The following is a 57,671-nucleotide window of genomic DNA, read 5'->3' on the forward strand; positions in this document are numbered from 1 at the left end:
CGACGTCGCCGAGGTCGTCGCGCGCTGGACGGGCATTCCCGTTTCGCGACTGCTGGAGGGCGAGACCGAGAAGTTGATTCACATGGAGGAACGTCTGCACGGACGGGTTATCGGCCAGGATCAGGCGATCGAGGCGGTCGCCACGGCGCTGCGCCGCTCGCGCGCGGGGTTGCAGGACCCGAATCGCCCGATCGGCTCGTTCCTGTTTCTCGGTCCCACCGGCGTCGGCAAGACCGAGCTCGCGCGGGCGCTCGCGGAGTTCATGTTCGACTCCGAGGAAGCGATCGTCCGGATCGACATGAGCGAGTACATGGAGAAACACTCGGTCTCCCGCCTGGTCGGTGCGCCGCCGGGGTATGTCGGCTACGAAGAGGGGCCAGCTGACCGAGGCCGTGCGCCGCCGGCCGTACTCGGTCGTGCTGCTCGACGAGATCGAGAAGGCGCATCCGGACGTGTTCAACCTGCTGCTGCAGGTGCTCGAAGACGGCCGGCTGACGGACTCTCAGGGCCGCGTCGTCGACTTCAAGAACACCGTCATCGTCATGACCTCGAACGTCGGCGCGACCGGAATGACGACGACCAGCGAGATCGGCTTCCGTCCGCAAAAGGACAGCGGTGCGAGCGACGAGCAGGCCTACGAGCGCATGAAGACGCGCGTGCTCGACGAGGTCAAGCACGCGTTCCGGCCCGAGTTCCTCAACCGCGTCGACGAGATCGTAGTCTTCCACCAGCTCAGCCGCGAGCAGATCGCCGAGATCGTCGGACTCGAGCTCGAGAAAGTCATCCGCGAGGTCAAGGCTCAGGAGATGTATCTCGAGGTCACCGAAGACGCCAAGGCGCTGTTGGCCAAGAAGGGTTGGGATCCGCAGTTCGGTGCCCGTCCGCTGCGTCGCGCGATTCAGCGCGAGGTCGAGGACGAGCTGGCCGAGGAGATGCTCAAGGGCAACTTCGGGACCGGCGATCGCATCCTCGCGGAAGTGAACGCCGACAATCCGGAAAAGCTGCGCTTCTCGAAGATCCCGCACGTCGAGCCGCCTGCGCCCTCGCAGCCGGAGGTCCAGCCGGCGTAGCCGAACCCTCGTCGGGTTGACGCCCTATGGCCTGTGGCGATCTCGCCTTCCGGCGCAGATCGGCACCTGGTTCGCCCGCGATCTCACCCGTGACGCGCTTGCCCTCGTCGAGGGCGGGCGCGTCGCGCTGCGTTCCGTCGAGCCCAACCGCATCGAGGCCACCGTGAAAGATCGCGTCCCCGTCCAGACGACCGTCGAGTGGGCGACGGGGACCGGTCCGCAAGCGCTGCGCTCGGTCTGCAGCTGCGGGGCGACGGGCGTTTGTCAGCACGTCGTCGCGACGCTCGAAGTTGTTCGTACCGCCGAGGACGTCGGCGCGCCGCCGCCGGTCGAAGAGGCCGAGGTCGACCTCTCGTGGATCCCCGACGCCGATCCCGAGAGCGGACGGCCGCGTGCGCGCGCCGTGTGGCCGGTGCTGGCGGTCACCAACGGCGGGACGCTGAGCGGCTCGCTCTACCTCGACACGCCGCGGCTGCGCGGGGTCATCCGCGACGCCGATGCGATCCTGGCCATGATGGACCAGACCCCGGCCGACGATTGGGACGAGGTCGACCGCGGCCTGCTGCGCGACGACGCCGTGCAGGAGGCGTTCGGGGCCCGGGCCTCGGCCAAGGCGCTGGCACGCGCGCTGTTCCGCCTGGCGCGCCATCCGCGGCTGCGCTTCGACGACGACCCGTCGGCCAATCGGCACCCCTCGGAGCTGCCCCCGTTCGCCGTCGACCCGCGCGGGACGCGGCTGCGGGCCGCCCGGGCGGGCGGCTCGTTCGTTCCGGTGGTCGAGAACCACGACGGCGCCGCGGTCGCGCTGGCCGGCGCGCTCGTCCTGGACGGGCCGCCGCCGTGGCTGATCGCGGAGCGCACCGCGTACCTGCTCGACGGGGCGTTCGATCCGCGCAAGGTCATCCTCGCGGCGCGCACCGCCGCCGAGGCGGCGCCCGACGAAGAGCGCCAGCCCACGACCCGCACGATCGCTCGGGTCGCGCCGTTCCTGACCGCCGCCGAACGCGCCGCCCTCAACGTCGACGACGCCGCGCGCCCGGCGCTGCTGGTGCGGGCCGGCTGGCGCGACGGCGCGCTGGTGGCGCGGCTCGCGTTCGCCGATCGCGCGACCGGCGCGTACGCGCCGTTCAGCTCGCACGGCGCGGTGACGTCGAGCGACGGCCGCTTCGTGCGCTGGGCACCCGACGTCGCGCGCGGCTTCGCGCGCCGCTTCCTCGAGAGCGGCTTCGTGCCGCGCGGGAGCGACGTGTTCGCACTGCACGATCCCGACCGCGCGGCCGAGATCGTGCGCACGACCTGGACGGCGTGGGACGACGTCGAGGTGCGGCTCGACGAGTCGCTGGCCTCGCTGCTCGGCAACGGCGCGATCGACGTTTCGATCAGCGCGTCGGCGGTCGAAGGCGCGGGCGACTGGTTCGACCTCGACGTCGCGGTGTTCGTCGGCGACGGCGAGCCGCTCACCCGCGAAGAGCTGCGCGCGCTGCTGGGCGCCAAGGGCCGCTACGCGGAGGTACGCGGCAAGCTGGTCGACATCGCCGACCTGCGCTCGCGCCAGAATCTGCTCTCCGAGCTGACCGATCGCCGCCGCACCGGCCTGGCCGCGCTGGTCGCGATGCGCGACGAGCTGCACGAAGCGTTCGGTGAGGTCGTGCTGCCCGAAGAAGTGGAGCGCATTCGCGAGCGGTTGCGCACCTTCGAGGGCATCGAGGAAGTGCCGATCCCCGAGGCGCTCGACGGACACCTGCGCGACTATCAGCGGCGCGGACTGGACTTCCTCTCGTACCTCTCGTCGTTCCGTTTCGGCGGCATCCTGGCCGACGAGATGGGGCTCGGGAAGAGCATCGCCGTCCATCAGCGGGTCGTGACGCCGCGCGGGTTGCGCATCTTCGGCGAGCTGAAGGTCGGCGATCAAATCATGGGGCGCGACGGATTGCCGCACACGGTGATCGGCGTCTATCCCCAAGGGGTGCTGCCGGCGTATCGCGTCACGTTCAGCGACGGCTCCTCGACCCTGGCGTCGGACGACCACTTGTGGGCGGTCAATTCCGCGGTACGAAAGAATCGTGGTCTTCCCTATCGCGTGCTGACGACGCGCGAGATTCGCGAGCGGCTGCACGACGCGGCAGGCAATGCGCGGCACTACATTCCGATCGCCGATCCGATGCACTTCGGGCAAAGCCCGGAGCTGCCCATCGAGCCGTACCTGCTCGGCGCGCTCCTGGCCGACGGATCGCTCAAGCGCAAGTCGCGGCTGATGTTGACCACGGCCGATCGAGCGCTGTCGGGAGAATGCCAAGAGCTGCTTCCGACGGGCACCGAGCTCGTCTTGCGCGATCGCTACGACTATCGCATCAAGAGCACGATTCCGCGGCAGCACGCGCTCTGGTCGGCGATCGAAGAACTGGGCTTGCGCGGCTTCGGCTCGTCGATGAAGTTCGTCCCGTCCGTCTACAAAACGGCGTCGATTTCGGATCGGTTGGCTCTGCTGCAAGGCCTGCTCGACACAGGCGGAAGCACCTCCGACAACCACGTCGAGTTTACGACGGTCTCCGACCAACTGGCGCAGGACGTCGCCTGGCTGGTCCAGTCACTGGGCGGCGTGGCGCGGATGGGCTACAAAGCGGAGCCGAGGGATGTCTACAAGGGCGAGCAGCGTATCGGCAAGCCGTCCTACCGCGTCGGCATCTCGTTGCCGCCCGAATATCCGCCCTTCCGCCTGGCGCGAAAGTTGTCCACGTACACGCCGCGGACGAAGTACCTGCCGACGCGCGCGATCGTCAAGGTCGAGTATCAAGAAGACTGCGAGATGATGTGCATCGCGGTCGACGCGCCCGACCAGCTCTTCCTGGTCGACGACTTCATCGTGACCCACAACACGGTCCAAGTCATCGCTCATCTCTTGCGGCGCAAGGAGAACGAGGGCGAAGTCCCGGTACTGGTCATCGCGCCAACGTCGGTGACGCATACGTGGGAGAACGAGCTCAAGAAGTTCGCGCCCTCGGTGCGGGCGCTGCGGCTGCAGTCGGGGAGCGACCGCGCCGCCAAGTACGAGACGATCCACGACTACGACGTCGTCATCACCTCGTATGCGCTGGCACGTCTGGACGCGCAGCAGCTCGAGCGGTTTCGCTTCCGCACGCTGGTGCTCGACGAAGCGCAGAACGCCAAGAACCCGGCCTCGCAGATCGCGCGCGTCGTGCGCGGGCTGCAGGCCGACCATCGGCTGGCGCTGACCGGTACGCCGGTCGAGAACTCGCTGCGCGACCTGTGGGCGATCTTCGGTTTCGTCGAACCGGGTCTGTTGGGATCGGAGACCTCGTTCCGCCGGCGCTTTGAGCTGCCGATCGCCGACGGCGACGAGCGGGCCGCGATCGTGCTGCGCTCGCGCTTGGAACCGTTCTTGCTGCGCCGCACCAAGGAAGACGTCGCGCGCGAGCTGCCCGAGCGCACCGAAGCCGTCATCGAGTGCGAGCTCTCGCCGCTGCAGCGCCGGCTCTACCGCGGCATCGTCGAGGCCGCGCGTCGCGACGTGTTGGCCAAGCTCGACGAAGAAGGCGGCGAGGCGACCACGCTGCACGTCCTCGAGGCGCTCACGCGGCTGCGCCAAGTCTGCGCGCACCCGGGGCTGCTGATGCCCGAAGCGCTCGAAGACCCCGAAGCCAGCGGCAAGTTCGAGGCCTTCGGCGAGACGGTCGAAGAGATTCTCGACGGCGGTCACAAGGTGCTCGTCTTCAGCGCCTTCGCCTCGATGCTCAAGATCATGCGGCGCAGCCTGGACCGGCGCGAGATCGCCTACGGTTATCTCGACGGATCGACCAAGGACCGCGACCGGCAGGTCGAGGTCGAGCGCTTCATGGCCGACCAGGGGCCGCCGGTGTTCCTGTGCTCGCTCAAGGCCGGCGGCGTCGGGCTCACGCTCACCGCGGCCGACTACGTGATCCTGTACGATCCGTGGTGGAATCCGGCGGTCGAGCGTCAGGCCATCGACCGGACGCACCGTATCGGCCAGACGCGTCCGGTGACGGCGTACCGAATGGTGACGGCCGGCACGGTGGAGGAGAAGATCCGCGCCTTGGCCGAGCGCAAGTCGGCGCTCTCGCGCGCGGTCATCAAGGCCGACAGCGCGGTGGCCAAGACGCTCACGCGCGAAGATCTCGCGTTCCTGTTCAGCGACCCGGAATAAGCGGCGCCCGCACGGCCGGTGACGGCCGTCACTCGGCTGTCAGCGACCGTACGATCGTGTGATCCGCGCGGCTCATTGCGCGTCCGCGCGCTGCCGATGACCTTGGTACGCGGCACCCGGCTCCCGCCGTGCCGCGCGCTCACAAGGACGTGTCTCTTCCATGAAGCGGATTCTTCTCGCGTTGCTGCTGGCGCTTTCGTTCACCGCGCCGGCCTTCGCCGTCTCGACCAACGATCTCGCGCCGGCGGATCGCTACTTCGGCCGCCTCAAGATGAGCATCTTGGGGATTCGCAACTCGATCAAGGACCTCTCCGCGCGGGCCGACGTCGTGCCCGACGAGGCCGAGCACATCTTCGACAAGGCCGTGCTGGTCGAAGACGCGCTGCGCGACTGGCAGGCCAAGTTCCCGCGCGACCCGTGGATCCCCAAGTACGCGTACTCGCTGGCGCAGCTGTACGCCAAGCTCGATCTCGACGACGCGCGTGCGCGCCGCAGCGACATGCTCGACTGGCTCGACGCGGAGTACCCCGACAGCGAGTTCGCCAACCGCGACTGAGGGCTAGGGGCCGGTCACCGCGCCGGTCAGGTCGGCATGCGCGTAACGGGCCAGCTCGTCACGCGTGACCAGCCGGCAGTCGCGCGTCCAGCTCGCGTCGTCCTCGTGGCTCGGGCACCAGCGTGCGGCGCGAAAGTCCAGCCCGTGCAGGTCGACGCCGCGCAGATCGGTGCAGTTGGTGCGGCGCACGTGGCCGTCCTCGACGGTGACGGCGTCGCTGCACAAGACGGCGTCGCCGATCGTCGCTCCGCCCAGCCGGGCGTCCCGCAAGACGGCCCCGATCAGCGTGGCGCCGCGCAGATCCGATGCGCCGAAGTCGGCGTCGGCGGCGTTGACGCCGACCAAGTCGCCATCGCGCAGCGAGGTGCCGTGCAGGTTCGTCCCCTCGAGGTTCGACCCGACGATCTTGATGCCGTCCAGATCTTGACCGTGCAGGTCGAGCCCTTCCAAGTTGCAGCCGGTGCACTCGCGCAAGACGGCGTGGCCGGCCTCCGGTGTGAGGTGCGCGCTCGCGAGACGAACGCCGACGAAGCGAACGCCGTCGATCCGCGCGTTGGCGAACGAGGTGTCGCGCAGATCGGCACCGATGAACTTGGCGTTGGTCAGGTCCGCGCCGTCGAAGCGCGCGCCGCTCAGGTCGTCGCCGGTGAAGACGGCGTCGCGCAGGTTGGCGCGCGAGAAGTCGACGCTCTGAAGATCGTCGCCGGTGAACTTGAGCCCGTGCAGGTCGAGCCCGCGCATGTCCTTGGGCAGTTTGCAGCCGACGCACGAGCCGATCAGCTCGCGGTCGAACGCCGATGTGTCGCGAGCGGCGGCCGGCACCGCGGCGGCGAGCAGCCCGGTCACGGCCACGGCGAGAGCGAGGGGGCGGATCATCGGGACCTCCTATAACTATCGAATTAGGTGAACGGGGCAAAAAAGAAGACGGGGCCGGCCTAGTCGCCCAGGCTGGTCCCGTGGAGCTGGATCCCGCCGGTACGAGCGCCGTCGAGGTTCGCGCCGCTCAGGTCGCACCCGTCGAGGATCGCGCCGGTGAGGTCGGCGTTGGACAAGTTCGTGTGGGAAAGGTCGACACCGGTGAAGTGGACGCCGTTCAGTCGCGCGCCGGCGAGGTTCGCGCCGCGCAGGTCGACGCCGCTGATGACGATCCCGTGCAGGTCTTGACCGCGCAGGTCCATGCCGTGCAGATCGCAGCCCACGCAGCTGGCGACGACGTCGCGCAGGCTGGTGCCGCGCAAGCTCGTCCCCAGCAGCTCGACGCCGGTCAACGTGATGCCGTGCAGGTTGGCGTTGTCGAAGTTCGCACCGCGCAGCTCGACGCCGCTCAGCGTCGCGCCCTCGAGGTTGGCGCCGGTCAGGTCGGCGTCGCGCAGATCGACGCCGTTGAGGTTCACGTGCGCGAGGTTCGCGCCGCGCAAGTTGGCGCCGCGCAGGTCGTCGCCGGTGATGCTCAGACCGTGCAGGTCGACTCCTTGCAGGTTGGCCTGACGCAGGTCGCAGGCGGCACACGCCTGGATCAAGTCGCGCGACCAGTGCAGGTGCGCGGGGCGGTGCGCGTGCGCGTCGCCGTCCAGGTCGTCGTCGGCGACCTGCCGGGGCAGTCCCTTGAGCGACGCCGCGACTTCCTTGGACACGTCGTGCGCGACGCCGGCACCGACGCTGCGCGCGATCTGGGTGGCCAGGTGCGTGCTCCAGGCGACCGCGCCGGCCGCCTCGGAGGCGGGCGTGGCGACCGTGCGCGCGGTCTCGGCCGCCACGCGCGCGCTGTTCGCGGCGACGTGCGAGGCGGCTGCCGCGGCGTGCTCCTTGGCGCGCAGCTGCGCCGCAGCCGCTTGCGCCTGGGCGGTGGCGGAGGCCATCGTGTCGGCCTTCGCGTCGAGCGGCGTGCTCGGCTCGCGTTCGACGATGTAGACGTGCTTGGTGATGACGCGCGGCGTCGCGACGGCGAGCGGGGCGAGCGACGCGGTGACGCGCGCGGGGGCCGGCGTGTACGCCGTCATCGGCGCGGTCATGTCGCCGGTCGGTGCCGGCGGCAGCTCCACGGCGGGGGCGGCCGTCGCGACCAGCGCGACCGCGGCGCAGCCGGCGATGGCCATGCCCAGCGCGGTGGCCGGCGAGCGGTGCAGACGCGCGCGATTCTTGTCGAGCAGCTGCTCGATGCGCACGCTGATCTGCTTACGCGTCAGCAAGGCACCCGGCGCGACGACGGCGTGCTCGGGCATGCGCATCTCGCGCGCCAGCTTCCACAGCGAGGTCGCGTATTGGTGCGCGGCGCCGGTGCGATCGACCACGGCGTCGTCCGAGGCGATCTCGCGCTCGAGCGCGATGCGGCGGCCGACCAGCCACACGATCGGGTTGAACCAGAAGATGCGCTCGATCGTGCGCTGGACCAGATTCGTCCAGTCGTCGTAGCGGCGCAAGTGCGCGTGCTCGTGCAGGATCAGCTGCTCGATCGCGGCCAGACCGTCGGCCGTCGCGAGCTCGGTCGGGATCAAGATGACGGGGCGGCGGAAACCGATCGCCACCGGTGTCTCCGTCTCGTACGAGAGGCGCAGGTAGATCTCGCGGCCGGGGCCGATCTCGGTCAACCACGGCAGCTCTTCGGCCAGCGGGCTGTCGAGCGGGCTCGAGCGGCGCTTGAGGCCGCGCACGCGCTGGACGCTGAACAGCAAGCCGCCCAGTCCGATCGCCGCGCCGATCAGCCACACCGCGACGACGCCCAGCGCGACGTCGCGCGAGAGCATCGGGACGCTGTCGGCGATCGCGACGCGCACGTCGTGCAGCCGCTCGACCGGGGTGGACGCGATGCCGGGCGCCGGCGCGACGGCGCGCGTGTGCGCGGCGGGCGCGCCGTGCGCGGCGCCGCGGGTGCGATCGGCCGCCGCCCGCTCGTCGCGCGTCGGCGGCGGCACCGACCAGCTGCCGGCGGGAGCGGTGTGCGCGACGTGCGTGCTATGGAGGAGCGAGGTCGCGATGCCGAGCACGGGCATCGCGCCGGTCGCGACCAGAGCGATCGTCCACAGCAGGTGCCGGGTCGCGGCGGTCAGAGCCAGCGTTCGCGTCGCCACGAACACGCAGGCCGCCAAGATCGCACCGAGGACGACGCTCGCGACGACCGCGTACAACGCGACGCCGACGATCGCCTCGAGCATGTTACTTGTCCTTGGCTCGGTCGAGCAGCTCGCGCAGACGGTCGAGTTCGCCGTCGTCGACGGCTTCGGTCTCGAGCAGGTTCAGCACCAGCTCGCGCGGCGATCCGTCGAAGAAGCGCGAGAGCACGTGCTGCACGACGCTGCGCTGTGCCTCGTCGCGTGCGACGACCGCGCGATACACGAAGGCGCGCCCGACGGCCTTGTGCCGCACATAGCCCTTCTGCTCGAGGATGCGCATGGTGGTGAGCACGGTATTGTAGGCGAGCGGCGGATCGCCGATCGCGTCGACGACGTCGGCGACGGTCGCCTCGGGGCGGTCCCATAGGACCTGCATGAGACGGTACTCGGCCTCCGTCAGGGTCGGCGACTTCTTGCGCGGCATGCTCTGACGCTACCATGCGGCGCGCCAGCTGTCAACTAATGTTTTAAGTTGATGGTGAGAGAACCGTGAAAAGACCGCTCAGGCCGCCGAGAGGGCGGCCGGGCGGCGGGCGGTGGCCCAGCCGGTCATCGCCGCGCGCGGACCCTCGCCGTGGTCGCGCGCGGCAGCCGCCAGCTGGCGGTGCGTCAGCGCCGGGCCGTCGAGCGGAGCCAGGGCGACGTCGTCCAGGTCGGCGCGGACGGCCAGCGGCTCGAACACCGGCTCGCCGTTCAGCAGCGCGGCATGCCGGCCGTCCAGCTGCAGCTCGACCACCGGGATCCCGGCGTCCGCGGCGGCCAGGCCGGCCGCGCGGGGCGCGTTCGGTCCGACCAGCAGCACCCGGGCCTTGCTCTCACGCAGCGCGGCGCCGATGCGCTCGGCGCCGAGCGGCACGTAGGCGAACCCGGCCGTCGCCACGCCCAGCAGCGCCGCCAGCGCCGGCTCGTCGTCCGCGAGCAGGGCCGCGACCCGGTCGCCCGGGCGCAAGCCGCGCGTGACCAGCGCGGCGCCGACCGCGTCGGCGGCGTTGCACAGCGGCAAGTCGTCACCGTGGCAGAAGAGGTCGGCCAGCGTGGGCGGGAGCATGGGGCCCGTTTTTCCGCGAACCCTCCAAGCGAAACCTTCGACCCGTCCAAAAGCGACGGGCGGGTGCGCTGCCGCACCCGCCCGGATCGCTGGTCGCAGCCGCCGGCTAGACCTTGAGGGGCGTGTACCCCTCGCGCGTCGGCAGCTTCTCGCTGCTGATGACGGCCGCGGCCGCCGCGTTGTCCTTGTTCGCACACGACTCGGCCGCGAACTCGCCACCGACCCGGTCGGCGATGGTGAAGAACTCGTTGGCCGCGCGGCGCTTCGCCTTGGGCACGATCACGCCGGCGTAGGTGCCCTGAATCGCCTGGTGATCGCATTTGCGGAAGTAGGTCGGCCCGGCCTTGCCGCCGTCGTAGTGGTAGTCTTCGAAGGCCTCGACGAGCTTCTCGGCGTCGGTCGTGCCGGCGTGCTCGATGCGATTGACGAGGTTCATGCCGGTCATCAAGCCCAGGTACTGGCGCCAGTCGACGTTCGCCGAACGGGTCTTGAGCGCGGCGTAGTACTTCGCCGCATCACCCCCGGCTTCCGGGCCCCACACGTACCCCCACAGCGATCCGACGATGTCGTCGACCGGTAATCCGACCGCGACGTCGTTGCCGCTCAGGATGCCGCCGAAGAGCATCTTCTTGTTGAGGCCGAGCGCGACGGCGTTCTTGACGCCGTTGATCGTGTCGGGTCCGTAATTGCAGAACACCAACGTGTCCGCGTTCGTGTTGCGCGCCTTCGTCAGGTACGATGAGTAGTCGGTTTGGCCGAGCGGATGCAAGTCGACGCCGGCGACCTCGCCACCGTGCGCGAGCAGGATTCGCTCGAGACGCGTGTGTGCGTCGGTGCCGAACGCGTAGTCCGCCACCAGGAAGTACCACTTCTTCCCGTGCTTGAGGAGCTCGGGGCCGACCGCGTTGGCCAGCATCGCGTTCGAGCAGGTCTGTCGGAACGTCGCGCGGTGCGCCTTCGGGCCGGTGATGTTCGTGTCGTGCGTGCCGATCGCGACGAAGAGGATGCCCTGCTCCTCGGCCAGCGCCGAGACCGCCAGACCGACGGCGGAGCTGAGCCCGCCGCACAGCACGTCGACTTTCTCTTGCTGGATGAGTCGTTTGGCCTCGGTCTCGCCCGCCGCGGGCTTCGACTGGTCGTCGCCGTCGATGGCGACGTACTGGATGCGACTATTCTTCTTGTTGGCTTGGTCGAGGGCGAGCTGTAAGCCGAGCTTCTGCGAGGCGGCCGCGTTGGCGTAGACGCCGGAGAAGCTGTCGACGTGGCCTATCTTGACGGTTACTCCACCACCGGCCGCGATGACGTCGCGAGGCGGTGCGAGTGGCGCCGCGCCGGCGATCCGCGTTTCGAGCAGGGGAAACCCGAGGGTTGCCGCGCCGGCGAGCCCGAGGGCGCCGGTACGGCGGAGGAACTCTTTGCGATCGACGGAGGCGTGATCGTCCATGGTGCTCCTTGCCGGGAATGAGTGCGGTTGGGCGAGCCTTTCTTCGCCGCGCTTGCGTGCCCTACGTCAGGTATACCAAAGATTTCCTCGGGGAACGGACCCCGGCGGCGGACGCCGAACTGCCGGGACGTGGCCGAGGAGCGCGCCGAACCGAAGGTCGTCCTGCTGGTGCGGCTGTTGTCCGCGATCGACGAGGGCCGCTTCAGCTTCGAGCAGCTCAAAGACGAGATCGCCGACGAGAAGCCCCCCAGCACGCGGACGTTGCGCCGCTATTTGAGCGTCCTCTCCGATGCGGGCTTCCCGTGGTTCTTCGATCGCGCCAGCGGCACGTATCGGTTCGCGGAAGGCTACAGCCTGCGCCGCTTCAACCTCTCGCACCGCGAGTTGCTCGGTTTGGTCACGCTCAAGCGGCTCGGCTCGTCGCTGGGCGGCACGTTCGCGACCGCGATCGAGGAGACGACGCAGAAGCTGCTGCGTTCCAGCGACCGCCGCACCGAAGTCTCGGTCGAGACGACCTCGCTCGCCATTCGCTTCGGCGAGGTCGCCCTCGAGCCCGACGTCGAGCGCGTCTTCGAGCAGCTGCAGGGCGCGGAGCGCGAACGGCGGCGCGTGAACTTCGGCTACACCGACAAGACCGGCGCGCAGACCAAGCGCAACGTCGACCCGTACGGCTTCATCGTCTCCTCCGGGCGCATCTACCTGGTCGGTTACGATCACACGCGCGCGGACATGCGCGTCTTCGCAGTCGACAACGTCACCGGCGTCGACGTCACGCCGCGCACGTTCGAACGGCCCGCCGACTTCAACCTGGAGGCGTACGGCGCGAACTCGGTCAGCGGCGTCTTCCACGGCGATGCGACGGCCGAGGTGACGGTGCGTTTCTCGCCGCTCGTCGCCAAGGCGGCGACGGCGACGACCATCGCGCGCCACCGCACGGTGGTGCGGCGCGCCGACGGCGGCGTCGAGATCACCTATCGGGTCGTCGATCCGCTCGAGATCGTGCGTTGGTCGCTGCAGTGGGGAACCGAAGCCGAGATCGTCGCGCCGCCGGCCGCGCGCCGCGCGGCCGCCGAGATCGCGACCAGCCTGGCCGGCCGCTACGGGACCGAAACCGCCGGCTGAAGGTCGGCGCGCGTCAATCCAAGCGCGCTTCGGCCGTGCGGATCGCGGGATTCGCGCGCAAGTCGTCGACGAGCTGCGCCAGCGCGCTCGCCGACGCGCCCGCACCGAGCGCGAGCTCGACGCGCTGCGTGCCGTCGGGTTCCGCGCGTCCGAACTCGACGCGGCCGACCGGCGGCAGACTGGCCGTGTGCGCCGCGTCGAGTGCGTCGTGGACGCGAAATCCGCTCTCGACGCTCAGCACGATCGTCGCGCGCCGCGAGCGCACCCACAGGCGCTTCTCGAACGAGCGCATCCCCGCCAAAATGGCGAGCGCGATCACGGTCGCGAGTCCCGCCGCGATGAAGAGATGTCCGCCGGCCGCCAAGCCGATCGCCGCGGCGGCCCAGACGCTCGCCGCCGTCGTCAGGCCGCGCACGCTGCGTCGCCGCACGATGATCGTCCCGGCGCCGATGAACCCGATGCCGCTGACGACCTGGGCCGCGATGCGCGAGGGATCGAGCACGACGTTCGGCGCGTGCAGCACGCGCGTGAAGCCGTATTGCGAGACGATCATCAGCAACGCGGCGCCGAGCGCGACCAGCGCGTGATCGCGCAGGCCGGCCGGCTGGTCGACACGCTCGCGCTCGATGCCGATCGCCGCGCCAAGCGCGGCTGCGACCAAGAGCCGGAGGGCGGCTTCGCCCCACGGCAGCGATGCCTCCATGGGGCCCGTGTTCCCCGTCTCGCGCCGCCCTCCCGCGGCGCTGGTGCCGGCAACCTCGTGCAGCAGCACGTGTCATCTGGCTCTCGACCCGACCGTCGCGGTCAAGCGAAACGCCAAGCCGTTCGCGGGCGTTAGAGTAGCCGAGTGTGGTTATGCGTACATTAAGCGGTGTCTTTGCCTGCCTTCTGATCGCGCTTGGCGCCGGAGCGCTTGCGTCGGCCGACGTGCCGACGGGGCAACCCGTTCAGGGCATTCGTTGCGATACGATGGAAGGCTCGGTGTTGCACATCCATCAACACCTTGCCGTGTTCGATCACGGCAAGCCCGTCGGCATTCCGCCCGACGTCGGCCGGCCGCTGATCGCCGGCTGTTTCTACTGGCTGCACACGCATACGCCCGACGGCATCATCCACGTCGAGTCGCCGTACTTCCGCAGCTTCACGCTCGCGAATTTCTTCGGCGTGTGGGGACAACCGCTCACGCCGACCGACGTCGCCGGCGCCAAGCCGCGCAAGGGCGAGCACATCGTCACCTGGGTCGACGGCAACCGCTACACCGGCGATCCGCGCAAGATCGAGTTGACCCAGCACCTCGACGTCACCATCGAAGTCGGGCCGCCGTACACGAAGCCGGCGCCGTTCACCGCCTGGAACGGAAATTAGGCCGCTGATCCGCTGACGCGACGAAGCCGCCCGGCGCCGGGCGGCTTCGTAACGCGTGGGAATCCGCTCTGCGCTCGACCTCGCCGATCGGCTCGGCCAGGACGGCGTCGTACCTCGTCTCGGCGGCGCGGACCCGTCGGATTTCCGCCAAACCCGCGACATCCACCGGCGAGCTTCCCGCGACTCGCCCGCCGGCGCGCAACCGGCGTGGACGAATCCTACTCCCGCCGAGCGCCGAGCGCAAGTCCCCGCGCCGCCGGCTGGGAAAAAAGCATCGAGGCCGGCCGGGGAACCCGGTCGGCCTCGAGCGCCAGAGAGTCGATCTGCGCGTGTACTCGCAAGCGGTGCCGCAAGCCAGTCCAGCGTCGTACTCGTGTCGCGAGGTCGCGTCCCCCGTACGGCTGGCGCCGCACATCGTTCCACCCCTCGCAGCGAGTCTCTCGGCTCACTCGCACGTCGTCTTTCGTTGACGTGATCAAACCCTAACGCACGCAAAACAATCACGCAATACACCGCCCCCTCATATCCACAAGAAAGTTCACTTCTCCACGCCAACTCACACCAACTCACGCAATCCACACCCACCCCCGCTCGAAATCAAAGCTTTCGGAGCACCCCACCCGTGCTTTCGCGAACGATGCCGCAGGCGAGTGATGCACGAGCTGCGCGGGGCACTCGCGGAGCGGCGAGAGCCCGGAGGGCGGTAGCCGCGGAGCGGTAGTGTTGCGCGCACAGGACGTGCGCGCAACACGTGCCCCGCGCAGCTCGTGCATCACTCGCCCGCCACAACGCCCCCGAAAAGCACACGAGCCCGCGCAGAAGGCTGCACAGGCTCGTGGCACGAGAATCGATCTGCGCGCATACTCGCACGCGCGTGGGCGCGGCCAGTTTGGCGTCGAACTTCGGATCGGTTTCGTTCGTTTCGTTGTGCGGCGTGAGCCGCTCATCGTTCGTTTTCGCTACCGGCGAGCTTCTCGTATCTCGCCCGCCTCCGTTGCCGTCGGCGTGTTTGCATCATACGAGTGGGCCATGCGGCGCGCAAGAGGAAACTCGCTCCATTGGCCGCTTGTCCACAAGAAAGTTTTGTTATGCACGGCGTTTCGCAGCATTCCACCGCTTTTGTAAGTGTTTCTCAACCGCCGAGATAGGCGGAGACGACGTCGCGGTGCGTGGCCAGCTCGGCGCCCGTGCCGGTGAGGACGATGCGGCCGCGTTCCATGACGTACGCGCGGTCGGCGAGGGCGAGGGCGCGTCGGGCGTTCTGCTCGACCAGCAAGATCGAGGTGCCCCGCGCGCGTTCGGCGGCGATGATGGCGAAGATCTCGTCGACGAGTTTCGGGGCCAGGCCCATCGAGGGTTCGTCCAGCAGCAGGGCGCGCGGATTGATCGCCAGTGCGCGGGCGATGGCCAGCATCTGCTGTTCGCCGCCCGAGAGGGAGCCGGCCGGGACGTGCCGGCGCGTGCGCAGGATCGGGAAGCGGTCGAGCAGGCCCGGGATGCGCGCGTAGCCGGCTTGGCCGGCCGCGGCGGCGGCGACGTCCAGGTTTTCCTCGACCGTCATCTGGGCCAGCATGCGGCGGCCTTCGGGGACCAGCACCAGGCCGCGGCGGACCAGGACGTGGGACGGCGCTCGGGTGACGTCGACGCCGTTGAAGGTCACCGTCCCGGCGCGTTTGGGGATGATGCCGGCCAGCGACATCAGGAGCGTCGTCTTGCCGGCGCCGTTGGCGCCGACGATGGCGCACAGCGTGCCTTCCTCGAGCTCGACGGCGACGTCGTGAAGTACCTCGACGTTGCCGTAGCCGGCGCGCAGGCCGGTGACCCGCAGGAGCGCGCTCATGCCAGGTGCTCCGCGCCGGTGCCGAGGTAGGCCTCGATGACGATCGGGTCGCGGGCGATCTCGGCGGGGGTGCCGCGGGCGATGACTTCGCCGAAGTTCAGCACGACGACGGCGTCGCAGGCGGCGCGGACCAGCGGCATGTCGTGCTCGATCAGCAGCACGCCGATGCCGGTCGCGGCGATCGCGCGGATCGTCGCGACCAGCCGCGCCGTTTCGGAGGGGTTCATGCCGGCGGCCGGCTCGTCGAGCATGACGATGCGGGGCGCGGCGGCGAGGGCGCGCGCGATCTCGAGCCGGCGCTGGTCGCCGTAGGGGAGCGCGCTGGCGGTGGCGTCGAGATCGGTGGTGGTGACGCCGGCCCGCTCGAGCAGGGCCCGCATGGCCGGCTCGTCCAGGCGCCGGGAGCGCGCGTAGGCGCCGGCGGCGAGGTTGGCGCGCACGTCGAGCGCGCCGAACAGGCGGATGTTCTGGTAGGTGCGCGCGATCCCGGCGCGCGCGACGCGATGCGGCGGTCGACCGTCGACGCGCGCGCCGTCGAGCGCGATCGTCCCGCGCGCGAGCGTCGCCAGACCGGTGGTCGCGTTGATCAGCGTCGTCTTGCCGGCGCCGTTGGGGCCGATGAGGCCCAGGACGCTGCCCGGTTCGACGACCAGCGAGACGCCGTCGAGCGCGTGCACGCCGCCGTAGTTGACGGCGACGTCGTCGAGCACCAGCATCAGGCGCGCGTCTCCGCGGGGCGCGGCGCGCGCGGGCGGCCGCGCCAGAACGAGGACAGGCCGCCGGGGGCGAACAGGATCACGGCCAGCAGGATGATGCCGTTGGTGACGTCGCGATAGTCGTGCAAGAAGCGGATCGCTTCGGGCAAGATCGAGAGCAGCGCGGCGCCGAGCACGGCGCCCAGCGGGCTCGTCACGCCGCCGATCACGCACCACACCAGGATCTGCTCCATGCGGCCGAAGCCGAAGTCGCTGGGGGCGATGAAGAAGGAGGAGTGCGCGTAGAGCGCGCCGCCCAGCCCCGCGATCGCGCCGCCGAGCGCGAGCGAGAGCAGGCGCACGCGGCCGACGTCGACGCCCACGCCGCGCGCCGCATACTCGTCCTCGCGCGTCAACGCGACGGCCAGCGCGAACTTCGTGCGCGAGAGCAGCCACAGCGCCAGCGCGACCAGGATCAGCGCGCCGTAGATGACCGGCGTGGTCGCGTCGCTGGGAATGCTGCTCAGGCCCTGGCCGCCGCCGGTGAGGTCTTGCAAGTTGTTGGCGAACACGCGCACGATCTCGCCGAAACCGATGGTCGCGATCGCGAGGAAGATGCCGCGCAGCCGGCTGACGGGCAGCGCCAACAGCGCCGCGACCACCGACGAGACGATCATCGCCGCCAGGATCGAGGCGATCAGCGGCCAGTGCGCGTTCAGCGCGAGGATCGCGGAGACGTAGGCGGCGATGCCCATGAAGGCCGCCTGGGCCAGCGCCAGCTGCCCGGCTTGCAGCGATACCGACAGCGAGAGCGCCAGGATCGCGTTGACGCCGATCTGATCGATCAGCTGCGAGTGCTTGGCGTAGAAGTCGGCGAGAAAGGTCACGCCTGGCGCAGCGAGCGGCGGCCGAAGATGCCGGCCGGACGGACGACGAGGATGAGGAACATGACGCCGAAGGTGATCGCGTCGCGCCACTCCGAGAGGCCGACGGCGGTCGAGGCGACCTCGACGGCGCCGATGATGAAGCCGCCGACGACCGCGCCGGTGATGCTGCCCATCCCGCCCAAGATGATGACGGCCAAGCCCTTGAGCTCGATCGGGCTGCCCATGTCCCAGGTCACGCTGTTGTACTGCAGGCCGAACAGCACGCCGGCGGCGCCGCCCAGCGCGGACGCGATGAAGAACGTCGCGGCGATGGTGCGCTCGAGGTGCACGCCCAGCAGCGCCGCCGCGGTGCGGTCCGCCGCGACGGCGCGGATGCTGCGGCCCAGCGGCGTCGCGCGCAGCATCCAGCTGAGCACCAGCATCAGCACGATCGCGAGCAGCAGAATCGTCACCTCGACCGCGGTGAAGGTCACTGGGCCGAGATGGATCGCCGGCGCGCTGTCGAGGCCGAGGTTGCTGAAGTGCTGCTCGTCGACGCCGTAGATGCCTTGCAGGATCGCGATGATGATGATCGCGACGCCGATCGAGGAGATCAGCGGCACCAGCGTCCCCGCGTTGCGCCGCCGCAGCGGCGCGAACGCGACCCGGTCGAGCAGGATCCCGATGATCCCCGCCATCGCCGCCGCCACCAGGAAGGCCAGCGGCAGCGGCATTCCCTTCGCGCACAGCGAGAGCGCCGCGAACGCCGCCGCCGTGAAGATCGCGGCATGCGCCAGATTCAAGATGTCGAGCACCCCGAACACAAGCGTGTATCCGACCGCAAACAACGCGTAGACGGCGCCCAAGAGCAAGCCGTTGAAGACTTGTTGAAAGATCATGGTGAGAGAAAACGGTGATGGAGCGAGCGCAGAACCATCGCGCCTTTCCTCCTACGTCGTTGCGAGCTCGGACCGGGGGCCCCCGCGGTGCTCCGCACCGCGGGGGGCGCGGAGCCCAGGGCGCAGCGCCATTCTAATGAAAGTACGTGAACCCGCCCTTGACGATTTCGAGGATGACCGGTGACGACTTCACGTCGCGGTTTTGGTCGAAGCCGATGGGCCCGAGGACGGTTTGGATCTCGCGCACGTTCTTGAGCGCGGCCAGCATCTCGTCTTTGGTCGTCGCGCCGTGGGCGACGAGATACGCGACGACTTGCGCGCCGGCGTACGACTGCGCGGCGAACTGGTCGGGCGCCTTGCCGTACTTCGCGGTGTACTCCTTGACGAAGGCGATGTTCGAGGGATACTTGGCGTTGACGTACCACGCCGCGCCGACGACGCAGCCCTGCGCGGCCGGGCCAGCGACCGACTCCATGTCGGGCGAGTTGAGCCCGTTGCCGCCCATCAGGTGCGCCTTGATGCCGAGCTTGCCGGCCTGCTGGATGATCTTGGTCGCCTCGGGGAACAGACCGCCGATTGCGATCACGTCGGGATGCTTGGACGAGATGCGCGTGAGCGCGGCCTGGAAGTCGGTGTCCTTCTGGTGGAACGTCTCGGTGTCGACGACGTCGACGCCGGCGGCCTTCAGCTCGCGGGCGAACAGGTCGCCGTCGGTCTTGGTGAAGGCGTTGTCGTCGCCGTAGATGACGGCGGCCGTCTTGTAGTGCCACTTCGCCAAGGTGCGTTTGACGGTGGTCGGGATCACCTGCGACTCCGCCAGCGAGTCGCGGTAGATGCTGGCGCCGAGCGCGGTGACGCCTTCGGCGGTCGTCGACGTCCCCATAGCCGGGAAATTGGCGCGCGCCGCGAGCGGGAAGGCCTTGAACGCCTCGCCCGAGAGCGTGGGGCCGAGCACCATCGCGGTCGACCCGTCGGTGGTGAACTTCTGCATCAGGTTGACGACCTGCGCGCCGTCGGTGGCGGCGTCCTGGACGTCGAAGGTGAGATCGGCGCCGCCGGCGTCGAGCTTGCCCGACTTGACGTCGTCGTTGGCCAGCTCGTAGGCGTTCTTCTGCGGCGTCCCGTAGACCGCAGCCGCGCCGGTGACGTCGGCGATGACGCCGACGTGGACCGTCTTGCCGGCCGCGGGGCCTTTGGCCGCGGCGACGGGCGCGACGAGCCCGGCGATCGCCACAAGGGCGAGCGCCGGCACCGTGAATCGTTTCATCGATGTTCTCCTGGAGACACGGGGGATTGGAGGGCGGCGTTCGCAGCCGTGTTCGGTGCTCCCTCGGCGAAGAGGGCGCGGCGCTCGCGTTCGAGCGCCTGGGTCGACTCGACCGAACGCAGGCTCTGTTCGCTGTGGTACTCGGTCAGCGCGGCCATCTCGTCGAAGTCGCCGCGCATCGCGAAGGCGCGCTGCGACTCGGTGGTGGCTTCGCGCTGCGCGTCGGCCAACGTCTCGATGACGTTGCCGGTGAACTCGTCGATGCGCGCCAAGGCCGCTTCGGCAGCCTCGGCCTGACGGGCGCTGCGCTCGGCTTGCACGACGCCGGCCGAGATCGCCTCGGAAGCGCTGGCGCCGCGCGCACCGAGGTCGCCCAGCACCGTGCGCATCTGCTGCGTCGAGGCACGGGTCCGCTCGGCCAGCCGGCGCACCTCGCTGGCGACGACGTCGAAGCCCTTGCCGTGCTCGCCCGCGCGCGCGGCCTCGATCGCCGCGTTCAGCGCGAGCAGGTTGGTGCGGTCGGAGACCGATCGCACCAGCGCGACGATCTCGCCGATCCGCTCCATCAGGCCCGCGAAGCGCCCTAGCGCGCCGCGCGAGGCCTGCGCGTTCTCGGCCAGCTCGCGCACCGCTTCGGCCAGCTCGCGCACGGTCTCGCGGGTGCGTTCGACGTCGTCCTGCGCGGTCGCGAAGCGGGTCAGTAGCGCGGTGAACCGCTCCGAGAGCGTGCGGCTCTCTTCGCTCATCTCCCCGGCCGTCTGCGCCAGCCGCCGCAGCGCCGGGGCTTGGTCGCGAGCCTGGTCGGTGGCGTTGCCGGCCGACGCGTGGAGTGCTTCGATCGCGCCGTCGATCGCGTCGACGATGTCTTGCATCGCGAACCGGTGGTGCTCGGCGCTGCGCTGCGCCGCGCTCTGCGCCGGCGGCGCGAAGTCCGTCAGATCGCCGCCCAGCAGCAAGTCGGTGACGGCGTCGGGGAAGATGCGGCCGATGCGCTCCCACACAAAGGTCGCCGAACCGACGAACGCCGAGCGCTCCTGCGGGTCGAGCTCGCGCACCTCCATCAGGGTGCGCAGCTCGGCCAGCGCATGGCGCTCCTCGTCCGCCGCGACCGTGCGATGCCAGGGGATGACCTCGGCCAGCGCGCCGTCGACGACGGCCCGGTCGGCGGGGCTCAAGCTCTCCAACGAGGCGGCGTTCGCGAGCACGATTTGCGTATTGTAGGCGTGCGCGGTCAAGGTCAGGTAACGCTGCACCTCGTGCATCTTGGTCCCCAAGATGTTGGGCAGCGGGTTCTCCTGCGCGTCGACGTCGCCGGACTGCAGCGCGGCGAAGACCTGGTCGAACGGGATGACTTTCGGCGAGGCGTGCAGGACGTGCATCAGCGCCAGGTAGACGACCGAGTCTTGGATGCGCACGCGCATTCCGCGCACGTCGTTCGGGTGCGCGACGGGGCGCACGCTGTTGGTGAAGTGGCGGATGCCGTTCTCGAAGTAGCCCATCCCGCGCAAGCCGAACGGCTCGAACGCGTGCAGCACGTAGCGCCCGAGGTTGCCGTCGAGCACGCGGTGCGCCGACGGCGCGTCGGCGAACAGGAACGGCAAGTCGAAGATCTGCGCCAGCGGCAGCAGCGAGGACGCGACATAGCAGGTGACGCTGGCGAAGTCCAGCTCGCCCGAGCGCACGCGCATCAGCGCCTCGAGCTCGGTGCCGCGGAACGGAATCTCCGGCTCGACCCGCAGTCCGCCGCCGCTGCGTTCGGCGACCAGCTCGGCGAAGCGCGCCCAGGCGCGCGTCGGCGGGTAGCCCGGCGGCAACAGCGTCGCGCAGCGCAGCGTGCGTACGTCGCTGCGGCCGCTGGGCGCCGTGCGCGACGCGTAGAGCATCTCGGCGCCGTAGTAGGCCAGCCGCTGCGTCGAGAACGCCGCCTCGAGCGCCGAACGGCCTTGCTCCGCCGCGGCGGCGGCGAGCTTCTCGGTCTCGCGACCGACCTCTCCGGCGCGCGTCGCGTGCGCGCGGCCTTCCTCGGCGGCCTCTTCGAGCGCCAGCGCGACGTCGCGCGCCAGTGCGGCGACCGCACCCAGGATCTCGGCCGCCAGACGCGCCGACGGCGCCGAGCGCGCGCTGCGCCGCGCCGCGTCGCGCACGGTCGCGATCGTCGTTTCGGCTTCGGTGCGAATGCGCGCCACCAGATCGCGAATCGCCGTGGTCGACTCGCCGGTCGTCTTCGCCAGCCGGCCGACCTCGCCGGCGACGACCGCGAAGCCCAGCCCGTGCTGGCCCGCGCGCGCCGCTTCGATCGCCGCGTTGAGCGCCAGCAGCTGCGTCTCGTCCGAGACTTCCTCGACGAACTCGGTCATGGCGCCGATCTCGCCCATCAGCCGCCCGAAGTCGTCCATCGCGCCGGCCGTGCTCTCCGAGAGCGCGGCCAGCGCCAGCACGGAGTGCAGCAGGTCCTCGACGATGCGCAGCGAGGCGGCCAAGTCGTTGCCGGCGCGGCGCGCGTTGTCGCGGGTCGACTCCAGCCGCCCGGCGGCGGCGCGCGCTTCGATCGCCAGCGCGCTGGTGGCGTCGGCCAGCGCGGTCATCAGTGCGGTCTGGTCCTGCGCGGCGGCGGCGATCGACTCGGATGCGCGCCGCACCGCGTCGGCCGACGTCGCGACGGTGCGGGCGAACGACGCGAGCTGGGGCGTCTGAGTCAATCGACCCTCAGGAGGAGAGCAGCAGGGGCCGGAGCGTTCGCATGAACGCGCCGAAGCGCTGATCGTTCTCCTCTTCGCTCGCTAGTTCCGTGTAGACGACGACCACCCAGCGCGCTCCGGTGCGAAGGGTGAGGATGCCCCCGTCGTGGGCGACGGCCGACGTGTCGCCGGTCTTGTGGGCGAACGCGTCCCCCGTTTCCAGGCCGCGCGAGAGGCGGACGTCCCACCACGAATGAGCTAGGATCGCCCGCAGCCGGCTCGCCTCGGGGACGCGGTCGGCGGCCAGCGCGGCGAACAGCGCGGCGGCCTCGGCGGCCGGGAAGCTGTTGCGGCCGGTCGCGGCCCGGTCGGTTAGCAGCGTCGGGCCGCCCGAGAGCTTGCGGCGGACGGCGACCCGCGGGAAGCCCAGCTCGTGAAGTGCCTGCGTCGCCCACTCGCGGTCGAGCCGGTCGATCAGGACGTTGGTGGCGACGTTGTCGGAGCGCTGGAGCATCAGGGTCACCAGCTCCTCGACCGTCAGGACGGCGCCGGGGACGGCCGGCGAGGGGGCGTCGTTGGCGGTCTGGTTGCTGCGCTCGACGGCGACCGGCGTGGTCCAGGCTAGGCGGCCGGCGGCGACCGCGGCGGCGGCGGCGACCGCCAGCGGGACCTTGATCATCGAGGCCGGGTAGATCCAGCGGCCGTCGTCACGGCTCCAGGCCGGGCCGCCGGGCGCCAGGCCGCGGACGTGGATCGCGGCCGCGTCCAGGCCGGCCGCGGCCGCCAGGGCGGCCAGATCGGGCGGGCTCATGGGGCCGTAATAATGCGTGTGAGTACTTGCATGAATCCAATTCGTGCGGTACGCTGTTCGTGCAAGTACCCACACGCACGCACCAACATATGATGAAGCAGCATCAAAGCTACGATCCCTATCGCTTGCAAGCCGACGCCGCCGACGCACCTGCACAGGTCGCCGGGCTCGTCGACGCGCTCCTGGCCGCCGAGACCGATCGCCCGCGCCTGCGGCTTCTGCTCGGCGGCGACGCCCTCCCGGCCGAGACGATCGCGGGCCTGGTCACGGGCTTACGCCGCCTGCGCGAGTTCGGGGGCGCCATCGAAGTCCGCCCGGAGACCGCCGCCGTGCGCGACGCGCTGGCGCTGACCGGCCTCGAGCACGTCTTCGCGTTCCCGCTCGACCCCGACGACGCGCCGCGCCGGCACCGCTTCAACTTCGGCTTCGGCTCCCGGGTGGCGGCCGGTTTGTTCATCGCGGTCGTGACCGCGATCGGGTTCCCGGCCGGCGCCGCCGACGAGCAGCCGCCGACCGATCCGGCCACGATCCTGGCCAGGGTGGAACAGCGCAATCCCACCCTGTCCTCGTACGAGGGCCGGCTGCACGTCGACGTCCACATGACCTCGTTCCCGTTCATCGGGACCCACCTGGACGCGACCACCTACTACAAGCGCCCGGCCAACTACGAAGTGGTCTTCGACCGCGTCCCGGCGCTGGCCAAGGGCTTCGACAAGATGTTCACCGACATCGGCGACCCCGCCAGCTGGGAGCACCGGTTCGCCATCACCTACGTGGGCGAGCAACCGTTCCGCGGCCATGCGGACCTCGCGCTGCGGATGGTCCAGCGGGTCCGGGGGATGATCGACCACGAGACCGTTCTGGTCGATCCCAACGCTTGGTCGATCGACTCGATCCGTTACGATTACTACAACGGCGGGCACATCACAATGACCCAGACGTTCCGCGACGTCGGTGGGTACTCCATGCTCGCCGAGCAGGACGCCGAGATCGCGATCCCTTATGCCCGTGCCCGCGCGCACGGCGTCTACTCCGACTACCGGACGAACGTCGCTCTTGACGATTCGGTCTTCACGAAGAAGCGCTGATGCTCTCCACCGGACACCGTTCCCATCCTGGCGTCGAAGAAACCCGCACCCGCATCTTGGCGGCGGCGCGCGAGCTCTTCGAGCGCAACGGTACGCGCGGAACGACGACGCGTGAAGTCGCCGAGCGCGCCGGGGTCAACGAAGCGACGCTCTTCCGGCACTTCGGTTCCAAGCGCGCGCTGCTCGACGCCATGCGCGAGCACGCCTGCGAGTTCGACCGCTTCCGTTCGGTCCTCGCTGCGCTGCAGGGCGTCGACGTCGCCGCCGACCTGCGCACGATCGCGAGCTACGCGGTCGAGAGCATGACGACGCGGCGCGCGATGATGTGCGTCTCGTTGGCCGAGGAGGCCGCCGGCACCGACGACGCGCCCGAGTGGCGCGGTCCCGCCAAGATGATGGAAGACGTCGGCGCCTACTTCACGGTCCAGGTCCAGGCCGGCCGGCTGCGCGGCGACCCGCAGCTGCTGGCCCGTTATTTTTTGAGCATCTTGTTTGCTTTCGTCGTCGCCCGCAAACTGTGGGACGAATATTCTCAAGATCCGTCGACGCTCGACGCGATCGTCGACACCTTTCTGAACGGAGTCTCAGCGTAACAGTGGAAACGCGCACCGAAGCACCGCCGCAGCAGCGCACACCCGTGGCCGACGGCCGCGGCGTCCCCCCCGGTGGCACCGACGAACCGGCGGCGCCGGCGAAGCGGGGCCGCCCGCCGCTTTGGGTCCTCGTGATCGGCGCGATCGTCGTGATCGCGATCCTGTTCTGGGGTGCCAAGTACCTGGCGTACGCACTTTCGCACGAGACGACCGACGACGCGCGCGTCGACGCCGACACCGTCACGGTGACGAGCAAGATCCAGGAGCGCGTCGACCAGATCCTGGTTGACACGAACCAGCACGTCAGCAAAGGTCAGGTCGTGATCCGGCTCGACGACACCGACGAGCGCAACGCCGTCTCGCAGGCGCAGGCCGCCCTGCAAGCGCAGCAGGCGCAGGCGCGCGCGGCGCAACAGAACGTCGACCTGACGCGGGCGACGGTCGCGGCGCAGAACACGCAAGGCTCGGGCGGCATCACCTCGGCGCAGAGCTCGATCAAGAACGCGCAGGCGCAGGCGCAGTCGGCGCAGCAGCAGGCCGCCGCGGCCAACGCCGCGATCGCGCAGGCCAACGCGCAGCTGCGGGTCGCGCAGTCGCAAGTTCCGGCCGCGCGCGAAGGGCTCGTGCGCGCCAACGCCGACCTGGCCCGCTACGCCGCGCTGGTGCGCACCGGCGACATCGCCGAGCAGACGCTCGACGCGCAGCGCGCGGAACAGGCCCAAGCGCAGTCGCAGTACCAGAGCGCGCTCGACCAAGTGACCGCGGCGCAGACCGCCGTCACGCAGGCCGAAGCGCGGTACACCGCCGCGCTCTCCGCCGCCAACGCCGCGGCGGCCGGCATCGGCGCGCAGCAGGGTCAGCTGACCACCGCGCAAGGCCGTCTCTCCGAGACCGACAACCCGTTCCGCGTCACGTCGTCGCAGGCGCAGGCCGATGCCGCGCTGGCGCAAGCCGGCTCGCTCGCCGCGGCGCTCAAGACCGCGCAGGACAAGCTCGGCTACACCGTCATCCGCTCGCCGATCGACGGCATCGTCGGCGAGAAGAACGTCGAGGTCGGCACCTCGGTCGCGCCCGGTCAGTCGCTCCTCGATCTCGTCCCCGCCAAGGGCGAGTACATCACCGCCAACTACAAGGAGACGCAGCTCGGCAACGTGCGCGTCGGCCAGCCGGTCGACATCCACGTCGACACCTACAAGGGCATCACGTTCCACGGCCACGTCGCCGCGATCTCGCCGGCCTCGCAGAACACGTTCAGCCTGGTCCCGGCGCAGAACGCGACCGGCAACTTCGTCAAGGTCACGCAGCGCATTCCGGTCCGCATCTACGTCGACAAGGACGAGATCAGCCGTGCGCACCAGCTCTACGTCGGGATGTCGGTCGAGACGTCGATCAAGGTCAAATAGCACCGTGTCCGGATCGCGTTCCCTCGCGCTCGCGCTGAGCGCGGCGCTCTTCGCCGCGCCGCTCGCGGCGCTCGCTCAACCCTCTCCCGCACCGGCCGCTTCGGCGCAGCCCGCACCCGTTCCGTCGACGCAGCCGATGCCCGTGTCGACCGTCGCCCCCGCGCCGTCGGCGACGCTCCAGTCGACCACCGGCTCGTCGTCGAGTCAGACCTCGCCCGGCACCAGCGGCCAGCCCGCCCAGACCACGCCCGTGCAAACGCCGGCGGCGTCGACGGCCCGGCCGCCCACGCCGATGAGCAGCGCACCGGCATCGGCCGGTACGACCGCGCAGCCGCAGCCCGGCGCCAGCGGCGCGCCCGCCGGCGCGACCGGCGCCGGGTTCCCGCCGCCACCCGTCCCCGCCGTGCTGCCCGCGGTGCCGCCGATCTCCGGCTACAGCGCGCCCGTCAACGCCATCCCCAACGGCGATCTGGTCGGCGTGAACAATCTGCCGTTCGTCGGGCTCTCGCTGCAAGACGCGATCGGCATGGCGCTGCAGCGCAACACCAACCTCGCGCTGGCGCAGTCGAATCGCCGCATCGCGGCCTATCAGATCATCGCCGCCAAGGGTGCGTACGACACGAACTTCCAGGTCGTGCCCTCGTATCAGCACATGGTCGAGCCGGTCAGCTCGCCGTTCAACACCACCAACACCGGCGGACCGGTCACGCAGGACACGCTCGGCATCACCAGCGGCCTCAAGGGGCTGACCGGGACCGGCGGACAGTACAGCGTCGGCATCTCCGGCCAGCGCATCACCAACGACAGCGCCTACAACAGCTACAACCCGTACTACGAGACGGCGCTGCAGTTCTCGATCACCCAGCCGCTCGCGAAGGGCCTGGCGATCGATCAGCCGCGCCTGCAGATCCGGCTCGCGAAGATCAACAACCAGCTCGCGGCGAGCCAAGCGCTGCTCGACACGTCGAACACGATCGTGCTCATCTCCGACACCTACTACCAGTTGGTCCAGGCCTGGCAGAACGTCGCGATTCAAGAAGAAGGGCTGCGCCAAGCGACCGCGCAGGCCGCGTCCAACACGCGGCTGGCCCGCCACGGCGCGGTCGCGCCGACCGACATCGTCGAGGCGAACACGCAGGTCAACGTCTTCCAGGACAACGTCTTCGCGGCCATCCAGAACGTGCAGCGCGCGCAGATCGCGCTGAAGCAGCAGCTGCTCGCCAATCCCGCCGATCCGCTGTGGTTCGCGAACCTGGTGCCGACGACGTCGGTCGCGCAGGTACCCCCGGAGCCGACCCTCGACGCGCTGATCACCTCGGCGATCCAGAACCGTCCGGAGATCGCCGAAGTGCGCGAGCAGCGCGAGCAGTCCGACGCGAACCTCGCGTACGCGAAGGACCAGCTCAAGCCGCAGGTCGATCTCGGACTGGGCTACACCTCGAACGGCTTCGCGGGCAACCCGCTCAACCCGCTGGCGAACCCGCTCTTCGGGCTGCTCGGCTCGCTGGTGCCGCCGGCGGAGCTGGCCGAGTTCCCCCTCCCGCCCTCGTATCAGAGCGGCAACATCGGGACCTCGCTGCGCAACGCGCTCGAGAACCGCTTCCCGGTCTACGCCGGCCAACTGACGATCTCGATTCCGATCGGCAACCACACCGCCAAAGCCGACTATGCGATCCAGCAGGAACAGCAGCGCCAGGTCCAAGTCGACGAGACGGCGGTGCTGGCGCGGATTCGCGGTGAAGCGATCAACGCGATCCAGGGCTTACGCGAAGCGCAGTACCGCGTCATCGCGGCACGCGCCGCGCGCCAAGCCGCGCAGCGCGTGCTGCTCGGCGAGCAGCGCCGCTTCGCGGCCGGCACCTCGACCACGTTCCTGGTGCTGCAGCGGCAGCTGCAGGTCGCGCAGGACGAAGGGCTCGAGCTCGATGCGCAGACCGACCTCGATCGCGCGATCGTCGAGCTGAACCGCGTCAGCGGTCGGATCTTCGCCCAGAACGGCGTCGACGTCACCAGCATCGGCGGGCAGACCCTCAACGCCGCCGGTCCGACCAGCGTGCTGCCGCCGGCCCCGCAACCGACGGCCCCGCCGGTTCAGGGCCTCCAGCACTTCTAGATCACGTCGCACCCGTCGCGGCGAGGTGCTTCGCCGCGGCGGCTTCGTCGACGAACCAGTGCAGCTCGCCGTGCGTGGGGTGGACGATCTGCGAGGGGTAGACGTCGGGCTCGCGCGGGCCGTCGAGGACGGCGTACAGGGCATCGGCTTTTTCGGCACCGCCGGCGGTGATCGCGACGTGCCGGGCGGCGTTGATCGTGGCCGGCGTCAGCGTCAGGCGCCAACGGTCGAGCTTGGGGACGTAGTGCGCGACGACCAGATCCTCGCTCGAGATGCCCGCCAGGGTGCCGGGGAAGAGCGAGGCGGTGTGGCCGTCGGGTCCCATGCCGAGCAGGATCAGATCGAGCCGCGGCTTCTCGCCGAGCTCACGCTGCAGCACGACGGCGTAGTCGGCGGCGGCGGCGGTCGGGTCGTCCTCGCCGTGCATGCGATGCACGTGCGCGGCCGCGATCCCCAGCGGGTCGAGCAGCGTCTCGCGGTTCATGCGGTAGTTGGAGTCGGGGTCGTCGGGCGGCACGCAGCGTTCGTCGCCGAACCAGAACACGACGCGGTTCCAGTCGAGCGCGTCGCGCGCGCCGTTGACGAGCAGCGCGTTCATGGCGCGGGGCGTCGAGCCGCCGGCCAGCGCGACGTGCGCGGCAGGCCGCTCGGCCAGCGTCGCGCGCACGACCGCGACGACGTGGTCGGCGGCGGCTTGCGCCAGCGCGGCCGGGTCGGCGAGGACGGTGACCGTTGCCGCGGCGCTCATGCGTGCGAGAGGTCCGGACGCGGCGGTTCCTCGCCGAACAGCGTCGCCGCGGTGGCCAGCGCGGTCGCGAACAGCTCGTCGGTCTCGCCTTGCAAGATCGCGATCTCGAGCAGCGAGGCGTTGTCGATCGCCTGCAACGTGAACAGGCGCGGATCGCGCGCGTGCTCGCCTTCGACCCAGACCCGTACGCACAGCGGGTCGTCGGTGACCGCGCCATGGTACGACGAGGTGTCGCTGGTCAGCGTCACGCTCTGCACGCGGCGGATCTCGCCCTCGCGCCGGCGTTCGAAGGAGATATCTTTCGCTTCGCAGTCGAGGAACGCGTCGCGTCCGCGCGCGAGCCAGCCCAAGCGGCTGGCGAGCCAGCCGCCCAGGTAGAGCGCCTCGGCGTCGGAGCCGCTGGCGATCGTCAGGGTGCGGATCGTGTACAGCTCGTCGAGCAGAGCCGGGTCGTCGAAGAAGTGCGCGATCATGTCCTGCCACGGGCGCAAGCGCAGCCACGCCAGGTCGCGCAGCGCGATGGTGGGCTGCTCGCGGTGAAAGCGCGCCAGCGCGATCAGCGTTTGCGCGTCGCGCAGTGCACCCGACGAGTCGACCACCAGACCGTCGATGTGCGGCAGCAGCGCGCGAAAGACCGGGCGCGCCGCCTCGGTCGAGCTGCTCCACCACAGCTCGGTGGGGACGTTGCGCGGGCACAACGCCGTCACGTACTCGGCGATCTCCTCGGGGCCAATCTCGTCGACGTCGAGCAGGACGCGTTCGCCGCGGACGGTGACGCGCGCGTTCTCGCCGCGGTCCGACGCGGTGACGGTGGCGCCGCTCTGCGCGCCGGTACCGTCGAGGATGAGGGTGAACGAGGGATGCTTCTCGGCCAGCAGCTCGGCGCGCTCGAGCACCCAGTTGCGCCGCTCCGGATCGTCGATCCAGACGATCAGGTTCATGGTCGACGCGGAGAGCTTCTCGCCCGACAGCTCGCCGCGCACCGCGTCGAGCGAGGCGGAGACGTTGGCTTCGCTCTTCATCATATCTTCCTCCAGTCGCGCCCGTCCGCGATCAGCAGGCGATCCGCCGAGGGCGGACCTTGGCTTCCCGCCGCATAGTTCGGGAAGTTGTCGTCGACCGTCGCTTGCCAGCGGTCGAGCACCGGCATGACGACGTTCCAGGCGGTCTCGACGGCGTCCCAACGGGTGAACAGCGTCGCGTCGCCGCGCATCGCGTCGCCGATCAGCCGTTCGTACGCCGGCGCCGAGACGACGCCGAAGCCGGTCCCGTAGTTGAAGTCCATCGACACCGAGCGAATGTGCATCTTCGGGCCCGGCACCTTGGCCGAGAAGCGCAGCGAAATGCCTTCCTCGGGCTGGATCTTCATGACCAGCACGTTGTTCTCGATCGTGTCGCCGATCTCGCCGAACAGGCGGTGCGGGATCGACCGGAAGCGGATCGCGATCTCCGAGTTCTTGTGCGCGAGGCGCTTGCCGGAGCGCAGATAGAACGGGACGTCGGCCCAGCGCCAGTTGTCGATCCACAGCTTGACCGCCGCGTACGTCTCGGTGTTGGAGTGCGGGTCGACGTCGGGCTCGTCGCGATAGGCCGGCACCGGCTTGCCGGCGATCGAGCCGGCGTCGTACTGGCCGCGCGCGGCGTCGAGGAACGCGCGATTCGGCTCGATCTGCCGCACCGCCGCCAGCGCCTTGAACTTCTCGTCGCGGATCGCTTCGGCGCTGGCCGAGATCGGCGGCTCCATCGCGACCAGGGCCAACAGGTTCATGACGTGGTTCTGGATCATGTCGCGCAGGGCGCCGGCGTGATCGTAGTAGCCGCCGCGCTGCTCGACCCCGACCGTCTCGGCGGCGGTGATCTGGATCGAGTCGACGTAGCGCCGGTTCCAGATCGGCTCGAAGATGACGTTGGCGAAACGCAGCGCGATGATGTCCTGGACGGGCTCTTTGCCCAGGTAGTGGTCGATGCGGTAGACCTGCTTCTCGTCGAAGACCTTGCGGACTTCGGACTGGAGCGCGCGCGCGGACTCGATGTCGGTGCCGAACGGCTTCTCGATGATGATGCGCGACCAGCCTTGCTTGTCGTCGCGCGGACCCAGGCCGGACGCGTCGATCTGCTTGACGATCTGCGAGAACACCGTCGGCGGCGTGCTCAGGTAGAACAGGCGGTTGCCGGCGGTGCCGAGCTTCTCGTCGTTCTCCTCGATCTTCTCTCTGAGCCGCTTGAACGCGGCGGGGTCGTCGAACGAACCGGGGACGTAGGAGATGTGGCTGGCGAAGTCGCTCCAGAGCGGGTCCTTCGCCGGCCCCGTGCGCGAGAACTCGTCGACCGCCTTGCGCATGTCCTCGCGGAACTGCTCGTCGCTGAACTTCGAGCGCGAGAAGCCGATGATGCCGAAGTTCTGCGGCAGCGTGTCGTTGAGGCGCAGGTTCCACATCGCGGGCAGCAGCATGCGCTTCATCAGGTCGCCGCTGGCGCCGAAGAAGATGATGTTGCAGGGATCGGTGATGCGATCGGCCGTGAGGCCGGCGCGCAGCGGGTTGATTTGAGCGCCGTCCCCGCGCGGCGCTGCTGCGGTGGCGGTCACTGGTTCAGGCTCCCGCTTTACTGCCGGCCGCGGCGACGCCGTTCTCGTCCTTCACCGCGTGGCCGCCGAACTGGTTGCGCAGCGCGGCGATGACTTTGGCGCTGAACGACTCTTCCTGGCGCGAGACGAAGCGCGAGATCAGCGATTGGGTGATCACGGGTGCCGGAACGTTCTCGTCGATCGCGGCTTCGACCGTCCAACGGCCTTCGCCCGAGTCCTCGACCCAGCCGCGGATCGCCTTGAGGTCGGGATCTTCGCGCAGCGCGATCTCGAGCAGCTCGAGCAGCCACGAACGCACGACCGAACCGTAGCGCCAGATCGACGCCAGCTGGTGAAGGTCGTAGTGATACTCGGACTTCTCGAGGATCTCGAAACCCTCGCCGTACGCCGCCAGCATCCCGTACTCGATCCCGTTGTGGACCATCTTCGAGAAGTGGCCGGCACCGCTCGGCCCGACGTGCGCGTAGCCTCCCTCGGGGGCCAGCGTGAGGAAGACGGGTTCGACCGTCTTCACCGCCGCGTCGTCGCCGCCGACCATCAAGCAGTAGCCGTTAGCCAGGCCCCACACCCCGCCCGAGGTGCCGCAGTCGACGAACGCGATCCCCTTGTCCTTGCAGCGCAGGTAGCGCTGCTTGGAGTCGGTCCACTTCGAGTTGCCGCCGTCGACGATGACGTCGCCCGGCTGCAGCAGCCCCAGCAGCTGCGTGATCGTGTCGTCGGTCGGCGCGCCCGCCGGGACCATGATCCACACCGCGCGCGGCGGCGTGAGCTGCTTGACCAGATCGGCCAACGACGAAGCGCCGGCGGCGCCGTCGCCGACGCTGCGCTGCACCGCCGCCGGGTCGCGGTCGTAGGCGACGACCTGGTGGCCGCCGCGCTCGAGCCGCGTGGTCATGTTGGCGCCCATGCGCCCGAGGCCGATCATCCCGAGTTGCATGATGCTCCTACGCCTTGGCGCTGACGGCGGATTCGAGCGCGCTCGCGAGGGCTTCGAGGCCCTTGCGCGCGTCGCCGGGGAAGTGGAAGCGGGCGCCGCGGCGGTTGCGCTTGTCGAGCGACTCGAAGTCGCCCAGCGCTTGCGCGCGCTGCAGGGTGCGGAAGCCGACCATCCCGGGGATCGGAATGTCGAACGGCGCGTCGTAGGTGATCTGGAAGAAGACGCCTTCGTTCGAACCGCCCTTGTGGAGCTGGCCGGTCGAGTGTAAGAATCGCGGTCCGAAGCCGACCGTGGTCGCGACCTTGCGCGCGTCACGCACGGTGGTGCGGATGCGGGTCAGGAGCGCCTCGGTCGCGGCGTTCATCGGCACGTACGCGTTGAACGCGACGTAGTCGCCGCTCGCGATCTGCTCGGCGATCGCGTTGACCGCGCTCTGCAGATCGTTGCCGAGCGCGGTGCCGTGCGAGCCGGCCAGCGCGGTCACGTTGACCTCGGCGGTACGCACGCGCGGCTCGGGTTCCGAGAACGCGCCCTTCTCGGCGTACTCGGCCAACAGCCGCTTCGTGTTGTCCTTCGACTCTTGCACGTTCGGCTGGTCGAATGCGTCGATGCCGAGCACCGAGCCGGCCGCGGCGGTCGCGATCTCCCACAGGTAGAACTGCTCGCCGACGTCGAGCGCGTCGTGCATGACCAGCCGGATCACCGGATGCCCCGCCGCTTCGAGCTCGTCGACGCGCGCCACCGCGGCCTCGTCGCCCGCCAAGCCCGCGCCGACGTAGACGAAGACGCGGTCGTTGCCGTAGGCGCGCACTTCGCCGAGCGGCTCGCCCTCGATCGGGACGATCCCGGTCCCCGACTTGCCGGTCGACTCCGCGATGAGCTGCTCGGCCCACGCGCCGAACGCGTGCACCGTCGGGTGCGTGAGGATGGTCAGCTTGTCGCGGCCGTTCTTGGCCAGCGCGCCGATGGCGGCGCCGAACCGCACGCCCGGCGCGTCCTGCACGACGACCGTCTGCGCGTTGGCCGTCATCGCGTTGATCGCGCGGTCGAGGATCGCGCCGACGTCGTAGCCCGCCAGCGCCGCCGGCACCATCCCGAAGAACGAGAGCGCGGAGTAGCGCCCGCCGATGTCGGGGTCGTTGACGAAGACGCGCAGGAACCCCGTGTCGCGCGCTTCCTTGTCGAGCTTGGTGCCGGGATCGGTGATGGCGATGAAGTGGTCGGCGGCGTTGCTGCTCCCGACCGTCTGCTGCACGCGCTGGAAGAAGTAGCGGAAGAACGCGTCCGGCTCGGTCGTCGTCCCCGACTTGGAGGCGACGATGAACAGGCTCTTGGCGATGTCCAGGCTCTGGTCCAGCGCCTGGATCTGCTGCGTGTCGGTCGAGTCGAGCACGTGCAGCTGCGGATAGCCCGGCGTGCGGCCGAAGGTCGCGCGCAGGATGTCGGGCGCCAGCGAGCTGCCGCCCATGCCAAGCACGACGACGTGGTCGAAGCGCTTCGCGCAGGCCTGCGCGAAGTCGCGCAGCTCGCCGCTCTGTGCGTGCGTCTGCTGCGCGATGCGCACCCAGCCCAGCGCGTGCTCGATGATCGCGACGTGCTCGGGCGCGGTCGACCACGGCGCCGGGTCGTCGCTCCAGAGCGCGTGCAGGAAGTCGATGGCGGCCAGCTTGTCGAGCGCGTTCTCCGCCGCGCCGGCGTATTCGCCCAGCGCCAGCTGGACCTTGGGCCGCGCGTCGCCGCGCAGGTGGTCGAGCTTGGCCGAGATCGCGGTCAGCATCGCTTGGAACGAGTCCGCGAACGACTTGACGCCCTCGCTGACCAGCTCTTCGGTGACGTCGTAGAGCGAGATCTGCGCCTCGGCCAGCGCCTCGATCGTCGCGCGGGCGCGATCGACGTCGGCCAGCACGGTGTCGGCGCGCACGTGGCCGTGATCGAGGATCGCGTCGAGCGTCGCCGGCGGCACGGTGTTGACGGTGTCCTTGCCGATCAGCGGCTCGACGTACATCAGGTCGGGGTAGGCCGGGTTCTTGGTCGAGGTCGAGGCCCACAGCGGGCGCTGGACGTGCGCGCCCTTGGCGCGCAGCGCCGCGAAGCGCTCGCCGCCGAACAGCTTGAGGAAGCGCTGATAGGCCAGCTTCGTGTTGGCGATGGCGGCCTGCCCGAGCAAGAACTCGAGGTTTTCGCCGCGGTCGATCTTCGCTTGCAGCTTCTTGTCGATCGCGGTGTCGATGCGCGAGACGAAGAACGAGGCGACCGACGCGATCCGCTCGATCGACTCGCCTTTGGCGGCGCGGTCTTCGAGCCCGGCGATGTACGCTTCGGCGGCGTCCTCGTAACGGTCGACCGAGAACAGCAGCGTCACGTTGACGTTGATGCCGGCCGCGATGGTGGCACGGATCGCCGGGACGCCGGCGGGGGTGCCCGGGATCTTGATCATCACGTTCGGGCGGTCGACGGTTTTCCACAGCCGTGCGGCCGCGGCGATCGTGCCCTCGGTGTCGTTGGCGAGCGTCGGCGAGACTTCGAGCGAGACGTAGCCGTCGAGGCCCTGCGTCTCGTCGTAGACGGGGCGGAACAGATCGCACGAGCTGCGGATGTCGCGCACCGCCAGCGCTTCGAAGACCACCACCGGATCGTGCTCGTCGAGCAGCGTGCGCAGCTGCTCGTCGTAGTCGGTCCCCGAGCCGATCGCCTTCTCGAAGATCGTCGGGTTGGACGTCATGCCGCGCAGGCCTTGGTCGATCAGCTTTTGCAGATCGCCCCCGGCGAACATCGAGCGGCGGATATTGTCGAGCCAGATGCTCTGGCCGACGGCGGCCAGCTCCCTCAACTGAGTGCCCATGTCGTGTCGTACTCTCTCTTCGCGCGTTGCGTGACGTCTAGACGTTGGCCAACAGGCCGGCGGCGAGGTCGGCGATGTGCTCCGGCGTGAATCCGTATTCGTTGGCGATGGCGGCCGCGGGGGCGGACGTCCCGAAATGGTCGATCCCGAACGCGTGGCCGCGGTCCCCGACGTACTTTGCCCATCCGATGGTGGCCGCAGCCTCGATCGACAGGCGCGCTTTGATCTCGGGGGGCAGGACGGTGTTGCGGTACGCCTCGTCCTGCGCGTCGAACAACTTCCACGACGGCATCGAGACGACCCGGGCGCGCGTGCCGCGCGCAGCCAACAGTTTGGCGGCCTCGACGGCCAACGAGACCTCGGACCCGGTCGCGATCAGGATCACGTCGATCCCGCCGGCCGGATCCTGCAGCACGTAGGCGCCGCGCTGCACGTCGGCCTTGCGATCGCCCAGGAACGGCACCTTCTGGCGGGTGAGCACGAGCACGCACGGTCCGTTGCCCGGCTGGACCGCGTACTTCCACGCCTCGAGCGTCTCGAGCGCGTCGGCCGGGCGCAGGTCGATCAGGTTGGGGACCGCGCGCACCATCGAGAGCTGCTCGATCGGCTGGTGCGTCGGACCGTCTTCGCCCAGAAACACCGAGTCGTGGGTGAAGACGAAGACCTCGCGGATCGTGTTGAGCGCGGCCAGGCGCACCGCCGGCTTGCAGTAGTCGAGGAAGTTGAAGAAGGTCGCCGAGAACGGGAACAGGCCGCCGTGCAGCGCGATCCCGTTGCTGGCCGCGACCATCGCGTGCTCGCGCACGCCGTAGTGAATGTTGCGCCCGGCCGGCGTGGCCGGCTGGAAGTCGCCCTTGTCCTTGAGGTACGTCTTGGTCGAGGGATCGAGGTCGGCCGAGCCGCCGACCAGCTCCGGCATCGCGCCGGCGATCGCGTTCATCACCGTGCCGCCCGCATCGCGGGTCGCGACCGAGCCGTTCTCGGCGGTGAAGGTCGGCCACGGCAGGTCGGCCGGCAGTTTGCCGTCGCGCGCGCGCTCGAACTGCGCCGCCAGCTGGGCGTTGGCGCTCTTCCAGGTCGCGTAGCGCGCGTTCCAGTCCTGGCTGAGCTTCGCGCCCTTGGCGCCGACCTCGCGGAAGAACTGCAGCGGCTCGGCCGGCGTCACGAACGGCGGCTCGGTCCAATGCAGGGCCTCGCGTGTCGCCTCCATGTTCTTGCCCAGGGGCTCGCCGTGCGTCTTGAACGTGCCGGCCTCGGGCGAGCCGTAGCCGATCGTCGAGCGAATCGCGATCAGCGTCGGCTGCAGCGTCTCCGACTTCGCCAGCGTGATTGCACGGTCGATCGTCTCGACGTCGTTGGCCTCGTCGGGCCCGACTTCGATCGTCTGCCAGCCGTAGGCTTCGAAACGCTCGCGCACGTCCTCGGTGAAGGTTAGGTTGGTGCTGCCCGCCAGCGAGACTTTGTTGTCGTCGTAGAGCACGATCAGCTTGCCCAGCGCCAGGTGTCCCGCGATCGAAGCCGCTTCGGAGGCGACGCCCTCCATTAGGTCGCCGTCGCCGGCCAGCACGTAGGTGTGATGGTCGATGATCGTCTGGTCGCGGTTGTAGACGGCGGCCAGGTGCGCCTCGGCGATCGCCATCCCGACCGCGTTGGCGAAGCCCTGCCCGAGCGGACCGGTCGTCACCTCGACGCCCGGCGTGTGATGGTACTCGGGATGCCCCGGCGTGCGGCTACCCAACTGGCGGAACGCCTTGAGGTCGTCGAGCGAGAGGTCGTAGCCGGTCAGGTGCAGCAGCGCGTAGAGCAGCGCCGAGCCATGCCCCGCGCTGAGGACGAAGCGGTCGCGATCGAACCAATGCGGGTCCTTCGGGTCGAACCGCAGATGGCGCGTCCAGAGCGTGAACGCCGCGGCCGCGGCGCCGAGCGGCAGGCCCGGATGGCCGGAATTCGCTTTCTGGACCGCGTCGACCGCCAGAAACCGGATTGCGTTGATGCGGAGTTCGTCGGCGTCGCTGTTCATCGTCTCTCCACGGTAGCTCGAGCGGGGCGGGAAGGCGCGTTAGGCGTCTTACGATATCGTCCCCTCTCTAGAGTACCCGAGGCCGGTATCCGCGTTTGCGCCGCGAAGCAGGCCCTCGATGGAATCGACGAAGTCCTCGGCGGAATCGACGCTGGAAGAGCGGGTCGTGGCCCTCGAGGAGCGGCTCGCCGCCGAACCCGAGGCGATCCGCAAGAAGCCCGGGCGCGTGGTCGAGGAGGTCCTCGAAGCGCTCGACGAGGGCGAGCTACGGGTCTGCGAGCCGCGAGACGGCGAGTGGGTCGTCAACGCCTGGGTGAAGCGAGCGATCCTCCTCTCCTTCGCACGGTTCGAGAACGAGTCGGTCCGCGACGCGGCGATGCGTGCCTCGGCGCTCGACGATCCGCTGGGCTCGCGCGGTTCGCTCCCCTCGTATTACGACAAGCTGCCCACCAAGCGGAATTGGAAGGCGCTCGGCGCGCGCTGCGTGCCGCCCGGCGTCGCACGCTACGGCTCGTTCCTGGGACGCGGCGCGATCCTGATGCCCGGCTACGTCAACGTCGGCGCCTACGTCGACGAGGGGACGATGGTCGACACCTGGGCCACGGTCGGGTCGTGCGCGCAGATCGGCAAGGGCGTGCACCTGAGCGGCGGCGTCGGGATCGGCGGCGTGCTCGAGCCGCCGCAGGCGATGCCGGTCATCGTCGAGGACGGCGCGTTCGTCGGCTCGCGCTGCATCGTCGTCGAGGGCGTGCGCGTCGGCGCCGAAGCGGTGCTCGGCGCCGGCGTCGTGCTGACCGCATCGACCCCGATCGTCGACGTACGGGGCGCGTCGCCGGTGGTCACCAAAGGCGTGGTGCCGGCGCGGGCCGTCGTCATCCCCGGATCGTTGCCCAAGCAGTTCCCGGCCGGCGAGTTCGGCACGCCGTGCGCGCTGATCATCGGCGAGCGCACCGAGTCGACCGATCGCAAGACCTCGCTCAACGCCGCGCTGCGCGAATTCGAGGTCTCGGTGTGAGCCTGACCTCGTCCGCCGTGCGCCTGAATCCCGCCGTCACCGGGATCGAACCATCGGTCATTCGTGCCATCGCCGCCAAGAAGCAGCCGGGGACGATCGATCTCGGGCTCGGCGAGCCGACGCTGCTGCCGCAGCAGCGGTTCATCGACGCCGCCGCACGGTGGGTGGCGGAGAACGGCGTCAAGTACACGGTCAACGCCGGCGATCTCGCGCTGCGCGAGCGCATCGCCGCGCACTATGCGTATCCGGGGATGTCGGCCGGCAAGAACGTCTGCGTGACGACCGGTTCGCAAGAAGCGGTCTACGTCGCGATCAAGACCCTGCTCGATCCGGCGCGGGACGAGCTGCTGGTCGTCGAGCCGGCGTTTCCGGCCTACGCGAAGATGGCGCAACTCGAGGGCGTCGCGCATCGGGCCGTCGCGCTGGCGGAAGAAGATGGGTTCGCGTACGACGTCGACGCGATTCTCGAGGCGATTGGGCCGCGGACGCGGGTCATCGTCATCGGCTCGCCGGCGAACCCGACGGGGCGCGTCCTGCGCGACGCCGACGCGCGGCGGCTGGCTGAGGCACTGCTGGCACGCGACGGCGAGCCGATCTGGGTGCTCCACGATGAGATCTACCGCGAGCTGACCTACATCGACGATCCCGGCTACGTCGCGCGCTACTACCCGTACACCGTCGTCGCCAACTCGCTCTCAAAGTCCAACGCGCTGACCGGCATGCGCATCGGGTGGCTGCTGGCGCCCGACTCCGTGATTGACACGCTCGTGAAAACGCACGCCTGGGTCACCTCGACCGCCAGCGCGTTCGGTCAACGCGTCGCGTACGAGATTTTCGGCGAGCCGGGTGCGATTGAGGAACAATCGGCTTGGTACCGCACGCAGCGCGAAGGCGTCCTTCGCGTACTCGATGCAAGCGGCCTACGCTACGTCCCGATCGACGGCGCGTTCTACGTCTGCGTACGCCTGCCAAACGGAGGCGACTCGATCGCAGCCGCTTACGAATTGGTCGAGCACCGCGGCGTCGCCGCAATCCCCGGCCGCATCTTCGGCCCCTCCCTTGAAGGCTGGCTACGCCTTAGCTGGGTCGCACCGATCGACGATGTCGCGGCAGGACTGCGGCGCGTCGCCGCTCTGCGTTAGCTTATCACGACCGGATCGCGATTCGCGGTATGCCATGCGCTTGCTTCTCATTCCTGAGGCCTCTCGAACCTGAGGCCTCTCGAACCGGGCTCAGCACGGTTCTGGGGTTAGTGGCGGATTCCGAAGGGCCGGTCTAGGCTTCGAATTAGGGCAGGCTGTTGCGGTGACCGCAGGCGCCGCGACCCGCGCTGGCGGCGACGTCAACGGCCGTGCTGCAACACTCTACGCCGCGCGCCGCCAACGCCGTGTACACCGCGGCCTTGGGCTGGTTGCTCCGGGAATCGCTCTGCATAAGCAGACCCGTCCGCGCGCTAAGACGAGGGACGCCGGTAATTCGGGAATCACAGAGTTCTCGATAATCGCGAGGCGCTGTCACACTTTCGGGTGAGCGGAGCGCACAAGCTGCAATGGGCTGATCTCCCGACGGCCGGATACCAGCGCCGCCCCTCGGCCGGGGTCTACCTCATTGGAATGAAGTGTGCTCAAGCCGAGGTTGCTCTGTCCCCTCTTTGGCGCTAGATAGACTGGCGGTCCGCGGTTTTCTCACGATTTAGTCAGCCTCTTCTGAGTGAGGGGCGTCTCTTTAGAGGCGCGCTCCAAGATCACTCTAGAGAGGAATTTCGCGCCGCTAGCGTTCGCGCAATGATGTCGGAGTCCACCGGCACTCGTCGGTGAGGCAAAACAAAAACGAGTCCCTTACGGAACCCGCCTCCGACTCTCGCAGAGCTACGGTTCGGTTCTCGCACGGGGCCTCCTTCCCGAGAAAGGGGTCCACCAAGTGGATCAGCCTATTTCGTATACACTCTCTCCGTCTTCCCTCACGTTTCTGTGGGAGGAATGCAAGCACGACTTCTATATGCACGTCGTTCGCGGGATTCATCGGCCGAACACGCCCTTTCCATCCATCTTCGCTAAGATTGATGCTGCCATGAAGCGGCGCTTTGCCGAAGATCGTTGGCACTCGTTCGGAGAGGGCCAACCGTCTTTCAAGATCGCCCACGGCGAGAAGGTGGTTCGCTCTTCACCAATCGTGCTGCCAAACCGGCAGGTCACGCTCAGCGTGAAGGGCCGGTATGATAGCATTCTCACGTTTGAGGATGGTTCGTTGGTCTTGTGCGACTTTAAAACCGCATCGGTCAAGCCTGAGAACCTCGACAAGTACTGGGTGCAGTTGCACGCCTACGCTTTCGCACTGGAGCATCCCGCCCCGGGAAGCCTGTCGGTTAAAATCGACCGACTCGGTCTAGGGGTATTCGATCCCGCGAGTTTTGCCTACGATGGCGAGGCGGGAGGTTCGCTTAGTGGCGCAATGCATTGGATCGACATGCAGCGCGATGATAAGCGCTTCCTCACCTTCATGGATGATGTGGCTGCCGTACTCGAGCAACCGGAGCCGCCGGTCCCGTCACCCGATTGCTCTTTCTGCAGCTACCGTATAGCGGCTTAGATAGACGTTCGGTGACCGAGAACCCTCGGTCACCGAACGTCCCCACGGGCTTCCTAGCCGATGAAAACGGAGTACAAGTTATGTGCACTACGGCGTGGACGAAGATGCCTGCAGAACTCCTCGAGCAGCGATTGCAAGATCAACCCTCGAGACGTTGTTGTCTCCGACTATGTCTCTCATTTTTGCACGTATACTCTTCACGTGCGACTTAACGGTGTTCAAGCTCACCGTCAGCTTCTCGGCTATCTCCAAATCCTTTAGCCCTTGACCAAGCAGTTGGAATACCTGACGCTGGGCTGGCGTGAGATTACTCCACAGCTCATCCGCGGCACGAGACTGCTCGCTTTGACGCCTTACGGTCTCGATCTCGCGAAGAACATCCATGGGCTCGGCAAAATTGCTAGCAAAAATATACGATATGATGAGCGAGACGAGCGCTGCGGGCAAGACCGACCACCAGAACACGGATCGAACGATTGCGTGAAAGTCCGCCAACGGCGCCGAGTCATACTCTGCGCTTACAAGACCTATCACTTTGCCGTCATTCATAACCGGCGTGAACGCTGCGACGTATGTCCCGCTATCGTCTGAAATAGGCGACAATGTATAGGTTGTCTTTTTTGTGGAGTAAGCAGCCAGTTCTAGATCGTCTGCCTTCCCGATATCGTCCAAATCGGGTTCTCCATTGTCGATATCATACTCTTCCCCTCGGATGACTAGCGCTACAAAAACGGACCCTTCTTTTGCACGGAAGTAGCGCTGCGAGAGATCGACAACGTCTTTGTGGTAACGTCTGAATAGTGAGGAGCCTTTTCCTTCCTTTTGAACGCGGTCGACTAGCGACCAATCAGTGCTCGCCGCCGCAGCAAGCGAAATCCGCATGGCCTGGGCGGTTTTATCATGTATCCATCGATCCGTATTGAAGCCCAATAAGCGGCTTGCGATGACAATAACGAGCATCTCTGCCAGAAAAACAAGGCCCAGCGCTTTGAGGAACGTTTTGTTCCAAGGTCGCTTAATGATTGTCAAATCATCGCTCCAATGGACTTCGCCATGGCGGTCTCTCACGCTTCCGGGGTGGACGGCCACTACCCGCCTGCGAAGCCGACCACGCGTGGGCCCGACGCCGAAAAGGCCCTAGCGCACGCTTGTGACTCGTCGTGCATCATTCCCGCCGGCGGGCCGATTGATCTCTCCATATGGCGTCGCCCGTAAGTAGTTCGGCTTCAGCAGAACGTGCCAGACGTAACGCTCACCGGCGATCAGAGTGCCAGTGGAGAAGAGCATCTCCCTAGCCTGTGTTGCATGTCATCCGTGGTGATGGCGCCTGAGACGCGGGCGAGCTGTTCACGCACCCGAAGCTCGTCGCCGACCAGCTGAGCGTGGAGCGTGAACCAGATCCACGTCGCACGTTTGGCGTGCTCGTTGCCCGGGCTGCGTGCCGCCTAAGCGCCGATCGACGACCTGACAGAAGAAGGGGAGGGCCTTTCGACCCTCCCCGCTCGGCTCGACTTTCGTCGATGCGCTGCGATTTGTCCACGAACCGCCGCTCGCGGTCGCCGCGCTTCCGGGGCGATCCGGTCGCAAGCTGCCGCCTACGTCCAATCGCCAGCCAGGGCCGGATACCGGTTCCGGTTGTCCTAGCGCTATCGGTGCCATCATTCTAGCATGTTGTGGAGTTCCTTGACCAGGGTGGCTTCGAGGTACGCGCACACCGCTGCGAGCGGCTGGTCGAACGCTGCCGATCGATTCAGCTGCGCGCCGATGCGCGGATCGAGCGCTTCAAACGTCGGAAGCAGTTTCTGGAGTGTCGTAAACTGCTGCGCCCGCAGCGCGACGTACAAGTGTACGAGAATGATTTCCGCGAGCAGGATTCGCCAGAACACCGGCATGCGTGCGACCGTGAAATCATCGACGACGCGCTCCGTCTCTTTCATTGCGGAAGAGAGCGTGCCTTGCGGAAGCTCGAAACGGAGAACCGAGTAACGAATGAGCTCGCGACGGCCGCCCTTGAGCGGGACCTTTCCGAGCAGTGCTCGTAGGAAAGCCTCCGGATTGAGGGACTGCTCAGGTGGGCGGACGTAGTTACACGGCGGCGCGCTTTCAGCCAGCTCCTCGTCCGCAAGAAGCATTTTCTCGACGTACTCGAGCACCAGCCATTGCTGGCGCAGCGTCAAGCTCAACTGTAAGGACGCGGTCCCACCAGCTGCGTGACGTTCGCTGAGCGAACGAAAACGTGCGATCGGCATGTGTATCGCATACGCGATCTCGAGGAGGCGCGCCGGCGCCTGCGCGCGTGATACTCGCTTCCCCGCGCGGCTCAAGCTGCACAAGAGAACGATCTTGCGCTCCATCTCGAGTAAGTCGTTTTGCAGAGCTTCACACGTGGCTGCGATAGCGCGTCGCGTCGCGTTCTGCTTGTACTCGTCGGTGACAGCCTTTACGCCGCGTTCTTTTTCGACCGCGGCAGCGACGTCGAGTTGTTCTTTCCGCTGCAACTCCGCGACGGTTTGGTCATGGGCTTGTTTGCTCAGAGCGCTTTGGGAAAGCCGAGTCAACCACGCGCCGACAAGGAGAGCAATAGCCGAGAGCAGCGCTGCGAAGACCGTCGCTGTACCGACGGGGATTCCGTCGTGGGCTGTAGGCGCTGGCGAGGCCTGCGCGAGGAGCACGGTTGCTCCGACGAACCACACCATGGCAGTGCGTTGGCGTTTCTCGCCTCATCCTCCTATGCAATCGAGCGGAGGGCCCATTGGCACGCCCACGTCAGCCGTGTGGCGTGTCGCTGGGCGGGCCGGTGCGGACTTCGACCCAGTGGTCGGGGTGGAAGTACTCGCGGGCCGCGCGCTGGACGTCGGCCGGGGTGACGGCACCGTAGCGCGCAGCCAGCGTTTCCTGATAGTTGGTCGGTAGGTTCTCCAGGCCCATCGCGAGCAGGTCGCCCGCGATGTTGCGGGTGGCTTGCTCGGCGAGGATTTCGCGCGCGACCTGACGCGTCTCGCAGCGGTGCAGCTCGTCGACGTCGACCGGTTCGGTCTCGAGCCGCTTCACTTGGTCGAGGATCAGCGCGTCGGCGGCGTCGACCTTGCTCGGCACCGCGCGGAAGGTCGCCGTCCAGGTGCCGCGATCGCCGTCGAAGCGGTAATGCGTGCCGACCGTGTAGACCAGCCCGCGCTTCTGACGGATCTCCTGGAACAGGCGGCTCTCGAACGACTGATCGTCGAGCAGCGAGTCGGCGATCAGGAACGCGTCGGCGTCGGGGTCGCCGCGCTTGGGCGCCGGCTGGCCGAGCTCGACCGTGACGTCCTGGGCGTCGCCGTTCTCGATGTACTTCTCTTGCGGCGCCGGCAGCGGGAGCGCTTTCAACGTCGCCGACGGCGTCGGACCGTCGGCCTTCCACCCGCCGAACGCGCGCTCGACGGCGGTGCGCGCCGCGGCCGGGTCGACGTCGCCAACGACGACGAGGGTGGTCAGATCGGGCCGGTCGTAGGTCTTCGCGTAGGTGCGCACGTCGTCGATCGTGATCGCGTCGAGCGAGGCGACGTTCATCTCGCGCAGCTCGGGGTCGCCGGTCGGGTAGAGTGCCTGCAAGAACGCGCGCCGAGCGCGATACGTCGGATCGAGGATCTGGCGCGAGAGCGACGTGCTCATCTGCGCTTTGAGCAGCGCGAAACGATCGGCCGGCAAGAGCGGATTGCGCACGTCGTCGGCCAGCGCGTTGAGCAGGGCGGGCAAGTCGCGCGCGTATCCGTGCGCGGAGAAGGTCGAGCCGTAGCTCAGCGTCGCGCCCAGCCGCTTGCCGACGCGCTGCAGGCCGTCGTACTGATAGTGCTGGCTGCCGGCGTTGAGTAGCGCCGAGGCGAGCAGACCGGTTCCCGTCTTGCCGGGCGGATCGAAGGCAGGCGAACGGCGCATGGCGCCCGAGATGAAGACCGTGCTGTTGCCGGGCACCCGCTGGATCAGCAGTTGCAGTCCGTTGGGCAGCGACGTGCGGATGGGCGCGACGGTGCTGTGCAGCGTCAGCGGACGCGCGGCGTCGGCGCGCAGCCAGTCCGGCTCGACGATCGGACCGTCCGGCACCCGGCCGCCGAACTCTTCGTTCCGGCCGGCCTCGAACGCGGTCGGCGCTTTGAGCTTCGAGAGATCGGTCGTGGTCGGCTCGATGATGCCGACGGCATTGGGCTCGGCGAAGATGCCGCGCATCATCCCGTTGATCTCGGCGCGCGTGATCCCGGCGATCGTCTGCGCGTCCTGCGCCGGCGTCGGGTCTTGCGGGAACGCGTACGACCCGCCGAAGGTCGAGGCCAGCGATGCGATCGAGTCGCGCGCGTAGACCAGTTGCGCCAGCGCGGCGCGCTTGGCGGCGTCGACGTCGTCGGCCGGTAAGCCGCGGGCGGTCAGATCGTGCAGCGTGCTGGTCATGATGCTGCGCACCTCGTCGGCGGTGTGACCGGGCGCGACGACCGCGATCAGGTGAATCGAAGCGATGTCGCGGTCGAGGGCGGGCTGCACGAAGTAGCCCAGCGTCAGGCGCGACTCGAACAGCGCCGACTTGAGCTGGCCCTGGTTGCCGGCCAGCGCGACGCCGCCGATGATCGCGCGCAACGCGTCGCCGTGCGTCGGTCCGGTCGGCGGCGGAATCGCGTAGGCCAGGTCGACGACCGTGAACGGCACGTCGGCGCTCTCTTGCTCGACGACGTCGTGCGCCGGCGTGGGACGGCTGAAGCGCGGCGCTGGCAGCGGGCGCGTGGGGATTGGACCGAACCACTGCTGGGCCTGCGCGAAGACGGTCGCCGGATCGACGTCGCCGGCGACGACCAGCGTCGCGTCGTTGGGCGCGTACCACTGCTCATAGTACGCCCGCAGGTCGGCCACGGTCGCGCGCTCGACGTCGGCCTTCGCGCCCAGACTCGTCTGCCCGAGCGGCGAGTTCGGATACATCTTCGCCAGCATCCGCTCGTGCAGCGTGAAGTACGGGTTGCTGCGATCTTGCGCGGCCTCTTGCAGCACCGCCCCGCGCTCCTTGTCCCAGGCCTCGGGGTCGAGCGCGAGGTGCTGCATGCGGTCGGCTTCGATGCGCAGCGCCGGCTCGAGGCGATCGGCGGGAACCTGCATCTCGAAGTGCGTCGATTCGGTCGTCGTCTGCGCGTTGATCGACGCGCCCAGGCCGGCCGTCCACTCGTCGAGCGCGCCGGCCGAGAGCGTCGTCGTCCCGCGGAACATCATGTGCTCGAGCGCGTGCGCGAGCCCGGTCTTGCCCGGCGTCTCGTCGGCCGACCCGAAGCGGTACCAGACCTCGACCTCGGCGACCGGGGCCGCGTGATCCTCGACAACGACCACGCGCAGGCCGTTGTCGAGCGTGCGGACCTGCACCGCCGAGAGCGACGTCGAAACGTCGGTGTCGTCGGTGCCGAAATCCCGCGCGGCGCCCGGCACGGGGGCGACCGATACGAGGAATAGCGCTGCGAGGAACGCGGCGCTCAAACGAGCCTGCATCCCCCGCAGCTACGACGGGCCCGGTCGGCCTCCCGCTAGACGAGCGGTCCCGGACTTTTCAGGTATTTGCTCACCACCGCCTCGGAGGTGTGATACGCCAGCGCGCCGACCGTGCCGGTCGGGTTGTAGCCGGCGTTCTGGGGAAACGAGCTGGCCCCGGTCACGAACACGTTGGAGACGTCCCACGTCTGTCCGTACTTGTTGGTGACGCTGGTGCGGGGATCGCTGCCCATGATCGCGCCGCCGGTGTTGTGCGTGCTCTGGTACGGGACGGTGTCCCAGTGCGCCGCCAGTTGGCCGACGGTGATGCTGGTGGCGCCGGCGGCCTTGCCCACCTTCTGGTGGATGCCGGCCATGAAGGCCGACTGCTTGTGCTCGTGCGGGCCCCAATCGAACGTCATCCGCAGCAGCGGCTGACCGTAGACGTCGCGATAGGTCGGGTCGAGGTCGAGGTAGTTGCCGCGATAGGACTGCACCCCGCCTTGCGCGTTGAAGTTGAAGGCGCGGTTGTAGTAGTGCGCCATCGTCCTCTTCCACTGGCCGCCCCAGCGCGGCGTTCCGGCCGGCGTCGGATGCCATTCGACCGGACGCGCGTGGTTGGTGTTCTGGTTGATGTCGGCGCCGCCGATGAAGCCGTACGGCCCGTGATCGAAGTTGTCGCCGTTGAAGTCGTCGAACACGGTGCCGAGCGCGCCCGAGCCCATGAACAGATTGAACACCTTGCCGTTCTCGAAGAAGAACGCGCCGCCGGTGTTGACCTGGTAGGCGTAGTTGCGACCGACGACGCCGGTGTTGCTGACCGGGTCGTAAGGTTTGCCGATCCCCGAGAGCAGCAGCAAGCGCACGTTGTTGAGTGCCCAGGCGGTGATGAAGATCATGTTCGCCGGCTGGATCTGCTCGCGGCCTTGCGCGTCGAGGTAGGTGACGCTGACGGCCTTCTTGCCGGTGCTGTCGAGGTTGACTTTGAGCACCTTGGCGTTGGTGCGCAGCTCGAAGTTGGGCGAGGCCGAGAGCTTCGGCAAGAGCGTCGTCTGCATGCTGGCCTTGGCGCTCATCTCGCACGCGAAGCGCTCGCAGTAGCCGCAGTAGACGCACGACCCCAGGTGCACGCCTTCCGGGTTGGTATAGAACTGCGATGAGTTGGCGGAGGGCTGCGGGAACGGATGGTAGCCCAGCGAGGTCGCGGCGTTGCCGAAGACCTCCATCGCGTAGCTGGTCTTTTGCGGCGGGCTCGGATACTCGCGCGACCGCGGTCCCTCGAACGGGTTGCCGCCGGGCTGGATCTGGCCCTTGATGTTGCCGGCTTTGCCGGCGATGCCGCACAGGTACTCGAACTTGTCGTAGTAGGGCTCGAGCTCGTCGTAGGTGACGCCCCAGTCTTGCGAGGTGCAGTCCTCGCCCAGGATCGCGGCGCCGTAGCGCGCGATCGAGCGGCTGCGCGTCTCGAAATCCCACGGCAAGAAGCGCCAGGTCACGCCGTTCCAGTGCACGCCCGCGCCGCCCAAGCCGTCGCCGGGCAAGAACGAGCCGAATTGGCGCACCGGGAGCGCCGTCTGCGTGCGGTCGTTGCGCGCGGTCAGCGTCTCCTTGGCGGCGTTCTGGAACAGCTTGTAGCGCAGCGCGTACGCCAGCTCGTCGTGAACGCCGGGGATCGCGAAGTCGGGATAGGTGTTGCGGAAGTCGCCGCGCTCGAGGCCGACCACCTTGACGCCGGCTTTGAGCAGCTCGTTGGCGATGATGCCGCCGGTCCAGCCGAAACCGACCATCACCGCGTCGACCGCGGGAAGCGTTGCCATCTCAGTGCACCCCCAGCGCCTTGGCGGTGATCACGCGATGCATCGCCTCGTCGTCCATCTGCATCCCCGAGCCGCCGTCCATCGCGGCCTGTTCCGCTTGCTGCACGTCGGCGATGCTGACCGGCGCGACCTTGTACGCGACGTTGTGCTTCTCGATGAAGTTGGCGTAGGCGGCCGCGGCGCCGGGGAAGCCGACCAGCTTCCAACCGATCTTGTCGCGGTTGCCGCCGTAGATCGGATCGGAGAAGAAGCCCTCGATCGCGTTGGCGTAGAGCATCTCGAAGAACACCTTGGCCGGGACGGCGTCCAGCACGATCGTCGCCTGGTCCAGGCCGGTGAGCACCGTGTCTTGCTGGCCCGGCGTGAGCGCGTCGAAGGTGTTGTTGCCGTACTGCTTTTGGCAGTACGCGTTGACGCCTGCGATCCCGAGCCGGTAGACCTCGCGCGGGGTGAGCGGCAGCTGATAGCCCTGCGTCGGCAGACCAGGCGCCCACGGACCTTGCATGTACATCTTCGCCGCGTAGCCGAATTGGCCGTCGAGCTGCTGATCGATGAAGTAGGCGACGCCGGCTTCGCGTCCACCGGGCCCGAGATCGTCGCTGGGGATCAGTCGCTCGACCGCGGCCTCGACGAACGCATGTTCCGGCTGCGTGAAGTACGTATATGCTTCCGGCTGCGTGCCGAGCGGCAGCAGCGGCTTCGCGTGCGCCGGTGCGGGCGAGGCCGCGGCGACGACGTGCGGCGCGGCATCGGCGCGCGCCGTTTCGGCGCCGGCGATCGCAGCGACCGCACTCGTGCCGAGCAAGACGAACGTCTTGCGGGAAAGCCCATTCTCGTCGGCCATGGACACCTCCGGAAAGCGGGAAAGCGCGCCGCGTTTGCGCGCGCGGACACACAGGCTAGCACACCGCGTCCGCCGCGAACAAGCATCTTTTCGTTGACCGAGGCTGGGTCAGCGCGTCATCGTATACGCGCGCGCACACCGGTCGAGCGCGCGTTGCGGCAACAGGCCGATCAGCTCGCTGCGTGCGACCTGCACGCCGGCGCGCGCGGCGGCGCGGCGGACCAGCTCGGTGACGCGGTAGAGCGGCACCGCGTCGACGTCGGTCACGTTGCACGAAACCTGGACCCGCTGCGCGCTCAGCCGCAGTCCCAGGCATTTGAGCGTGCGCAGCCCGCCGCTCGACGCGCGCAGCGTGCGCGCGATCTCGCGAGCGAGCGATAGGTCGCCGCTGGCGAGCTCGACGTTGAACGCGATCAAGAACGGCCGCGCGCCGACCGCGATCGCACCCGCGCCGCCGTGCGGCGCATCTCCGTAGTCGAAGCGCCAGTCCGCATCGCCGGCCGCGCGCGCCGCCAGGCCTTCGAACTCGCGGCGACGCACGTCGGCCAGGTGCACCCGGTGCGGTGCGCCGGCTGCCGCGCCGTAGAGATAGGCCGGTATACCGAGCTCGCGCCAGATCCGCGCCGCGGCGCGGTGCGCCAGCGTCACGGCCTCGTCGAGCGTCGCGTCCGCCAGCGGCACGAACGGCAGCACGTCGAGCGCGCCGATGCGCGGGTGCGCGCCGTGATGGCGGCGCAGATCGATCCGGTCGCGTGCGACGCGCGCCAACGCGACGGCTGCGGCGACGACCTGCGAGGCGCGGCCGACCGCGGTGATCACGCTGCGATGGTGGACCGGATCGCTGGTGCGATGGACGACGGTCGCGCCGGCGGCCTCCATCGCCGCCACGCAGGCCTCGATCACCGCCGGATCGCGGCCCTCGCTGACGTTGGGCACGATCTCGAACTCGGGGGCCACGGTCAGTCGAACGCGAGGCGGAGGGCGGCGCTCAGGTCGCGCGCGTTTTCCGGCGCGATCGGACGGGTGAAGCCGAGCTTCGTCGCCTCGGCGGTGCGCCGCAACGGCTGCGAGACGGCGCGTACTTCGCCCGAGAGGCCCAGCTCGCCGAACGCTACGGTCCCGTTCGCCAGCGGCACGTCGCGAAACGCCGACGCGATCGCCAGCGCGATGCCCAAGTCGGCGCCGGTCTCGGCGACGCGCAGGCCGCCGGCGACCGAACAGTAGATGTCGTGATCGCCCAGGCGCAGGCCGGCGCGCCGTTCGAGGATCGCGATGATCATCGCCAGCCGCGCGTTGTCGACGTTGGCCGCCAAGCGCCGCGGCGTCCCGTACGCGGTCTCGCCGACCAGCGCCTGGATCTCGACCAGCACCGGGCGCTGCCCGACCAGCGTCGGCACGACGCACGAGCCGCTCGGCCGCGGCCCGCGCCCGTGCAGAAACAGGGCCGACGGGTCGGCGACCTCGTGCAGGCCGCGGTCGTCCATCGCGAAGACGCAGATCTCGTCGATGCCGCCGAAGCGGTTCTTGTAGGCGCGCACGATGCGGTACTCGCCGGACTGATCGCCTTCGAAGTACAGCACCGTGTCGACCAGGTGCTCGAGCAGCCGTGGCCCGGCGATCGCGCCGTCCTTGGTGACGTGGCCGACGAGGAAGGTCGCGCAGCCGGTGCGCTTGGCGAACTCCATCAGCACTTGCGTGCAGTCGCGAATCTGCGAGACGCTGCCGGCGAACGACTCGACGTCGGGTAGCCACGTCGTCTGGATCGAGTCGACGACCAGCACGTCGGGGACGTCGGCCTCGAGCGCGTCGAGCACGGCGCGCAGGTTCGTCTCCGGGAACACCAGCAGCCCGGGCGCCGCGCCGACCCGCTGCGCGCGCAGCTTCGTCTGCGCCGCCGACTCCTCGCCGCAGACGTAGACGGCCTTGGCGCCGCCGGTCGTCAGCGCGGCCGCCAGCTGCAGCAGCAGCGTCGACTTGCCGGCGCCGGGCGGGCCGCCGAGCAGCACCAGGCTGCCCGGGACGATCCCGCCGCCCAGCAGCGCGTCGAACTCGGCCATCCCCGTGCGTCGACGCGCGATGCGCGCGTCCTCGATCGCGGCCAGCGGCAGCGGCACGACGGCGCGGAGCGGCGTGGCGGCCGCGCGGCCGGCGGCCTTCGGCGCCTTGACGACCGGCGCGTCGGCGAAGGTGTTCCACGCCTCGCAGGCCGGGCAGCGGCCCAGCCAGCGTGCGGACTCGTGGCCGCACGCGCTACAGAAGAAGACGGAACGCGCCTTTGCCACGCGTCGATCTTCTCGCGAGCGGGTGACAGAGGCCTGGCACTCTCGGGGGCGGGCCGGAGGGCGGCTGTCCGGAGGAGAACGTGCCGGTCCGGCATGACGAACGATCACGTCGCGATCGACGGCCCCGTGGCGAGCGGGAAGACGACGGTCTCGCAGCTCTTGGCGGCACGGACCGGGCACCTCTACCTCGATACCGGCGCGATGTACCGCTCGGTCGCCTTTCTGGCCCTCCAGAACGGCGTCGACCTCGACAACGAGCACGGTTTGCTGGCGATGCTGGCGCACCACACGATCGCGATCGAGACCGACCCGAGCCGCACCGCCGGCTACCGCGTGCTGATCGACGGGCTCGACACCGACGATCGCCTCTTCGATCCCGACGTCGCCGCCGCGGTCTCGACCGTCGCCGCGCTGCCCGGCGTGCGCGCCGAGCTGGTCGAGCGCCAACGCGCGATCGCCGCGTCCGGGCCCGTCGTGATGGCCGGCCGCGACATCGGCACGGTCGTGCTGCCCGACGCGCGCTTCAAGTTCTTCTTGACCGCTTCGGTCGACGAGCGCGCACGCCGGCGTCAAGCCGAGTTCCACGAGCGCGGGCTCGACGTGCCGTACGCGGAGGTGCGCGATCAGATCGCCGACCGCGACCGGCTCGACACGACGCGCGCGACGGCGCCGCTGCGCGCTGCCGCCGACGCGGTCACCATCGACTCGACCGACTTGCAGGCCGAGGACGTCGTCGCGCGCATGCAGGCCTGTATGGAAGCCGCGCACCGGTGACGCTCTACGGCTTCGCGCACTTCGCCGTCAACGCGATCGCCAAGCTGCTGTGGGGGATGCGGGTCGTGGGCGCGGAGCACGTGCCGCGCGAGGGCGGCCTGATCGTGGCGTGCAACCACGTCTCGAACTTCGACCCGCCGCTGCTGGGCGCGGCTTGCCCGCGGCCGGTCTCCTACATGGCCAAGAAGGAGCTGTTCGCCATGCCCGGCCTGGGCTGGCTGATCTCGCGTTTGGGCGCCTTCTCGGTCGATCGCCAAGCCGGCGGGACGGCCGCCCTGCGGGCCTCGCTGCGGATGATCAAGGAGGGCAAGTGCGTGGGCGTCTTCCCGGAGGGCGGGCGCAACGTCACCGGGGACCGGGAGGCCAAAGGGGGCGCCGCCTTCCTGGCTGCGGCCTCCGGGGCCCCGATCGTCCCGGCCGCGATCTCGGGCACCCGCCACCTGCGGCCCTTCCGGCGGGTGACGGTCACCTTCGGCGAGCCGTTTCACGTTCAGCGGAACCGGCAGTCGGATGGGGACGCTCTGGAGAAGGGGGCTGAGGAGATCATGCAGCGGATTCGCGAGCTCCAGGAGAGCGTTCGGTGATCATCAAGCGAGCCAAGACGCAAGGCTTTTGCTTCGGCGTCGCGATCACGGTCAAGAAAGCAGAGGAAGCGGTCGAGCGTGACGGCTCGAACGTGACCACGCTGGGCCACGTCGTGCACAACCCGCAGATGGTCGCGCAGCTCGAGGCCAAGGGCCTCAAGAACGCGCACTCGGTCGACGAGATCGAGAGCGGCACGATGTTCGTGCGCGCCCACGGCCTGCCGGTCGAGACGTTCGAGAAGGCCGCCGCCAAAGGGCTGACCGTCATCGACGCGACCTGCCCGATGGTCACCAAGATCCACGTCCAGGCCGAGAAGCTCCGTGACGAGGGCTACAAGATCATCGTCATCGGCGACGCCAGCCACCCCGAGGTGAAGGGGACGCTCTCGCACGTCCCGGGCGCGTGGTGCATCCAGGGCGTCGACGACATCGAGAAGCTGCCGCGCGCCAGTCGCGTCGGCGTGGTCGTGCAGTCGACCTGGAGCGGCCCGGGCTTCTCCGAGATCGTGCGCAAGCTCAGCGAGAAGTACTACGAGGTGCGCGCCGTCAACACGATCTGCACCGACACCAAGAACCGGCAGAGCGAGGTCGTCGATCTCGCCCACGACGTCGAGGTGATGGTCGTCGTCGGCGGCAAGACCTCGGCCAACACCAAGCACCTGGCCGAGCTGGCCGCGATCAACGGCGCCCGCGCCTACCACATCGAAGGCCCCGACGAGCTGGACGCCGCGTGGTTCGCGGGCGTGAGCACGGCCGGCCTGATGTCGGGCGCGTCGACGCCGGGCTGGCTGGTCGAACAGGTCGCGGACCGCATGGATGTGCTCGCCAACGGCAACTGAGACGCTCGATCGCGCGCTCGAACGCGCGGTCACGCGCTTGGGAGACGCCGCGGCGACCAGCGAGCAGATCCGCGAGCACTTCGCATCCGCCCAAGGCGAGTGCGCGGTGACGATCTTGGCCGCGGCCGCGCGCGTGCACGGCGACTTGGCGACCGAAGTGGCGCAGCGCGGCGGGCTCCCGACGGTGTGGGCGCGCTTCGGCGTCGCGCACGGCATCAACGCCGGCGACACGCTGGCCGCGGTCGCCTCGCTGGCGCTGGTCGACGGCGCCGCCGGTCCGCCGGAACGCACGCTGGCGATGATGCGCGTGCTGCACGCCGCGTACTTGGCGGCCAGCGACGCCCGCGCGCGAGCGATCGCGCAGGGACGGCTCGACGCGCTCGAGACCGTTCCCGACGCGCTGAACGCCGTCGCCGACGAGCTGGAAACGCTGGCCTGAGCGCGCGCCTGTTCCCGTTCTCACCCTCCTCCGCGAAGGTCAACGCTACGTTATGTCCGGTCACTCCAAATGGCACAACATCAAGCTTCGCAAGGGAAAAGCCGACGCGCAGCGCGGCGCGCTCTTCACCAAGCTGAGCAAAGAGATCATCCTCGCGGCCAAGAACGGCTCGAGCGATCCCAACGCCAACTATCGCCTCAAGATGGCGGTCGACAAGGCACGCGCCAACAACATGCCGCAGGACAACATCAAGCGCGCGATCGCGCGCGCCGGCGGCGCGGGTGAGAAGGAGATCGAGGAGATCCGCTACGAGGGCTACGGACCGGCCGGCGTCGCGGTGATCGTCGACGCGGCGACCGACAACCGCAACCGCACCGCCTCCGAGCTGCGCTTTCTGTTCAGCCGCAACGAAGGCGGCCTGGGCGAGACCGGCAGCGTCGGCTGGATGTTCGCCGCGCGCGGCATCGTCGAAGTCGACGCGGGCCGGCTCGACGAGGACGCGCTGACCGAGCGCGCGCTGGTCGACGGGGTGATCGACGTGCGCTACAACGGCAGCGACGATCCGTCCGAGGTGGTGACCGAACCGCAGGCGCTGATGGCGGTCAAGGACGCGCTCGAAGCGGCCGGCTTGCACGTGCGGACCGCGCAGCTGGCCATGGAAGCGACGCAGACGACGCGGCCGGGCGCCGGCGACGCGGAGAAAGTGCTGGCGTTCCTCGACGCGCTCGAGGAACACGAAGACGTGCAGAACGTCTACAGCAACGCCGAATTCGACGAGGCCCAGCTCGAGGCGCTGGCCTGATGGCGTTGGACGCCGACGCGCCGGTGGTGCGGCGCCGGCGGCGGCCGTGGCTGCTCGATCGCGACTGGACGTTCGCGCTGGCGCTGGCGTTCGCCGTCGGCGTCGCGGTGTGGTTCGGGCGCGCGGTCAAGGACTTCTTCGTGCCGACCCAACAGGCGGTGCTGGTGCCGGCGATGGTCGGACAGACGCAGGGTGACGCCGTCGGCGAGTGCACGCAGCTGGGCTTGCAGTGCACGGTGCTCGCGACGCAGCCCAGCGAGAAGTACCCCAAGGACGTCGTGATGAGCCAAGCGCCGGTCGCGGGCACGCACGTGCGCGCCGGACGCGCCGTCTCGCTGGTCGTCAGCAGCGGCGTCGTGATCGTGCCGATGCCGGACCTGCGCTTCGAGTCGCTGCGCACCGCCAGCCTCGAGCTCAACCGGCTGCGCCTGCAATTGGCGAAGACCTCGATGGTCTCCAACGACGACATCCCGACCAACCACGTCGTCACGCAAGACCCGATGCCGCTGAGCAGCGTGCGCCAAGGGACGCGCGTCACGCTGACGCTGAGCAAAGGGCCACCCAGCGACGTGCGGGTGCCGGCCTTCACCGGCCACACCATCGACGAGGCGCGTGACATCGCGAACAACGCGCGCATCCATCTCGGCCAAGTCGTATGGACGCCGTTCGGCCCGGGCGGTCCGCCGCGCGGCATCGTGGTGCGACAGAAGCCGGACGCCGACCAGTCGATCGACTCGTTCGACACCGTCTCGCTGCAGGTCAGCGCCGGTCCGACCGTCTACGGCTATCTCGTGCGCCAAGTCCATCTCTCGGTCACCGTCCCTCCGCGCGACGACGCCGCCAGCGTGCGCGTCGCCGTGCACGACGAGACCGGCGACTGGAACGTCTACGACGGCTACGCGCAGGGCGGCCAGAAGCTCGACTTCAACGTGACCGCGGTCGGCGACGCCCAGGCCGACACCTACATCGACAACGAGCTGCTCAACCAGACGACGATCGGCGTGGAGGCACCCAAGACGGACGCCTCGCCCAGTCCCAAGCCCCGGCCGCCGGTCCACGGCCGGTGAGCGTGCTGCCGGTCAAGATCGCGCCCTCGCTACTCTCGGCGGACTTCGCCGCGATCGCCGACCAGATTCGCATGGTCGAAGAGGCCGGTGCGAACGAGCTACACCTGGACTCGATGGACGGCCGCTTCGTCCCCAACCTGACCTGGGGGATGAAGATCGTCAAGGACCTGCGCCGGCTGACCGCGCTGCCGTTCGACTGTCACTTGATGATCGCCGAGCCCGAGCGCTACGTCGACGCGTTTCGCGACGCGGGCGCCGACGTCATCACCTTCCACTACGAGGCGACGCCGCACCAGCACCGGCTACTGCGCCACCTGCGCTCCATCGGCGCGAAGGCCGGCATCGCGATCAACCCCGGCACGCCGGCGGCGATGCTGATCGACCTGCTCGAGGAGATCGATCGCGTGCTGGTGATGAGCGTCAACCCCGGCTTCGGCGGTCAGACCTTCATCGAGCGCGCGCTCACGAAAGTCGCCGAGGTGCGCGAGCTGCTCGACGAGCGCAATCCGGCCTGTGAGATCGAGGTCGACGGCGGGATCGGTCTGGAGAACCTCGAGCGCGCGGTCCTGGCTGGCGCCAACGTGCTGGTCGCCGGCAACTCCGTGTTCGCCGCCCGCGACCCGCAAGCGACGCTGCGCGAGATGCGCGCCCGGATCGGCGCCGTCGGCCGCTAAGGCGCGTTCTGCAGCTCGGCGCGGGTGGCCGGGACCTTGATCTTGCCCGCGATGATGTCGGCGCGCAGCGCGTCGACGGTGGCCAGCGTCTTGGCGCCGATGACGTCGCGCGTGTAGCGGAAGTCCGTCAAGCCGACCGCGTCGTCGGCGAGGCCGAGCGTCACGTGGCCGCCGTGCATGCTGTCTTGCGCCGCACCGTGACAGAGCCGCTCGACCGCGACGTCGACGCGCTTGCGCACGCTGGTCAGCACCGTGCCGGGCGCCAGCGCGTCCTGATCGGAGTCGACGCCGATCGCCCAGCGCTTGCGGCTCTTCGCCTCGGCGATGACGCCGATGTTCGCGCTGCCGGCTGCCGCGAAGATGATGTCGTCGCCGCCCGCGTAGAGTTTCGCCGCGACGCGCTGGCCGGCCGGGATGTCGTCGAACGAACCCGCGTACGCTTTGTCGATGACGATGCTCGGGTCGATGTGGCGCGCGCCCGCGGTGAAGCCCGCCTCGAAGCGCTCGATGACCGGGACGTCCATCCCGCCGATGAAGCCGATGTGGTGCGTGCGGCTGGTCGCCGCCGCGACCGCGCCGGCCAGATACGAGCCTTCGTTCTCGCGGAAGGTGATCGACTCGACGTTCGGCGCGTCGACGACGCCGTCGACCAGCGCGAAGTGCGCGTCGGGCGAGGCCTTCGCGACGGCGGCCATCGCGTCGCTCATCAGGAAACCGATCCCGACCACCAGTCGGTCGCCGTCGTGCGCCAGCGTGCTCAGGTCGGGCGCGTAGTCGGCGCCGCGATGCGCTTGCAGCGCGCGCGGCTGCACGCCGTCGAGCACGACGCAGCGGCCCAGCCCGGCGTAAGCGGCGTCGTTGAACGAGCGATCGCCCAGGCCGCCGACGTCGAGCACCATCCCCACGTGGGCGCCGGTCTGGGCGGTCGCGGTGCAGCCGGTCAGCGCCGCCGCCAGCGCGCCGGCCATCGCCGCGGCGCGCGAGACGCGGAAGCGCGCGACGATCTCGGCCAGCCGCGCCGAACGGGTGCGCACCTCGGCGGCGGTGTGCTCGAGCTGATCGCCGTGTCCGGCCAGCGTGCGCGCGGCGCTGGCGATCGCGTTGCTGGCGGTGGCCTGCGACTCGCTGGCGTCGCGCGAGTCGCCGACGCGGTCGGCGACCGCGGCGGTCGTCGTGCGCAGCTGG

General features: G+C 69.0%; 46 protein-coding genes (1 of these 46 running past the window's edge). 19 read left to right on the forward strand and 27 right to left on the reverse strand.

Going from position 1 to position 57,671, the window contains the following annotated elements; genetic code table 11:
- Positions 1-356 precede the first annotated feature (356 nt).
- The 3 genes from VMD91_12830 to VMD91_12840 all read left to right on the forward strand — a co-directional run bounded on the left by VMD91_12830 (position 357) and on the right by VMD91_12840 (position 5,809).
- Entirely contained in the window at positions 357-1,070 is a 714-nt protein-coding gene (locus tag VMD91_12830; protein ID HTW84950.1) for an AAA family ATPase, read from the forward strand.
- A gap of 16 nt (positions 1,071-1,086) precedes the next feature.
- Entirely contained in the window at positions 1,087-5,253 is a 4,167-nt protein-coding gene (locus VMD91_12835) for an SNF2-related protein (GenBank protein HTW84951.1), read from the forward strand.
- A 160-nt stretch (positions 5,254-5,413) separates the two neighbouring features.
- Entirely contained in the window at positions 5,414-5,809 is a 396-nt protein-coding gene (locus VMD91_12840; GenBank protein ID HTW84952.1) for a hypothetical protein, read from the forward strand.
- Between the two features lie 3 nt (positions 5,810-5,812).
- Here the strand turns inward: VMD91_12840 and VMD91_12845 are convergent, their stop codons facing one another.
- From VMD91_12845 to VMD91_12865, 5 genes are all read right to left on the reverse strand, one after another.
- Complete coding sequence (locus VMD91_12845; protein ID HTW84953.1) at positions 5,813-6,685, reverse strand: pentapeptide repeat-containing protein; 873 nt, start codon at positions 6,683-6,685, stop codon at positions 5,813-5,815.
- Between the two features lie 59 nt (positions 6,686-6,744).
- Positions 6,745-8,961 (reverse strand): pentapeptide repeat-containing protein, encoded by a 2,217-nt coding sequence (locus tag VMD91_12850; protein ID HTW84954.1) that lies wholly within the window; start codon positions 8,959-8,961, stop codon positions 6,745-6,747.
- 1 nt (position 8,962) lies between these two features.
- On the reverse strand, positions 8,963-9,343 hold the full coding sequence (locus VMD91_12855; protein HTW84955.1) for a BlaI/MecI/CopY family transcriptional regulator: 381 nt from the start codon (positions 9,341-9,343) through the stop codon (positions 8,963-8,965).
- 78 nt (positions 9,344-9,421) lie between these two features.
- The gene (locus VMD91_12860) at positions 9,422-9,967 is read right to left on the reverse strand and encodes an AMP-binding protein (protein HTW84956.1); all 546 of its coding nucleotides are present in this window, start codon (positions 9,965-9,967) and stop codon (positions 9,422-9,424) included.
- Positions 9,968-10,073: 106 nt separating this feature from the next.
- Entirely contained in the window at positions 10,074-11,411 is a 1,338-nt protein-coding gene (locus VMD91_12865) for an ABC transporter substrate-binding protein (GenBank protein ID HTW84957.1), read from the reverse strand.
- Between the two features lie 129 nt (positions 11,412-11,540).
- Here VMD91_12865 and VMD91_12870 point away from each other — a divergent pair, with 129 nt between their 5' ends.
- On the forward strand, positions 11,541-12,533 hold the full coding sequence (locus VMD91_12870; protein HTW84958.1) for a WYL domain-containing protein: 993 nt from the start codon (positions 11,541-11,543) through the stop codon (positions 12,531-12,533).
- A 13-nt stretch (positions 12,534-12,546) separates the two neighbouring features.
- Here VMD91_12870 and VMD91_12875 read toward each other — a convergent pair whose 3' ends face one another.
- Complete coding sequence (locus VMD91_12875; protein ID HTW84959.1) at positions 12,547-13,236, reverse strand: MgtC/SapB family protein; 690 nt, start codon at positions 13,234-13,236, stop codon at positions 12,547-12,549.
- A gap of 281 nt (positions 13,237-13,517) precedes the next feature.
- Here VMD91_12875 and VMD91_12880 point away from each other — a divergent pair, with 281 nt between their 5' ends.
- Positions 13,518-13,898: a hypothetical protein gene (locus tag VMD91_12880; protein HTW84960.1), complete on the forward strand. Its 381-nt coding sequence runs from the start codon at positions 13,518-13,520 to the stop codon at positions 13,896-13,898.
- A 1,132-nt stretch (positions 13,899-15,030) separates the two neighbouring features.
- Here VMD91_12880 and VMD91_12885 read toward each other — a convergent pair.
- The 7 genes from VMD91_12885 to VMD91_12915 all read right to left on the reverse strand — a co-directional run bounded on the left by VMD91_12885 (position 15,031) and on the right by VMD91_12915 (position 22,954).
- Positions 15,031-15,738, reverse strand: coding sequence for an ABC transporter ATP-binding protein (locus VMD91_12885; protein HTW84961.1), 708 nt, complete (start codon positions 15,736-15,738; stop codon positions 15,031-15,033).
- Positions 15,735-16,454 (reverse strand): ABC transporter ATP-binding protein, encoded by a 720-nt coding sequence (locus VMD91_12890; protein HTW84962.1) that lies wholly within the window; start codon positions 16,452-16,454, stop codon positions 15,735-15,737. Before VMD91_12890 ends, VMD91_12885 begins: the two co-directional genes overlap by 4 nt.
- Positions 16,454-17,320, reverse strand: a complete 867-nt coding sequence (locus VMD91_12895; protein ID HTW84963.1) for a branched-chain amino acid ABC transporter permease — start codon at positions 17,318-17,320, stop codon at positions 16,454-16,456. Before VMD91_12895 ends, VMD91_12890 begins: the two co-directional genes overlap by 1 nt.
- A complete protein-coding gene (locus tag VMD91_12900; GenBank protein ID HTW84964.1) occupies positions 17,317-18,198 on the reverse strand; it encodes a branched-chain amino acid ABC transporter permease in 882 nt (293 codons plus the stop codon). The genes VMD91_12895 and VMD91_12900 overlap by 4 nt, the downstream gene beginning before the upstream one ends.
- Positions 18,199-18,331: 133 nt before the next feature.
- A complete protein-coding gene (locus VMD91_12905; GenBank protein ID HTW84965.1) occupies positions 18,332-19,465 on the reverse strand; it encodes an ABC transporter substrate-binding protein in 1,134 nt (377 codons plus the stop codon).
- On the reverse strand, positions 19,462-22,164 hold the full coding sequence (locus VMD91_12910; GenBank protein HTW84966.1) for a DctP family TRAP transporter solute-binding subunit: 2,703 nt from the start codon (positions 22,162-22,164) through the stop codon (positions 19,462-19,464). The genes VMD91_12905 and VMD91_12910 overlap by 4 nt, the downstream gene beginning before the upstream one ends.
- 7 nt (positions 22,165-22,171) lie before the next feature.
- The gene (locus VMD91_12915) at positions 22,172-22,954 is read right to left on the reverse strand and encodes a serine hydrolase (protein HTW84967.1); all 783 of its coding nucleotides are present in this window, start codon (positions 22,952-22,954) and stop codon (positions 22,172-22,174) included.
- 92 nt (positions 22,955-23,046) lie between these two features.
- Between VMD91_12915 and VMD91_12920 the strand changes: the two genes are divergently transcribed.
- The 4 genes from VMD91_12920 to VMD91_12935 are packed head-to-tail and all read left to right on the forward strand — an operon-like array spanning position 23,047 to position 28,151.
- Positions 23,047-24,042: a hypothetical protein gene (locus tag VMD91_12920; GenBank protein HTW84968.1), complete on the forward strand. Its 996-nt coding sequence runs from the start codon at positions 23,047-23,049 to the stop codon at positions 24,040-24,042.
- The gene (locus VMD91_12925; GenBank protein HTW84969.1) at positions 24,042-24,635 is read left to right on the forward strand and encodes a helix-turn-helix domain-containing protein; all 594 of its coding nucleotides are present in this window, start codon (positions 24,042-24,044) and stop codon (positions 24,633-24,635) included. The genes VMD91_12920 and VMD91_12925 overlap by 1 nt, the downstream gene beginning before the upstream one ends.
- A gap of 2 nt (positions 24,636-24,637) precedes the next feature.
- Positions 24,638-26,038 (forward strand): HlyD family secretion protein, encoded by a 1,401-nt coding sequence (locus VMD91_12930; GenBank protein HTW84970.1) that lies wholly within the window; start codon positions 24,638-24,640, stop codon positions 26,036-26,038.
- Between the two features lie 4 nt (positions 26,039-26,042).
- Positions 26,043-28,151 (forward strand): TolC family protein, encoded by a 2,109-nt coding sequence (locus tag VMD91_12935; GenBank protein ID HTW84971.1) that lies wholly within the window; start codon positions 26,043-26,045, stop codon positions 28,149-28,151.
- Between the two features lies 1 nt (position 28,152).
- On the opposite strand, the gene pgl is transcribed toward VMD91_12935, so the two are convergent.
- The 6 genes from pgl to tkt are packed head-to-tail and all read right to left on the reverse strand — an operon-like array spanning position 28,153 to position 37,285.
- The gene (gene pgl / locus VMD91_12940) at positions 28,153-28,899 is read right to left on the reverse strand and encodes a 6-phosphogluconolactonase (GenBank protein HTW84972.1); all 747 of its coding nucleotides are present in this window, start codon (positions 28,897-28,899) and stop codon (positions 28,153-28,155) included.
- A complete protein-coding gene (locus tag VMD91_12945; GenBank protein ID HTW84973.1) occupies positions 28,896-29,921 on the reverse strand; it encodes a glucose-6-phosphate dehydrogenase assembly protein OpcA in 1,026 nt (341 codons plus the stop codon). The genes pgl and VMD91_12945 overlap by 4 nt, the downstream gene beginning before the upstream one ends.
- Positions 29,921-31,486 carry a glucose-6-phosphate dehydrogenase gene (zwf, locus tag VMD91_12950; GenBank protein HTW84974.1) on the reverse strand — a complete coding sequence of 522 codons (1,566 nt, stop codon included), beginning with the start codon at positions 31,484-31,486 and terminating at the stop codon, positions 29,921-29,923. The genes VMD91_12945 and zwf overlap by 1 nt, the downstream gene beginning before the upstream one ends.
- A 4-nt stretch (positions 31,487-31,490) precedes the next feature.
- Complete coding sequence (gnd, locus tag VMD91_12955; protein ID HTW84975.1) at positions 31,491-32,423, reverse strand: decarboxylating 6-phosphogluconate dehydrogenase; 933 nt, start codon at positions 32,421-32,423, stop codon at positions 31,491-31,493.
- Positions 32,424-32,430: 7 nt separating this feature from the next.
- On the reverse strand, positions 32,431-35,265 hold the full coding sequence (locus VMD91_12960) for a bifunctional transaldolase/phosoglucose isomerase (protein ID HTW84976.1): 2,835 nt from the start codon (positions 35,263-35,265) through the stop codon (positions 32,431-32,433).
- A gap of 37 nt (positions 35,266-35,302) precedes the next feature.
- Positions 35,303-37,285: a transketolase gene (tkt, locus tag VMD91_12965; GenBank protein HTW84977.1), complete on the reverse strand. Its 1,983-nt coding sequence runs from the start codon at positions 37,283-37,285 to the stop codon at positions 35,303-35,305.
- Positions 37,286-37,403: 118 nt separating this feature from the next.
- Between tkt and VMD91_12970 the strand changes: the two genes are divergently transcribed.
- The 3 genes from VMD91_12970 (at position 37,404) to VMD91_12980 (ending at position 40,889) form a co-directional block, all read left to right on the forward strand.
- Positions 37,404-38,300 (forward strand): 2,3,4,5-tetrahydropyridine-2,6-dicarboxylate N-succinyltransferase, encoded by an 897-nt coding sequence (locus tag VMD91_12970; protein HTW84978.1) that lies wholly within the window; start codon positions 37,404-37,406, stop codon positions 38,298-38,300.
- Positions 38,297-39,442 carry a pyridoxal phosphate-dependent aminotransferase gene (locus VMD91_12975; GenBank protein HTW84979.1) on the forward strand — a complete coding sequence of 382 codons (1,146 nt, stop codon included), beginning with the start codon at positions 38,297-38,299 and terminating at the stop codon, positions 39,440-39,442. Before VMD91_12970 ends, VMD91_12975 begins: the two co-directional genes overlap by 4 nt.
- Before the next feature lie 856 nt (positions 39,443-40,298).
- A complete protein-coding gene (locus VMD91_12980; GenBank protein ID HTW84980.1) occupies positions 40,299-40,889 on the forward strand; it encodes a PD-(D/E)XK nuclease family protein in 591 nt (196 codons plus the stop codon).
- A gap of 87 nt (positions 40,890-40,976) precedes the next feature.
- On the opposite strand, the gene VMD91_12985 is transcribed toward VMD91_12980, so the two are convergent.
- The 7 genes from VMD91_12985 to radA form a co-directional block, all read right to left on the reverse strand.
- Positions 40,977-41,957, reverse strand: coding sequence for a helix-turn-helix transcriptional regulator (locus VMD91_12985; protein ID HTW84981.1), 981 nt, complete (start codon positions 41,955-41,957; stop codon positions 40,977-40,979).
- Positions 41,958-42,547: 590 nt separating this feature from the next.
- Complete coding sequence (locus tag VMD91_12990; protein HTW84982.1) at positions 42,548-43,585, reverse strand: hypothetical protein; 1,038 nt, start codon at positions 43,583-43,585, stop codon at positions 42,548-42,550.
- Positions 43,586-43,655: 70 nt separating this feature from the next.
- Positions 43,656-46,385, reverse strand: coding sequence for a pitrilysin family protein (locus VMD91_12995; protein HTW84983.1), 2,730 nt, complete (start codon positions 46,383-46,385; stop codon positions 43,656-43,658).
- Positions 46,386-46,420: 35 nt separating this feature from the next.
- Positions 46,421-48,181 (reverse strand): GMC family oxidoreductase, encoded by a 1,761-nt coding sequence (locus VMD91_13000; protein ID HTW84984.1) that lies wholly within the window; start codon positions 48,179-48,181, stop codon positions 46,421-46,423.
- 1 nt (position 48,182) lies between these two features.
- On the reverse strand, positions 48,183-49,025 hold the full coding sequence (locus VMD91_13005) for a gluconate 2-dehydrogenase subunit 3 family protein (protein ID HTW84985.1): 843 nt from the start codon (positions 49,023-49,025) through the stop codon (positions 48,183-48,185).
- A gap of 108 nt (positions 49,026-49,133) precedes the next feature.
- Positions 49,134-49,982 carry a glutamate formimidoyltransferase gene (gene ftcD / locus VMD91_13010; GenBank protein ID HTW84986.1) on the reverse strand — a complete coding sequence of 283 codons (849 nt, stop codon included), beginning with the start codon at positions 49,980-49,982 and terminating at the stop codon, positions 49,134-49,136.
- Positions 49,983-49,984: 2 nt separating this feature from the next.
- On the reverse strand, positions 49,985-51,307 hold the full coding sequence (gene radA, locus VMD91_13015; protein HTW84987.1) for a DNA repair protein RadA: 1,323 nt from the start codon (positions 51,305-51,307) through the stop codon (positions 49,985-49,987).
- 93 nt (positions 51,308-51,400) lie between these two features.
- Between radA and cmk the strand changes: the two genes are divergently transcribed.
- From cmk to rpe, 7 genes are read left to right on the forward strand one after another with little or no spacing between them, the layout of a single operon-like run.
- Positions 51,401-52,081, forward strand: coding sequence for a (d)CMP kinase (gene cmk, locus VMD91_13020; protein HTW84988.1), 681 nt, complete (start codon positions 51,401-51,403; stop codon positions 52,079-52,081).
- On the forward strand, positions 52,078-52,665 hold the full coding sequence (locus tag VMD91_13025) for a lysophospholipid acyltransferase family protein (protein HTW84989.1): 588 nt from the start codon (positions 52,078-52,080) through the stop codon (positions 52,663-52,665). Before cmk ends, VMD91_13025 begins: the two co-directional genes overlap by 4 nt.
- Positions 52,662-53,504: a 4-hydroxy-3-methylbut-2-enyl diphosphate reductase gene (gene ispH / locus VMD91_13030; GenBank protein ID HTW84990.1), complete on the forward strand. Its 843-nt coding sequence runs from the start codon at positions 52,662-52,664 to the stop codon at positions 53,502-53,504. The genes VMD91_13025 and ispH overlap by 4 nt, the downstream gene beginning before the upstream one ends.
- 37 nt (positions 53,505-53,541) lie before the next feature.
- Entirely contained in the window at positions 53,542-53,943 is a 402-nt protein-coding gene (locus VMD91_13035; GenBank protein HTW84991.1) for a hypothetical protein, read from the forward strand.
- A 52-nt stretch (positions 53,944-53,995) separates the two neighbouring features.
- Positions 53,996-54,745: a YebC/PmpR family DNA-binding transcriptional regulator gene (locus VMD91_13040; GenBank protein ID HTW84992.1), complete on the forward strand. Its 750-nt coding sequence runs from the start codon at positions 53,996-53,998 to the stop codon at positions 54,743-54,745.
- Entirely contained in the window at positions 54,745-55,812 is a 1,068-nt protein-coding gene (locus tag VMD91_13045) for a PASTA domain-containing protein (GenBank protein HTW84993.1), read from the forward strand. Before VMD91_13040 ends, VMD91_13045 begins: the two co-directional genes overlap by 1 nt.
- On the forward strand, positions 55,809-56,486 hold the full coding sequence (gene rpe / locus VMD91_13050; GenBank protein HTW84994.1) for a ribulose-phosphate 3-epimerase: 678 nt from the start codon (positions 55,809-55,811) through the stop codon (positions 56,484-56,486). The genes VMD91_13045 and rpe overlap by 4 nt, the downstream gene beginning before the upstream one ends.
- On the opposite strand, the gene VMD91_13055 is transcribed toward rpe, so the two are convergent.
- On the reverse strand, positions 56,483-57,671 hold the final stretch of the coding sequence (locus VMD91_13055; protein ID HTW84995.1) for a BMP family ABC transporter substrate-binding protein. The gene runs 1,742 nt beyond the window's last position; the window shows 1,189 of its 2,931 coding nt (coding positions 1,743-2,931); its start codon lies off the right edge, out of view; it ends in the stop codon at positions 56,483-56,485. The genes rpe and VMD91_13055 overlap by 4 nt on opposite strands.

The sequence above is a fragment of the Candidatus Sulfotelmatobacter sp. genome, assembly GCA_035504415.1.
In the GTDB taxonomy this organism is placed as follows: domain Bacteria; phylum Vulcanimicrobiota; class Vulcanimicrobiia; order Vulcanimicrobiales; family Vulcanimicrobiaceae; genus Vulcanimicrobium.

Excerpts from the sequence above, each read along its gene's own strand:
- VMD91_12830 (HTW84950.1), top strand. The coding sequence starts at position 357 with ATGTCGGCTACGAAGAGGGGCCAGCTGACCGAGGCCGTGCGCCGCCGG.
- VMD91_12840 (HTW84952.1), top strand. The coding sequence starts at position 5,414 with ATGAAGCGGATTCTTCTCGCGTTGCTGCTGGCGCTTTCGTTCACCGCG.
- VMD91_12845 (HTW84953.1), bottom strand. The coding sequence starts at position 6,685 with ATGATCCGCCCCCTCGCTCTCGCCGTGGCCGTGACCGGGCTGCTCGCC.
- VMD91_12850 (HTW84954.1), bottom strand. The coding sequence starts at position 8,961 with ATGCTCGAGGCGATCGTCGGCGTCGCGTTGTACGCGGTCGTCGCGAGC.
- VMD91_12855 (HTW84955.1), bottom strand. The coding sequence starts at position 9,343 with ATGCCGCGCAAGAAGTCGCCGACCCTGACGGAGGCCGAGTACCGTCTC.
- VMD91_12860 (HTW84956.1), bottom strand. The coding sequence starts at position 9,967 with ATGCTCCCGCCCACGCTGGCCGACCTCTTCTGCCACGGTGACGACTTG.
- VMD91_12865 (HTW84957.1), bottom strand. The coding sequence starts at position 11,411 with ATGGACGATCACGCCTCCGTCGATCGCAAAGAGTTCCTCCGCCGTACC.
- VMD91_12875 (HTW84959.1), bottom strand. The coding sequence starts at position 13,236 with ATGGAGGCATCGCTGCCGTGGGGCGAAGCCGCCCTCCGGCTCTTGGTC.
- VMD91_12885 (HTW84961.1), bottom strand. The coding sequence starts at position 15,738 with ATGAGCGCGCTCCTGCGGGTCACCGGCCTGCGCGCCGGCTACGGCAAC.
- VMD91_12890 (HTW84962.1), bottom strand. The coding sequence starts at position 16,454 with ATGCTGGTGCTCGACGACGTCGCCGTCAACTACGGCGGCGTGCACGCG.
- VMD91_12900 (HTW84964.1), bottom strand. The coding sequence starts at position 18,198 with ATGATCTTTCAACAAGTCTTCAACGGCTTGCTCTTGGGCGCCGTCTAC.
- VMD91_12905 (HTW84965.1), bottom strand. The coding sequence starts at position 19,465 with ATGAAACGATTCACGGTGCCGGCGCTCGCCCTTGTGGCGATCGCCGGG.
- VMD91_12915 (HTW84967.1), bottom strand. The coding sequence starts at position 22,954 with ATGAGCCCGCCCGATCTGGCCGCCCTGGCGGCCGCGGCCGGCCTGGAC.
- VMD91_12920 (HTW84968.1), top strand. The coding sequence starts at position 23,047 with ATGAAGCAGCATCAAAGCTACGATCCCTATCGCTTGCAAGCCGACGCC.
- VMD91_12925 (HTW84969.1), top strand. The coding sequence starts at position 24,042 with ATGCTCTCCACCGGACACCGTTCCCATCCTGGCGTCGAAGAAACCCGC.
- pgl (HTW84972.1), bottom strand. The coding sequence starts at position 28,899 with ATGAGCGCCGCGGCAACGGTCACCGTCCTCGCCGACCCGGCCGCGCTG.
- VMD91_12945 (HTW84973.1), bottom strand. The coding sequence starts at position 29,921 with ATGAAGAGCGAAGCCAACGTCTCCGCCTCGCTCGACGCGGTGCGCGGC.
- gnd (HTW84975.1), bottom strand. The coding sequence starts at position 32,423 with ATGCAACTCGGGATGATCGGCCTCGGGCGCATGGGCGCCAACATGACC.
- VMD91_12960 (HTW84976.1), bottom strand. The coding sequence starts at position 35,265 with ATGGGCACTCAGTTGAGGGAGCTGGCCGCCGTCGGCCAGAGCATCTGG.
- tkt (HTW84977.1), bottom strand. The coding sequence starts at position 37,285 with ATGAACAGCGACGCCGACGAACTCCGCATCAACGCAATCCGGTTTCTG.
- VMD91_12970 (HTW84978.1), top strand. The coding sequence starts at position 37,404 with ATGGAATCGACGAAGTCCTCGGCGGAATCGACGCTGGAAGAGCGGGTC.
- VMD91_12980 (HTW84980.1), top strand. The coding sequence starts at position 40,299 with ATGCACGTCGTTCGCGGGATTCATCGGCCGAACACGCCCTTTCCATCC.
- VMD91_12990 (HTW84982.1), bottom strand. The coding sequence starts at position 43,585 with ATGGTGTGGTTCGTCGGAGCAACCGTGCTCCTCGCGCAGGCCTCGCCA.
- VMD91_12995 (HTW84983.1), bottom strand. The coding sequence starts at position 46,385 with ATGCAGGCTCGTTTGAGCGCCGCGTTCCTCGCAGCGCTATTCCTCGTA.
- VMD91_13000 (HTW84984.1), bottom strand. The coding sequence starts at position 48,181 with ATGGCAACGCTTCCCGCGGTCGACGCGGTGATGGTCGGTTTCGGCTGG.
- VMD91_13005 (HTW84985.1), bottom strand. The coding sequence starts at position 49,025 with ATGGCCGACGAGAATGGGCTTTCCCGCAAGACGTTCGTCTTGCTCGGC.
- cmk (HTW84988.1), top strand. The coding sequence starts at position 51,401 with ATGACGAACGATCACGTCGCGATCGACGGCCCCGTGGCGAGCGGGAAG.
- VMD91_13040 (HTW84992.1), top strand. The coding sequence starts at position 53,996 with ATGTCCGGTCACTCCAAATGGCACAACATCAAGCTTCGCAAGGGAAAA.
- VMD91_13045 (HTW84993.1), top strand. The coding sequence starts at position 54,745 with ATGGCGTTGGACGCCGACGCGCCGGTGGTGCGGCGCCGGCGGCGGCCG.